The 57,157-nt window shown below is 71.6% G+C and carries 50 protein-coding genes (2 of these 50 running past the window's edge); 35 read left to right on the top strand and 15 right to left on the bottom strand.

The genetic code is table 11. The features are described from left to right. Window positions 1-787, top strand: the 3' portion of a protein-coding gene (locus ACZ58V_RS03910) for an ABC transporter permease (RefSeq protein ID WP_184591050.1). The gene continues 71 nt to the left of window position 1, outside the view; only the last 787 of its 858 coding nucleotides appear in the window; its start codon lies beyond the left edge, outside the window; its stop codon occupies window positions 785-787. A gap of 52 nt (window positions 788-839) precedes the next feature. Here the strand turns inward: ACZ58V_RS03910 and greA are convergent, their stop codons facing one another. Together greA and ACZ58V_RS03900 are read right to left on the bottom strand one after the other, a co-directional pair. Continuing rightward, window positions 840-1,337: a transcription elongation factor GreA gene (greA, locus tag ACZ58V_RS03905; RefSeq protein WP_184591048.1), complete on the bottom strand. Its 498-nt coding sequence runs from the start codon at window positions 1,335-1,337 to the stop codon at window positions 840-842. 179 nt (window positions 1,338-1,516) lie between these two features. Next, on the bottom strand, window positions 1,517-1,915 hold the full coding sequence (locus ACZ58V_RS03900; protein WP_468187494.1) for a DUF4307 domain-containing protein: 399 nt from the start codon (window positions 1,913-1,915) through the stop codon (window positions 1,517-1,519). 147 nt (window positions 1,916-2,062) lie between these two features. Here ACZ58V_RS03900 and mca point away from each other — a divergent pair, with 147 nt between their 5' ends. Beyond that, window positions 2,063-2,944 carry a mycothiol conjugate amidase Mca gene (gene mca, locus ACZ58V_RS03895; RefSeq protein WP_189722930.1) on the top strand — a complete coding sequence of 294 codons (882 nt, stop codon included), beginning with the start codon at window positions 2,063-2,065 and terminating at the stop codon, window positions 2,942-2,944. Continuing rightward, complete coding sequence (locus ACZ58V_RS03890; RefSeq protein ID WP_468187496.1) at window positions 2,937-3,239, top strand: hypothetical protein; 303 nt, start codon at window positions 2,937-2,939, stop codon at window positions 3,237-3,239. Before mca ends, ACZ58V_RS03890 begins: the two co-directional genes overlap by 8 nt. A 32-nt stretch (window positions 3,240-3,271) precedes the next feature. Here ACZ58V_RS03890 and ACZ58V_RS03885 read toward each other — a convergent pair whose 3' ends face one another. Beyond that, window positions 3,272-3,439, bottom strand: a complete 168-nt coding sequence (locus ACZ58V_RS03885) for a hypothetical protein (protein ID WP_471288165.1) — start codon at window positions 3,437-3,439, stop codon at window positions 3,272-3,274. A 79-nt stretch (window positions 3,440-3,518) separates the two neighbouring features. Further along, window positions 3,519-6,719, bottom strand: coding sequence for a tetratricopeptide repeat protein (locus tag ACZ58V_RS03880; RefSeq protein ID WP_471288162.1), 3,201 nt, complete (start codon window positions 6,717-6,719; stop codon window positions 3,519-3,521). 257 nt (window positions 6,720-6,976) lie between these two features. Between ACZ58V_RS03880 and ACZ58V_RS03875 the strand changes: the two genes are divergently transcribed. Further along, a complete protein-coding gene (locus ACZ58V_RS03875) occupies window positions 6,977-7,507 on the top strand; it encodes a hypothetical protein (RefSeq protein ID WP_468187500.1) in 531 nt (176 codons plus the stop codon). An 86-nt stretch (window positions 7,508-7,593) separates the two neighbouring features. Here the strand turns inward: ACZ58V_RS03875 and ACZ58V_RS03870 are convergent, their stop codons facing one another. Together ACZ58V_RS03870 and ACZ58V_RS03865 are read right to left on the bottom strand one after the other, a co-directional pair. Continuing rightward, a complete protein-coding gene (locus tag ACZ58V_RS03870; protein WP_471288161.1) occupies window positions 7,594-8,508 on the bottom strand; it encodes an NADP-dependent oxidoreductase in 915 nt (304 codons plus the stop codon). Beyond that, the gene (locus ACZ58V_RS03865; RefSeq protein WP_468187504.1) at window positions 8,505-8,969 is read right to left on the bottom strand and encodes a hypothetical protein; all 465 of its coding nucleotides are present in this window, start codon (window positions 8,967-8,969) and stop codon (window positions 8,505-8,507) included. Before ACZ58V_RS03865 ends, ACZ58V_RS03870 begins: the two co-directional genes overlap by 4 nt. A 232-nt stretch (window positions 8,970-9,201) precedes the next feature. Between ACZ58V_RS03865 and ACZ58V_RS03860 the strand changes: the two genes are divergently transcribed. From ACZ58V_RS03860 to ACZ58V_RS03805, 12 genes are all read left to right on the top strand, one after another. Beyond that, a complete protein-coding gene (locus ACZ58V_RS03860; protein ID WP_468187506.1) occupies window positions 9,202-10,449 on the top strand; it encodes a sedoheptulose 7-phosphate cyclase in 1,248 nt (415 codons plus the stop codon). Next, entirely contained in the window at window positions 10,446-11,231 is a 786-nt protein-coding gene (locus ACZ58V_RS03855) for an SDR family NAD(P)-dependent oxidoreductase (protein WP_471288160.1), read from the top strand. The genes ACZ58V_RS03860 and ACZ58V_RS03855 overlap by 4 nt, the downstream gene beginning before the upstream one ends. Before the next feature lie 52 nt (window positions 11,232-11,283). Continuing rightward, window positions 11,284-11,967 (top strand): HAD-IA family hydrolase, encoded by a 684-nt coding sequence (locus ACZ58V_RS03850; RefSeq protein WP_471288158.1) that lies wholly within the window; start codon window positions 11,284-11,286, stop codon window positions 11,965-11,967. A gap of 590 nt (window positions 11,968-12,557) precedes the next feature. Continuing rightward, entirely contained in the window at window positions 12,558-13,457 is a 900-nt protein-coding gene (locus ACZ58V_RS03845) for an ROK family protein (protein ID WP_471288155.1), read from the top strand. After that, the gene (locus ACZ58V_RS03840) at window positions 13,454-14,584 is read left to right on the top strand and encodes an alcohol dehydrogenase catalytic domain-containing protein (protein WP_471288152.1); all 1,131 of its coding nucleotides are present in this window, start codon (window positions 13,454-13,456) and stop codon (window positions 14,582-14,584) included. Before ACZ58V_RS03845 ends, ACZ58V_RS03840 begins: the two co-directional genes overlap by 4 nt. Then, complete coding sequence (locus ACZ58V_RS03835) at window positions 14,581-15,363, top strand: sugar phosphate isomerase/epimerase family protein (protein WP_468187516.1); 783 nt, start codon at window positions 14,581-14,583, stop codon at window positions 15,361-15,363. The genes ACZ58V_RS03840 and ACZ58V_RS03835 overlap by 4 nt, the downstream gene beginning before the upstream one ends. Beyond that, window positions 15,360-16,409, top strand: coding sequence for a zinc-dependent alcohol dehydrogenase (locus tag ACZ58V_RS03830; protein WP_468187518.1), 1,050 nt, complete (start codon window positions 15,360-15,362; stop codon window positions 16,407-16,409). Before ACZ58V_RS03835 ends, ACZ58V_RS03830 begins: the two co-directional genes overlap by 4 nt. Then, a complete protein-coding gene (locus tag ACZ58V_RS03825; protein ID WP_468187520.1) occupies window positions 16,406-17,656 on the top strand; it encodes an MFS transporter in 1,251 nt (416 codons plus the stop codon). The genes ACZ58V_RS03830 and ACZ58V_RS03825 overlap by 4 nt, the downstream gene beginning before the upstream one ends. Before the next feature lie 90 nt (window positions 17,657-17,746). Then, entirely contained in the window at window positions 17,747-18,523 is a 777-nt protein-coding gene (locus ACZ58V_RS03820) for an alpha/beta fold hydrolase (RefSeq protein ID WP_382831720.1), read from the top strand. Window positions 18,524-18,981: 458 nt separating this feature from the next. Further along, a complete protein-coding gene (locus ACZ58V_RS03815) occupies window positions 18,982-20,226 on the top strand; it encodes an acyltransferase family protein (RefSeq protein ID WP_468187523.1) in 1,245 nt (414 codons plus the stop codon). Between the two features lie 67 nt (window positions 20,227-20,293). Further along, window positions 20,294-21,490, top strand: a complete 1,197-nt coding sequence (locus ACZ58V_RS03810; RefSeq protein ID WP_471288148.1) for an MFS transporter — start codon at window positions 20,294-20,296, stop codon at window positions 21,488-21,490. A gap of 6 nt (window positions 21,491-21,496) precedes the next feature. Continuing rightward, window positions 21,497-22,741 (top strand): acyltransferase family protein, encoded by a 1,245-nt coding sequence (locus tag ACZ58V_RS03805; protein WP_471288146.1) that lies wholly within the window; start codon window positions 21,497-21,499, stop codon window positions 22,739-22,741. 25 nt (window positions 22,742-22,766) lie between these two features. Here ACZ58V_RS03805 and ACZ58V_RS03800 read toward each other — a convergent pair whose 3' ends face one another. Continuing rightward, window positions 22,767-23,960 (bottom strand): MAB_1171c family putative transporter, encoded by a 1,194-nt coding sequence (locus tag ACZ58V_RS03800; protein WP_471288144.1) that lies wholly within the window; start codon window positions 23,958-23,960, stop codon window positions 22,767-22,769. A 330-nt stretch (window positions 23,961-24,290) separates the two neighbouring features. On the opposite strand from ACZ58V_RS03800, the gene ACZ58V_RS03795 reads away from it, so the two are divergent. Further along, window positions 24,291-26,381 carry a thioredoxin domain-containing protein gene (locus ACZ58V_RS03795; protein ID WP_468187531.1) on the top strand — a complete coding sequence of 697 codons (2,091 nt, stop codon included), beginning with the start codon at window positions 24,291-24,293 and terminating at the stop codon, window positions 26,379-26,381. A 76-nt stretch (window positions 26,382-26,457) separates the two neighbouring features. Here ACZ58V_RS03795 and ACZ58V_RS03790 read toward each other — a convergent pair whose 3' ends face one another. The 3 genes from ACZ58V_RS03790 to trhA form a co-directional block, all read right to left on the bottom strand. Next, entirely contained in the window at window positions 26,458-27,189 is a 732-nt protein-coding gene (locus tag ACZ58V_RS03790; protein ID WP_468187533.1) for a Mut7-C RNAse domain-containing protein, read from the bottom strand. 33 nt (window positions 27,190-27,222) lie between these two features. Then, window positions 27,223-27,849 (bottom strand): TetR/AcrR family transcriptional regulator, encoded by a 627-nt coding sequence (locus ACZ58V_RS03785; RefSeq protein ID WP_468187535.1) that lies wholly within the window; start codon window positions 27,847-27,849, stop codon window positions 27,223-27,225. 111 nt (window positions 27,850-27,960) lie between these two features. Continuing rightward, window positions 27,961-28,674: a PAQR family membrane homeostasis protein TrhA gene (gene trhA, locus ACZ58V_RS03780; protein WP_468187537.1), complete on the bottom strand. Its 714-nt coding sequence runs from the start codon at window positions 28,672-28,674 to the stop codon at window positions 27,961-27,963. A gap of 327 nt (window positions 28,675-29,001) precedes the next feature. On the opposite strand from trhA, the gene ACZ58V_RS03775 reads away from it, so the two are divergent. The 10 genes from ACZ58V_RS03775 to ACZ58V_RS03730 all read left to right on the top strand — a co-directional run bounded on the left by ACZ58V_RS03775 (window position 29,002) and on the right by ACZ58V_RS03730 (window position 41,344). Beyond that, window positions 29,002-30,843 (top strand): phosphoenolpyruvate carboxykinase (GTP), encoded by a 1,842-nt coding sequence (locus ACZ58V_RS03775; RefSeq protein WP_471288141.1) that lies wholly within the window; start codon window positions 29,002-29,004, stop codon window positions 30,841-30,843. Between the two features lie 240 nt (window positions 30,844-31,083). Next, window positions 31,084-32,817 (top strand): WD40 repeat domain-containing protein, encoded by a 1,734-nt coding sequence (locus ACZ58V_RS03770; RefSeq protein WP_468187541.1) that lies wholly within the window; start codon window positions 31,084-31,086, stop codon window positions 32,815-32,817. 405 nt (window positions 32,818-33,222) lie between these two features. Further along, the gene (locus ACZ58V_RS03765) at window positions 33,223-35,460 is read left to right on the top strand and encodes a glycoside hydrolase domain-containing protein (RefSeq protein WP_468187543.1); all 2,238 of its coding nucleotides are present in this window, start codon (window positions 33,223-33,225) and stop codon (window positions 35,458-35,460) included. Window positions 35,461-35,470: 10 nt separating this feature from the next. Then, window positions 35,471-35,929, top strand: coding sequence for a hypothetical protein (locus ACZ58V_RS03760; protein WP_468187545.1), 459 nt, complete (start codon window positions 35,471-35,473; stop codon window positions 35,927-35,929). Continuing rightward, the gene (locus ACZ58V_RS03755; protein WP_468187547.1) at window positions 35,926-36,693 is read left to right on the top strand and encodes a twin-arginine translocation signal domain-containing protein; all 768 of its coding nucleotides are present in this window, start codon (window positions 35,926-35,928) and stop codon (window positions 36,691-36,693) included. Before ACZ58V_RS03760 ends, ACZ58V_RS03755 begins: the two co-directional genes overlap by 4 nt. Before the next feature lie 59 nt (window positions 36,694-36,752). Then, window positions 36,753-37,217 (top strand): hypothetical protein, encoded by a 465-nt coding sequence (locus tag ACZ58V_RS03750; RefSeq protein ID WP_468187549.1) that lies wholly within the window; start codon window positions 36,753-36,755, stop codon window positions 37,215-37,217. A gap of 23 nt (window positions 37,218-37,240) precedes the next feature. After that, complete coding sequence (locus ACZ58V_RS03745) at window positions 37,241-38,155, top strand: hypothetical protein (protein WP_468187551.1); 915 nt, start codon at window positions 37,241-37,243, stop codon at window positions 38,153-38,155. A gap of 176 nt (window positions 38,156-38,331) precedes the next feature. Further along, a complete protein-coding gene (locus ACZ58V_RS03740) occupies window positions 38,332-39,402 on the top strand; it encodes a peptidoglycan-binding protein (protein WP_468187553.1) in 1,071 nt (356 codons plus the stop codon). Continuing rightward, window positions 39,399-40,109: an ABC transporter ATP-binding protein gene (locus ACZ58V_RS03735; protein WP_471288137.1), complete on the top strand. Its 711-nt coding sequence runs from the start codon at window positions 39,399-39,401 to the stop codon at window positions 40,107-40,109. The genes ACZ58V_RS03740 and ACZ58V_RS03735 overlap by 4 nt, the downstream gene beginning before the upstream one ends. Then, a complete protein-coding gene (locus ACZ58V_RS03730; protein ID WP_471288136.1) occupies window positions 40,106-41,344 on the top strand; it encodes an ABC transporter permease in 1,239 nt (412 codons plus the stop codon). The genes ACZ58V_RS03735 and ACZ58V_RS03730 overlap by 4 nt, the downstream gene beginning before the upstream one ends. Window positions 41,345-41,454: 110 nt before the next feature. On the opposite strand, the gene ACZ58V_RS03725 is transcribed toward ACZ58V_RS03730, so the two are convergent. Both ACZ58V_RS03725 and ACZ58V_RS03720 read right to left on the bottom strand, forming a co-directional pair. Further along, complete coding sequence (locus ACZ58V_RS03725; RefSeq protein WP_189722946.1) at window positions 41,455-41,871, bottom strand: SCO4983 family protein; 417 nt, start codon at window positions 41,869-41,871, stop codon at window positions 41,455-41,457. A 110-nt stretch (window positions 41,872-41,981) separates the two neighbouring features. Further along, on the bottom strand, window positions 41,982-43,193 hold the full coding sequence (locus tag ACZ58V_RS03720; protein WP_189722947.1) for a pyridoxal phosphate-dependent aminotransferase: 1,212 nt from the start codon (window positions 43,191-43,193) through the stop codon (window positions 41,982-41,984). 126 nt (window positions 43,194-43,319) lie between these two features. Between ACZ58V_RS03720 and ACZ58V_RS03715 the strand changes: the two genes are divergently transcribed. Together ACZ58V_RS03715 and ACZ58V_RS03710 are read left to right on the top strand one after the other, a co-directional pair. Continuing rightward, on the top strand, window positions 43,320-44,003 hold the full coding sequence (locus ACZ58V_RS03715; RefSeq protein ID WP_471288134.1) for a hypothetical protein: 684 nt from the start codon (window positions 43,320-43,322) through the stop codon (window positions 44,001-44,003). A gap of 161 nt (window positions 44,004-44,164) precedes the next feature. Continuing rightward, on the top strand, window positions 44,165-45,091 hold the full coding sequence (locus ACZ58V_RS03710; RefSeq protein WP_468187562.1) for a S1 family peptidase: 927 nt from the start codon (window positions 44,165-44,167) through the stop codon (window positions 45,089-45,091). Between the two features lie 22 nt (window positions 45,092-45,113). Here ACZ58V_RS03710 and ACZ58V_RS03705 read toward each other — a convergent pair whose 3' ends face one another. Then, window positions 45,114-46,727 (bottom strand): N-acyl-D-amino-acid deacylase family protein, encoded by a 1,614-nt coding sequence (locus ACZ58V_RS03705; RefSeq protein ID WP_471288133.1) that lies wholly within the window; start codon window positions 46,725-46,727, stop codon window positions 45,114-45,116. A 12-nt stretch (window positions 46,728-46,739) separates the two neighbouring features. Next, window positions 46,740-48,017: an amino acid deaminase gene (locus tag ACZ58V_RS03700; protein ID WP_468187566.1), complete on the bottom strand. Its 1,278-nt coding sequence runs from the start codon at window positions 48,015-48,017 to the stop codon at window positions 46,740-46,742. Window positions 48,018-48,150: 133 nt separating this feature from the next. Here ACZ58V_RS03700 and ACZ58V_RS03695 point away from each other — a divergent pair, with 133 nt between their 5' ends. The 5 genes from ACZ58V_RS03695 to ACZ58V_RS03675 all read left to right on the top strand — a co-directional run bounded on the left by ACZ58V_RS03695 (window position 48,151) and on the right by ACZ58V_RS03675 (window position 52,541). Further along, window positions 48,151-49,185: a sugar kinase gene (locus ACZ58V_RS03695; RefSeq protein ID WP_471288132.1), complete on the top strand. Its 1,035-nt coding sequence runs from the start codon at window positions 48,151-48,153 to the stop codon at window positions 49,183-49,185. Further along, window positions 49,182-49,943, top strand: coding sequence for an IclR family transcriptional regulator (locus ACZ58V_RS03690; protein ID WP_189722953.1), 762 nt, complete (start codon window positions 49,182-49,184; stop codon window positions 49,941-49,943). The genes ACZ58V_RS03695 and ACZ58V_RS03690 overlap by 4 nt, the downstream gene beginning before the upstream one ends. Further along, complete coding sequence (locus ACZ58V_RS03685; protein WP_432965788.1) at window positions 49,940-50,350, top strand: RidA family protein; 411 nt, start codon at window positions 49,940-49,942, stop codon at window positions 50,348-50,350. Before ACZ58V_RS03690 ends, ACZ58V_RS03685 begins: the two co-directional genes overlap by 4 nt. 102 nt (window positions 50,351-50,452) lie before the next feature. Continuing rightward, the gene (locus ACZ58V_RS03680) at window positions 50,453-51,931 is read left to right on the top strand and encodes a GntP family permease (protein ID WP_468187571.1); all 1,479 of its coding nucleotides are present in this window, start codon (window positions 50,453-50,455) and stop codon (window positions 51,929-51,931) included. Between the two features lie 85 nt (window positions 51,932-52,016). Further along, window positions 52,017-52,541, top strand: a complete 525-nt coding sequence (locus ACZ58V_RS03675) for a hypothetical protein (RefSeq protein ID WP_468187573.1) — start codon at window positions 52,017-52,019, stop codon at window positions 52,539-52,541. Here ACZ58V_RS03675 and ACZ58V_RS03670 read toward each other — a convergent pair. After that, window positions 52,538-53,890 (bottom strand): M14 family metallopeptidase, encoded by a 1,353-nt coding sequence (locus ACZ58V_RS03670; protein WP_471288130.1) that lies wholly within the window; start codon window positions 53,888-53,890, stop codon window positions 52,538-52,540. The genes ACZ58V_RS03675 and ACZ58V_RS03670 overlap by 4 nt on opposite strands. Before the next feature lie 272 nt (window positions 53,891-54,162). Here ACZ58V_RS03670 and ACZ58V_RS03665 point away from each other — a divergent pair, with 272 nt between their 5' ends. Beyond that, window positions 54,163-57,157, top strand: partial view of an ATP-binding protein gene (locus tag ACZ58V_RS03665; RefSeq protein ID WP_471288128.1) — the 5' portion only. It continues 200 nt past the right edge of the window; only the first 2,995 of its 3,195 coding nucleotides appear in the window; its start codon is at window positions 54,163-54,165; its stop codon lies beyond the right edge, outside the window.

Genomic DNA, 57,157 nt, shown 5'->3' with positions numbered 1-57,157 from the left:
GATGGTCGTTGCGAAACGCAATCTGATCAGAATGTCTCGTATCCCCGAGATGATTATCTACGGGCTGATCCAGCCCATCATGTTCGTGGTGCTGTTCACCTATGTCTTCGGCGGTTCCATGCAGATCGGCAGCAGTACCAGCGCCGTCGACTACAAGAACTTCCTGATGGCCGGCATCTTCGCGCAGACCGTCACGTTCGCCACGGCCAGCTCCGGCGCGGGCATCGCCGACGACATGCACAAGGGCCTCATCGACCGCTTCCGCTCCCTGCCCATGGCACGCGGCGCGGTGCTCACCGGGCGCACCCTCGCCGACTCGGTGCAGACGGCCCTGACCCTGGTGGTGCTCGCGGTGGTCGCCCTCCTGGTGGGCTGGCGCGTCGGGTCGGACGGCAGCACGAACGCAGGCAAGGTGCTCGGGGCCTTCGGCCTGCTGCTCCTGCTCGGTTACGCGTTCACCTGGATCGGCGCCCTGATCGGCATGTCCGTCAGAACCCCCGAGGCGGCCACGTCCAGCGGGCTCATCTGGCTCTTCCCGGTCACATTCATCTCGAACGCGTTCGTGGACACCAGCCACATGACCCCGTGGCTGCGCCACATCGCCGAGTGGAACCCCTTCAGTGCCACGGTCCAGGCCTGCCGCGTGCTGTTCGCCAACCCGGGCCAGTCGCCGTCGGACGCCTGGCCCATGCAGCACCCCGTCTGGGCCTCGCTGATCTACTCGGTCCTCATCCTGGTCGTCTTCCGGACGCTGGCGGTGCGCAAGTACCGCTCCGCTACGGCATGACAATGCCCCCGGCGCCGCAGCGACGCCGGGGGCAGGTCAAGGCTCGGTTGGTTCAGCCGTCGTACGGATCGGCCTTGATGATCTTCACCGAGGCCTTCTTGCCGTTCGGCAGCTCGTACTCGGCGTCCTCGCCGACCTTGTGGCCGATCACGCCGCTGCCCAGCGGGGACTGCGGCGAGTACGTCTCGATGTCGGAGCTCGCGTATTCGCGTGAGGCGAGCAGGAACGTCAGCGTGTCGTCCTCGTCGCCGTCGAACGCGATCGTGACCACCATGCCCGGCGCCACCGCACCGTCCGCCGCCGGCGCCTCGCCGACCTTCGCGCTCTCGAGAAGCTGGGTGAGCTGGCGCACACGGAGTTCCTGCTTGCCCTGTTCCTCCTTGGCCGCGTGGTACCCGCCGTTCTCACGCAGGTCGCCCTCCTCGCGCGCGGCGGCGATCTTCGCGGAGATCTCCGCCCGCGCGGGACCAGTAAGGTGCGCAAGCTCAGCCTTGAGCTTGTTGTACGCCTCCTGGGTCAGCCAGGTGACGTTCTCGCTGGTCTGGGTCACAGGTGCTCCTCGTAGGTACTGGGAATACAAAGCATCGCCCTACCCAGAAGAATGTTCCTTCACGGATGGGCGAAACCACGAGCCTAACAATTCAGGAGCAGAAGGGGGAGGACATAAGCCATCAGATTCACGTCAACGCAGGTCAGACGCTACGTATTGCACGTGACGTCCGTGGGGCCTCAGTCGGCCTGGCAGCCCTGGAGCTCGGCCGTCGTCCCGGGCGCCGTCGTGCGCAGCGTGAAGACCTTGTCGATGACGGTGGCGTCCCCGGTGAAGCGCAATTCGGCCCGGCCCACCACGGAACCGTCCTCGGCCTGTGAGCGCACTGTGCAGTAGCCGGTGGCACCGGCGTCCTTGCGGACCTCCAGATGCACCTTCACGGATTCCTTGCCGGGCTCGAAGCTGATCACTTCGGCGCTGATCTCGTTCTTGACGACGTAGTGGTAGCCGAACCAGCCGACCAGGCCCAGCAGTGCCACCGCGAGGACGGTTCCGATGATCTTGAGCTTGCGGTCGGCGCGCTCGTCCGAGGTACGGCCGTAACGGCCCTCGGGCAGTCGCGTGCTCGCCGTACTCATGATCGTCCTCCAGACAGGGCCGGGGCGAAGGTCCCGGAAGAGGCCCCGTGGCCCGGTCCCGGAATTATTCGCCCCCCGGTTCGGTCACTATAGAAGCCGCTGATTGCGCCGACGCACAGAGGGCGCCGACTTACTGAGGATTGAGTCTTGACTGACCAGTTGCGACTGATGGCCGTTCACGCCCACCCCGACGACGAGTCGAGCAAGGGCGCGGCGACCATGGCGAAGTACGTGTCCGAGGGGGTGGACGTGCTGGTCGTGACCTGCACGGGCGGGGAGCGCGGCTCCATCCTCAATCCGAAGCTCCAGGGGGACGCGTACATCGAGGAGCACATCCACGAGGTACGCAAGAAGGAGATGGACGAGGCCCGGGAGATCCTCGGGGTCAAGCAGGAGTGGCTCGGCTTCGTCGACTCGGGGCTGCCCGAGGGCGACCCGCTGCCGCCGCTGCCGGAGGGCTGCTTCGCCCTGGAGGACGTGGACGTGGCGGCCGGGGAGCTGGTGCGGAAGATCCGCGCCTTCCGCCCCCAGGTGATCACCACCTACGACGAGAACGGCGGCTATCCGCACCCCGACCACATCATGACCCACAAGATCTCGATGGTCGCGTTCGAGGGGGCGGCGGACACCGAGAAGTACCCGGAGGACGAGTACGGCCCGGCGTACCAGCCGCTGAAGATGTACTACAACCAGGGCTTCAACCGTCCCCGCACCGAGGCGCTGCACCAGGCGATGCTGGACCGGGGCCTGGAGTCGCCGTACGGGGACTGGCTCAAGCGCTGGGACGAGTTCGGCATGAAGCAGCGCACGCTCACCACGCATGTCCCGTGCGCCGACTTCTACGAGATCCGCGACAAGGCGCTGATCGCGCACGCCACGCAGATCGACCCGGACGGGGGCTGGTTCCGGGTGCCGATGGACATCCAGAAGGAGGTCTGGCCGACGGAGGAGTACGAGCTGGCGAAGTCTCTCGCCGATACCTCCCTCCCCGAGGACGACCTCTTCGCGGGCGTCCGCGACAATGCCTGACATGAGCGCAAGCGCAAGCCTGGCAATGACGCACCTCGTCTCCTTCGCCAAGGAGGTCGACGAGGACAAGGTCACCCCCGGCGTCCTCGGCTTCATCGTCTTCGCGGCGATGGCCCTGGCGGTATGGGCCCTGATGAAGTCCATGAGCCGGCACATGAACAGGGTGGACTTCACCCAGGTCCCGGACCCCAAGGCCGAGCAGGCCGAGGCGGGGCCGGAGTCGGAGTCCGAGTCGAAGGGGTCCGCCGAGAGCGCCGCGGGGGCCGCCGCGAAGAAGCCGTCCGCGAACGGCTGACCACCCGGCGGCCGCTCGTCGGCAGCGCGCTGTCACCGGCTGTGGGCGGCCAGTGACAGCAACAGGTGCGCCGTCTCCGGCCGCAGGTGGTCGGAGTGGGCGCCCGCCGGGCCGTGCCCCCGGACGAAGACGTCGCTCGCGTCCACGCTCACGTAGCGGTGGTCGAGCGCGCTGAGGGGGTAGGGCTCGGCGGGCGGCATCCGGACCGCCGAGATACGGTCGCAGTCCCCACACCGCGCCGTCAGCGAAACGTCCGACCATGACCCGTAAGGGCCCGCCTCACCTCCGTTCCGCCGAGACCGCCACCCCCATCACCTCCCGCGCATGCCGACTCGGCGTCATCCCCAGCCCCCACGCCTGCCACCCGGCCTCCAGGCTCGCGCCCCGTTCCAGCAACAGCCCCCAGGCGTCGATGTACTCGTCGAGCTTCTCGTCCCGCAGGGGATGGCCCGCCCGGGACAGCTGGGCCAGTTCCTCCTGGGCGACGGCCGTGCCGACCTCCGCGCCGCCCGGGGCCGCGTACGGCAGCAGTGTGCAGCGCAGGAAGCGGGCCCAGTCCTCGCCGCGGCGGTCGCCGTACGACGTGAAGAGGGCCGTCGCCTCCTCGCACAGGGCGAGTGCCTGCTGGGTGCGGGCGTTGCCCGCGTCCACGACCGCCAGTTCCAGGCAGGTCCATGCCTCGCCGTGGGCGACGCCGATGCGCTGGAAGTCGGCGCGGGCGTCGACGAGGAGCTGGCGGGCGAAGCCGGAGTTGCGCAGGGAGCCCGTCTGGGCGGCGCGCTGGTCGCGGGTGACGCGGGCCGAGTGGTGGCGGGCGCAGGCCAGGCCGTAGACGTCGCGCATACGGGAGAACATCGTGCGGGAGCGTTCGAGTTCGCGGACGGCCTGGTCCAGGTTGCCCGTCTCCTCCAGGGCCTGGCCCAGGTAGTAGAGGGTCCAGGCCTCGCCCCGCGCGTCCTCGTTGTCGCGGTGCCGGGCGGCCGCGCCGCGCAGTTCCTCCACGGCCGGGGACGCGTCACCGGCGACCAGCAGGGCCCGGGCCAGCTGGGTCAGGGCCCAGGCCTCGCCGCGGGCGTCGCGGGTACGGCCGTAGAGGTCGAGGGCCGCGCGCAGTTCGGACTCGGCGCGCGGGACGTCGCCCATGCGCAGGCCCAGCTGGCCGAGCTGGAAGTGGGCCCAGGCCTGGCCGTGCACCGACTCGCCGGCGCGGTGCAGCACCAGGGACTCGGTCAGCAGCTCCAGGGCCTCCGCGACCCGGGCCCGGTCCCGCTCCACCGCCGCCAGGGCGTGCATCGTCCACGCCCGGTCCGTCGCCAGCTCGTCGGAGGACTGCAGGGCCAGGGCCTCGCGGAGCTTCGCCGACGCCTCCGTCAGATTGCCCTGGTGGTGCAGGGTGATGCCGAGGGAGCACAGGGCGCGGGCGGCACCGGCGTCGTGGTGGGCCTCCCGGTAGAGGTCGACGACCGAGGCGAGGGTGGTGCGGGCCTTGTCGAGTTCGCCGAGCTGCCGTGCCGCGATGCCGGTGCGCCACTGCACCGAGCGGACCAGCAGTCCCTCGTCCACGGCCTGCGCCAGCTCGCTGATCTCGCCCAGGCGGTAGAGGTCGCCGCGCAGCAGGCAGTAGTCGCACAGGGCGCCCAGGAGGTTCAGCACCGCCGCCTGGTTCACGTCCTCGGCATGCCGCAGCGCCGCCGTGATGAAGCTCGACTCGTCGTCCAGCCAGCGCAGCGCCTCGTCGAGGGAGGTGAAGCCGTACGGGCTGAAGCGGTTGGTGCGGGTCGACATGTTGCCGTCGACCATGCGCAGCACCGAGTCGGCCAGCTCGGCGTAGTTCACGATCAGCCGCTCCTGCGCCGCCGTGCGCTCGGCCGGTTCCTCCTCGTCGAGGAGGCGGGCCTGGGCGAAGGCGCGGACCAGGTCGTGCAGCCGGTAGCGGTCGCCCCGGACGTGGTCGATCAGGCCCGCGCGGGTCAGGGCCTGGAGATGGCGCTTCGCCTCTGCCTCGTCGGTGGCCAGCAGCGCGGCGGCCGCGGCGGCGCCGAGCGAGGCCCGGCCGGCCAGGGCCAGCCGGCGCAGCAGCCGCCGTACGGTGTCCGACTGGTCGGTGTAGCGCAGCCACAGGGCGCGCTCCACCGGCTCGACCGGGCCGTACGCGCCGAGGTCGGTGGCCAGCGCGCGCGGGGAGCGCGGGCCGAGGCACGACCCCACGATGCGCAGCGCCAGCGGCAGTCCGCCGCACAGCTCCCGGACCCGGTCGGCGGACTCGGCGTCGTACGGCCCGGAACGGTCCTGCGCCGCCGCGCCCAGCAGTTCCTCCGCGCCCGCCGCGTCCAGCGGCTCCACCGCCAGCTGATGCACCCGCGCGGGCAGCTCGGCCGGTTCCAGCGGGCCCCGCGCGGTCACCAGCACCAGGCTGTCGGACCGCTCCGGGACCAGGGCGCGGATCTGCTCGGCGTCCGAGGCGTCGTCCAGGACGATCGTGACCGGCAGGCCGGTCAGATGCTGGTGGTACAGCTCGCTCAGCCGTTTGACCTGCTGGTCGGGGGAGGAGCGCTCACGGAAGAGCAGTTGCTCGCGGGGCGCTCCGAGCCGGTTGAGCAGATGCAGCAGGGCGTCGCGGGTGGACAGCGGGGACCCGCCCGGGCCCTCGGCCCGCAGATCGACGACGCAGGCGCCGCGGAAGTAGTCCCGCAGATCGTGCGTGGCCCGCACCGCGAGCGTCGTACGGCCGCTGCCGGGCGTGCCGTGCAGGACGACCACCGTCGGCCGGGTCTCCGTGCTCGCGCGGGCCGCCTGCACCCACTGCCGGATCTGCGCCAGTTCCGGCCGCCGCCCCGCGAACGGCTCCGCCGGATCCGGGAGTTGCGCGAAGGACTGCTCCAGCACATTGCGCCCGCGCGCCGCCGCGCTCTTGTCGGCGCCCCGCAGCCGCGGCCCGGTCTTCTTCGGCCCGGTGGAGGCGGCGAGCACCCGCTGCTGGTCCAGGAACGGCCGGATGCCCCGCACTTCCAGCGCCGTCAGCCACTGCAGCCGCAGCTGTTCAGGACCGCCCGGCTGGCTCACGGCCCCGGCGCGGTGGTGCGCGGCCGGCAGATGGGAGCCGACCACCTTGACGACCGTCGCCGCGGCGCCCACGACCCCGACGGCCACGCCCGCGCCCAGCGCCGTCCCGGTGCTTGTGCCGAGGGACATGTCGGCGACGACGGCCGCGACCGCCGCGACCCCGGCCACCAGCAGCGGAGTCCCGGCTCCCTCCCGGGCGTACCGCTGCCCGAAGGTGAGCTGTCCGGCCGCCGCCTCGTCCAGGGCGCGCGTGTAGGCCTCGTACTCCTCGGCCGCGCTCTGCGCCATCCCGTCGAGACCTCCGCGCGCCCGCGCGAGCAGCACCTTCCCGTCGCTGCGCCCGCCGGTCCGCCGTACCTCCTCCTCCACGGCCCGCGCCAACAGCCCCTCGGCCTCCGCCCGATGACTGTCCCGCATGTCACGTCCCCCTTCGGCGGCACCGGTGTGCCCCTGCTCATGCCCACGGTCGTTTCTTGGTCAAGTGTGCGGTGGACGGCGCATCGGGGCGAGAGGGCGTGCGTGGCCTGATGGTGTGAAGGGCCGGGCCCGTCGGGGTGCGTGGGCCCGGCGGACGGGTCGGGGCCCGGGGGCGTAGATTGGGTACCGGCCTGCTCTGGCTCAACGGTGCGTCGTATGCGGTCCGTGAGTTGACGTCGTCAGACACAGGGGGTCAGGTGTTCAGCAGGCTGTTCCGGCGTGGGGCGGGGCGTTTCCCGGCGGCTGTCGAGGACCGGCGCAGAGACGCCGAGTTGAGAGCGCACAGCCGCCGGCTGATGCGAGAGCTCGCGCCGCCGCTGCCGCTCGGCGTGACCACGCTGTGCGCTTTACTGGCCGAGCAGCGTGGCACCCCCATCAAGCTTCTGAAGTGGGATCTGCCCGCCGACGGCCCGTTCGGGATCCTGCTCTCCCGTCAGGACGAGGACGTCATCGTCTACCAGGCGAAGACCACCAGGGCGCACCAGCAGCACATCATCCTGCACGAGGTCGGCCACATCGTCGCCTACGACCTCGCCGGTGAACGGCCCGAGCAGCCGCAGTGGCGCACCTGCTACTCCGACCGGGACGAGCGGGACGCCGAGATCGTCGCGTCCACGCTCATGCACCAGGCGATGTCGATGCAGCGGCAGGCACAGCGCTACGGTCTGGACGAGCCGTGGCGGCCCTCCGTCCACGGCAGCCTCGTCTTCGAGAACGGGCTGACGTGAAGACCCCCTGAGGTTGCTGAAGAACCCTGAGGTTCGCTGAAAGACCCTTGAGGGCCCCTGAAGACCCCTGAGGGTCCCTGAGGCCCCTAAGGGACCAGCACCAGCTTGCCGCGGAAGCCGCCGCGTTCCAGGCGGCGGTGGGCCTCGGCCGCTTCCTCGAAGGGGAGCACGGTGATCCCCTGGTCCGGGACGGTTCCCCGGGCCGCGGCCTCGGCCACGCTCACCAGATCGTCCCGGTCCAGCTCCACGCCGATCAGGGTGTACGCCACGTCAGGGCGGCCGTCCGGGTCCGGGGCGCTGAACGGGGTGATGGTGAGGAAGGCACCCCCGGGGCGTACGGCCTCGATCAGGCCGGGTGCTCCGCCGGCGTCGATCACGATGTCGTAGGCCCCGGTCTCGACCTGCGCGGGGTCGGTGAGCACCGCGCCCTCGGCGGGGCGTCCGGCCCGCCGCTCCTGCCAGGCGGCCCGGTCGGCGGGCCGGACGAGCAGGTCGGTGCGGGCCGACGCCTCGTCGAGCAGGCGGGCCGCGATGTGACCGCCGACGCCGCCCTGGGCGCCGATCAGCAGGATCCGCTTGCCGTGGCGCTCCGGGGTCCGGCGCAGCAACTGCACCGCGGTCACACCCGCCAGGGGCAGCGCGGCGGCGTCCGTGAGCGTCATTCCGTCCGGGACGTGTGCGACGTAGCGCGGATCGAAGGCGACGTACTCGGCCATGCTGCCCACGCCCGTGCCCAGTTGGGCGGTCATCGCCAGGACGCGGTCGCCGGGGCGGAAGCCGGAGCCCTCGGGGGCGTGCTCGACCGTGCCCGCCAGGTCCCAGCCGAGGACGGCGGGCAGGGAGGTGGGTATCTGGCCCGAACGAGTCGCCAGGTCCACGGGGTTGACGGCGGTGGCGGCCGTCCTGATCACGACCAGGCTCTCCGCGGCCTCGGGCTCCGGCACGTCCCGGACCTCCAGCACCTCCGGCCCGCCGGTCCGTGACATGCAGACGGCCCTCATACGTCATCCTCCTCGCTGCCGGACCTCGCGGACTTCGGGTCGTCCAGGACGTCCATGATCGACAAAAGCTGTTCACGCATTTCCGGCGTGAGCCGGCCGGCGCGCATCGCGATCGAGCGCACCTGCCGGTCGGAGAGCGCCTCGGCCCACTCGTCCTTCTCCTCCTGGACGGCGGCGGGCGGCGCGGCCTCGGAGATGAGGGCGCTCACCGACACCGGCAGCGTCATCTCCCGGGACTGGAAGTAGCGCACGATCGCCGAGAGCACGCTCACCGTCGGGTTGGTCTGCGAGCCGTTGCGCAACGCCGTCAGATAGCTCCGGGAGATGGTGACGTCGTGGCTCGGGTCCTGCGAGATCGCCTGGGCGACCTCGGAGGTTGTCGGTTCACGCAGGCGGCCCACGGCATTGGCCGTGGCGGCATCCGCGAACCAGGCATTCAGGCGTTCTGCCAGCGTGGCCATGCGGGTCGACCTTCCTAAGGCTCCGGCGACTCAGGGGGGCGGAGGCAATGCGTCGGGCGGCTCTGTCCGACGGGTGCGCGCAGTGTGCTCCCCCGTGCGCCGACAACCTCGTCTCCTTGATCACGAGCGTAGCACTGCGGCACCCAGCGGGTCACGCTGCTACTATATTGGACGCAGTGCCGATAAACCTGCCTGTTGTTCAGTGATGTGGCACCAGATTTTCGGAGGGGACATGCATAGCGGTACTCAGTTCACCCAGGGGCTCCGCCTGGCCATGGACGACGGTCCGGCCTGGACGATCGAGGCCGTACGCCAGGTGCGTTACCACGTCGTCAGCTCCGACCACCTCTTCTCGCCGGACAACACCACGCTGCTGACCGGCTGCCCTGACACCCCGCTGCGCGCCGGTGAGCGGCGGCTCGTCGTCATCGACGAGAACGTGGACGCGCTCCACGGCGCGCGGATCCGCGAGTTCTTCGCGTTCCACGGCATCGAGACCACGGTGCTCGCCCTGCGGGCCGACGAGACCGTCAAGCAGTGGGACGCCGTCTCCCGGGTCGTCGACGCGATGAACGACTTCGGCATCGACCGCCGCCGCGAGCCCGTCATCGCCATCGGCGGCGGAGTGCTCACCGACATCGTCGGATTCGCGGCGAGCCTCTACCGGCGGGGCACCCCGTACATCCGCATCCCCACGACGCTGATCGGCCTCGTCGACGCGGGAGTCGGCGTCAAGACCGGGGTCAACTACGACACCGGCAAGAACCGGCTGGGCACGTACGCGGCGGCCACGGCCACCTTCCTCGACCGCTCGTTCCTGAGCAGCCTGGACCTGCGGCACATCAGCAACGGCCTGGCCGAGATACTGAAGATGGCGCTGATCCGCTCCGAGGAGCTGTTCGAGCTGCTGGAGACGCGCGGTCCCGAGGTGCGGGCGGACCGCTTCCAGGGCTCCACCGGCGACCTCGCCCAGGCCGCCGACGCCATCGTCGCCGAGTCCATCCACCTGATGCTCGAGGAACTGCAGCCCAACCTGTGGGAGTCCGCGCTGGAGCGCTGCGTGGACTACGGCCACACCTTCAGCCCGACCATCGAGATGCACGCCCTCCCCGAGCTGCTGCACGGCGAGGCCGTCGTGATCGACATGGCGCTCACCACGGCGCTGAGCACCCTGCGCGGTGACGTCAGCCAGGCGCAGGCCGACCGGATCTTCTCCGTCATCCAGGCACTCGGGCTGCCGCTGTGGAACGACGTGCTGGACGACCCGAGCCTGCTGGAGGAGGCGCTGCGCGACACGGTGCGCCACCGCGACGGCCACCAGCGGCTGCCGCTGCCGGTCGGCATCGGGCGCCACCGCTTCGTCAACGACGTCGACCCCGCCGAACTGCGCGCGGCGACGGAGCTGTTGCGCCGCCGGGCCCGGGACACGGCACAGGGAACGGCACTTGACGCTCCGGCCGAGGCCCTGGTGGGCGCGTGAGCACCCCCGCGCGCATTCCCGAGCGCACCCCCGTGCGCAGGCCCGAACGGGCCGTGGTGATCGGCGGATCGACCGGGATCGGGAGGGGCGTCGCCGACGCCTGGGCCGCGTCCGGCATCGAGACCCATGTCTTCAGCCGCAGCCGGCCCGCCGGTGACGGCGGTGACCGGCTGGTCTGGCACCGGCTCGACTTCCGCGACCCGGAGCAGGCCAAGGAGGCCCTGCGTACGGGTATCCCGGAGCGGGTGGACCTGGCCTGCTACTCCGCCGTCTACTTCACCGCCCGCCGCGAGCCGTTCACCCGGGTGAGCGAGGCCGACTGGCTGGACCAGTTCGCGATCAACGTGCACGGCCTGTCCTGGGCGCTGCGCGCGGCGCTCCCGGCGTTGCGCGCGGCCGGCCCCGGCCTGTTCCTGCACATCTCGTCCGAGGTCGTCTACAACGCCGGCCCGAACCGCTCGGGCTACGCCGCCACCAAGGCCGCCGCCGACTCGCTGATCCGGTCGGTCGCCCAGGAGATCGACCCCGCCGAGACGACGTTCGTGCAGGCCCTGCCCGCCGGCATGGTGGACAGCCCCGGCATCAGGGCCCGCCGGTCCGCGGACTTCGACTACAGCGGCTACATGTCCCCGGCCACCTTCGCGCCGCTGGCCGCCGAACTCGCCCGCACCCGGGGCGTGCCGTACGCCGGTGACGCGCTCGTCGTGCACCAGGACACCACCTGGTCGTCCGTCGCGGAGGACCTTCCCGTGTCCCAGTCGCGTCCGATCGTCGGCGTCTAGCCGGTTCTCCCGCGTCCCCCGCTCGCCCGCTGACCTTTCCCAGGAGCAACTCTTGCCTCAACTGCACGCAGCAGCACTGCTGTTCGACATGGACGGCACCCTCGTGGACTCGACCGCGCTGGTCGAGGCCACCTGGGCCGGCTTCTGCGAACGGCACCGGCTCGATCTCACGGAGGTACTGGCCTTCGCCCACGGGCGTCCCACCCGGGAGACCGTGCGCCACTTCCTCCCCGACCCCGGCCGGGCGGCCGAGGAGACCCGGCGCCTGGTCGCGCACGAGGAGTCGGAGACCACCGGCATCACGGAGGTCCCCGGCGCCCGGGCGCTGCTGACCGAGCTGCCGCCGCACGCCTGGGCCGTGGTCACCTCCGCCGGCCGCCGCCTCGCGGAGGTGCGGATGGCGGCGGCGGGGCTTCCGCTGCCCCGGCTCCTGGTGAGCGCGGACGACGTGACGCACGGCAAGCCGGACCCCGAGGGCTATCTGCGGGCCGCCGCCGCGCTCGGCTGCGCGCCGGAGGACGCCGTCGTCGTCGAGGACTCCGGCGCCGGAGTGCGGGCCGGACTCGCCGGCTGCGGGCACACCGTGGTCATCGGCGGACTCGACGCCTACGACGACGTGGCCCCGCGCTGGGCCGACTTCCGCGGATTCCGGGTCGTCGCGCGGGAACCGGGGCGGGCCGGGGTGACCCTGGACGTGCCCGAGCCGGTCGCCGCGGGAGCGGTGGTCCGGCCGTGACCCGGGCCGCCACGCCGCTCCGGCACGTTCCCGAGGGCCGGTATGCCTCCGAGGGCGGGTATGCCTCCGAGGGTCGGGACGCCCCCCAGGGTCGGGAGGCCTCCGAGGGTCGGGAGGCCTCCGAGGGTCGGGAGGCCTCCGAGGGTCGGGAGGCCTCCGAGGGTCGGTATGCCCCCGAGGGTTGGGACGCCTCCGAGGGTCGGGAGGCCTCCGAGGGTCGGGAGGCCTCCGAGGGTCGGGAGGCCTCCGAGGGTCGGGACGCCCCCCAGGGTTGGGACGCCTCCGAGGGTCGGCACGCCTCCGAGGGTCGGCACGCCTCCGAGGGTCGGGACGCCCCCCAGGGTTGGGACGCCTCCGAGGGTCGGCACGCCTCCGAGGGTCGGGACGCCCCCCAGGGGCGGCACGCCCCCGAGGGTCGGCACGCCCCCGAGGGTCGGCACGCCCCCCAGGGTCGGCACGCCCCCCAGGGCCGGCAATCCCCCGAGGGCCGGCGGACCGGCCCCGCGGCACCGGCCGCCACGTTCGCGGCGGACATCGGCGGCACCTGGGTGCGGATGCGCGTCGGCGGGCCTGACGCGCCGGTGGAACGAGTGCCCTCGCCCAGCCGTCTGCGCCACCCGGACCGCTCCATCGCCCGGCTGCGGGCGGACATGGTCGAGCTGCTCGGCGACCGGGTCCCGGCCGGTGCCCGCGCCGCCCTCTCCTTCGGCGCGGCCATCGACCATCTGACCGGCACCGTCTACGGATCGGCCCCGCTGTGGGGGGACGAGGCCGCCCCGTACGACCTCGCCGCCGACCTGCGAAGGCGCCGGCCCGACGTCACCTGGCACCTCGTCAACGACGTCACCGCCGCGCTGCTGGACTTCGCCGCCGTGCACGCCAGGCCCGGTACCCGCCGGGTCGCCTATCTGACCGTCAGCAGCGGCATCGCGCTGCGCATCGCGGACCTGGAGCGGACCAGGATCCCCGTCGACGCCTGGGGACTGCAGGGAGAGGTCGGCCACCTGCCGGTCCCGCTCACCGACCCCGGCGCGGACGTCCTCGCGGGGCTGCCCTGCGAGTGCGGCGCGACGGACCATCTCGCCTCGGTCGCCTCCGGGCCGGGCCTCGTCCGCGCGGCCCGGCGGCTCGGACTTCCCGCGGCCCCGCAGGTCGCCGACTGGCTCCCCGGCGCCCTCGCCGCGGACGACCCCGGCGCACGCCAGCTGCTGGAGCTGTGCGCCGCCCCGGTCGCCCAGCTGCTGCGCACCCTGTGGTGCCTCGACCCGCACCTCGACCTGATCGGGATCGGCGGGGGAGTGGCCGAGGGACTCGCCGGCCCCTACGCGGCCGAGATCCGCCGCCGGCTCACCACCGCCACCTCCTACGCCGACCGGGGGCGCGACGACGCCTGGCTCGACGACCGGCTCGTGTTCTGCGAACCAGGGCGGGTGGACGCGCTGAGCGGAGTGCGACGCGTCGGCGACTGGATTCCGGGGGTCAGCCGATGAGCGCCGTGGGTCAGCCGGCGAGCGCCGCGGGTCGGCCGGTGACCGGCGCGACCCATCGCGCCCTGGTCCGCCGGACGGCCGACGGCTCGGGCCACACCCTGGTCGAGGTGGCCGAGGTGCGCACGCCGCGCCTCGACCCGGGCGACATGCTGCTGGCGCCGACGACCGTGGGCATCTGCGGCACCGACTGGCAGATCCTGCGCGGCCTGCGTGACGACCCCAGCCCCGTCCTCGGACACGAGGGCGTCGCGTACGTGGTCGAGCCCGGGGAATCCGGGCTGCCGGCCGGCACGCCGGTCACCGTGAACCCCACGCATCCGTACGACGCGTCCTTCCTGCTCGGCCACAATCTCCCCGGCCTGTGGGCGGAGCGCACCCGGATCCCCGCCACGGCCGTACGCGCCGGGCTGATCGTCCCGGTGCCCGCCGACGCCGCGCAACCGCGTGTGGCCGCGCTCGCGGAACCGCTCGCCTCCGCCCTGTACGGCGCCCGTATCGCACGCCACACCCTGACCCCGGCGGCACTGGTCGTGTGGGGGGACGGCATCGTGGGGCGCCTCGCACGCGACCTGTGGCTGACGGAGCGGCCCGGGCTGCACACCCTTCTCGTGGGGCACGGCGACGACGCCACCGACCCGCACGCCGCCGGTCTTCCCGGGCTGCTCGCCGGCCTGCCCTCGCCGGTCGTCGCCGTGATCGCCACACCGCGCACCGGCACGCGCGAGGCGCTGACCACCCTGGACCGGTATGTGCCGGGCACGCTCCTGGTCGACCTGCACGCCGGGGTGCCCTCGGGGCCGGTCCCGCTGACCGCCGGCGACATCGACGCCGCCGCGATCCGCGCGGCCAACTGCGGCGGCGCGCCCTGGCCTCCGAAGGTCGAGGAGTTCACCCGTCCGCACGGCAGGCTCCTGCTCTGCGGCCACCGGGGAGTCTCCGGTGACCATCTGCGCCAGGCGGTCGACCTGCTGCGCACCACCCCGGCCCTCGGCGAGGAGGTGCTCACCCACCAGGTCGGCCTGGAGGAGGCTGCGGACCTCGTCAACACCGTGCTGACCTCGTCCACGCGCAGGGCCGGCGGGCGCCGGGTGCTCAAGGCCGCCGTGCGTATCGGGAGCCGGCCATGAGCGCGCCGACCGCCGTCGCCGCGCCGCAGTGGCGGATCGGCACCGACCGCCGGGCGGCGGCCCGGGCCGCTGTCGCGGCGGGGGCCGACCAGCTGCACCTGGACTACGGCGGAGCCCACCGCGGGCCGCCGCTGAGCGACCCCGTCGCGCTGCGGGCGGCCGAGGCGACCGCCGGGGAGATCCCGGTGCCCGTGCTCGCCGTCAACCACCTCAACGACATCGGCCTGGCGCGGGAGGACGGCACCCCCGACCCGGCGGCCGTCGACCTCCTGCTGCGGGCCCTGGACTGCGCCCGGCAACTCGGCGTGGCCGTACTGCACGTGCCCGGGTTCCGGCGGAGCCTGCCGGTCACCGCCCCTCTGCGCGCCGGGACGGCCGAGGCGCTGCGCGGCCTGTGCGAGCGGCTCGCCGGGGCGGACCTCCTGGTCGCCTACGAGTCGCCGCTCGGCCCGCACGACTCCCTGGAGCTTGCCCGGGCGGTGGACCATCCGGCCCTGCGCCTGGTCCTGGACACCGGCAACCTGCTCGACGCGGGGCATCGGCCGCTCGCCTTCGCCGAACTGGTCGGGGGAGCCGGGCTGCTGCTGCCGGACCTGCACATCAAGGACGGCTCCCGTACGGCCTTCCCCACCGCCGGCCTCCCGGCCCTGTTGCGCGGCTCCGGCGCTCGCTCGGTGCTGGTGGAGAACGACTACCGGGACGCCCCGGACCGTCTGCGCGAGGACATCGCACTGTGCCGCCGCGCGGCCGAAACCCGTCACCCGAAGGACGCACCATGAAAGCCATCCAGCTCATCGCCCCCCGCACCCTGTCGGTCACCGACACCGCACCGCCCGAACCCGGCCCCGGCGAAGTCCTCGTCCGGGTGGGCCTGCTCGGGCTGTGCGGCACCGACCTCGGCTTCTTCGACGGCAGCAGCAACTACCTGCGGGACGGGCTGAAGAGCTACCCCTTCGTCCTCGGCCACGAGTGGATCGGCACCGTCGTCGAGACCGGCCCCGGCACCGACCCGGAACTGCTCGGCCGACGCGTGTCGGGCCACAACTTCCGCGGCTGCGGCAAGTGCGCGCACTGCCGCGCCGGACGCGTCCGCTCCTGCCCGGACCGCAGCGAGATCGGTGTGCTCGGCCCCCGCCCGGGCGCCGGCGCGCAGCTGATCACCGTGCCGGTGGACACCCTCACCCGGATTCCGGACGCCCTGTCCGACGCGGCGGGTGCCCTGCTGGAGCCGACCGCCGCCGCGGTGCACGCCGTGGACCGGCTCGCCGTGACCGCCTCCGACCGCGTCGCGGTGCTGGGCGCGGGCACGCTCGGGCTCGCCGCGGCGCAGACGGCCCGCGCGATCGGCGCGGACACCGTCGTCCTCGACCCGCACCCCGCCGCGCGGGAGCTGGCCGCCGAGCTGGGCCTGCGCGCCCAGGCCGGCCCGGGCGCGGCGGACGAGGAGGCCTACGACGCCGTGATCGAGGCGTCGGGCAACGAGGCGGCGGTCCGCTCCGCCGTCCGCCTGGTCGCGGCGGGCGGACGCATCGCCCAGCTGGGCACCCCCCACCACGCCGTGGACGGATTCGACGCGGCGGGCCTGGTGATCCGGGACGTGACGCTGCACGGCGTACTCTCCGGCATCGGCTACTGGGACCGGCTCGTCGGCCTCGTCGAGTCGGGTGCGGTGAACCTGGACGCCCTCGTCGACCGGGTCTTCCCGCTGGACGAACTGGACGCCGCCTTCGCCCGCCTCACCGACGGGAACCGGAGCCGCCCCAAGGTCCTCGTCCGGATCGGCCCGGCGCACGGCGCATCCGACGACCCGGCGTCCGCCGCATGAGCGGCACGGCAGTGGCCCGGGAAAGGGAACGGGAACGGATCGACGCGCCGACCGCCGCGCGGCTGGCCGTCCTGGCGAGCGCCACCTTCGTCTATGTCACCTTCGAGGTCTTCCCGGTCGGGCTCATCGCGGACATCGCCCGCAGCCTGGACGTCTCGGCCGGGCGGGTGGGGCTGCTGATCAGCGGATACGCCGTGGTCGCCGCGATCGTCACCGTGCCGACGGTCGCGCTGGCCTCCCGCGTGTCCCGGGGCACCGCCCTGGTGGTCTCGCTGCTCGTCCTGGTCGCCGCCGAGTTGCTCGCGGCAGCCGCGACCAGCTTCTCGATGATGGTGGTCAGCCGGGTCGCCGCCGCCCTGACGCACGGGGTGCTGTGGTCGCTCGTCGCCCCGGCCGCGGCCACGCTGGTGCCGCGGTCGCGGGTGGGCACCGCCACCGCGGCGGTGTTCGGCGGGTCCACGCTCGCCGCGATCGCCGGCAGCCCGGGGACCACGCTCATCGGCGAGCTGATCGGCTGGCGCGCCACGGCCCTGGTCCTCGCGGCGGCGACCGTGGCCGTGACCGTCGGACTGGTGTGGGCCCTCCGGCCGCGCGACGACGCCGCGCGGCCACAGACCGGGCAACCGCGGGGGACGGCCGTCCCGGAGACGGCGCGAGGCGCCGTGCACTGGCCGCGCGTACTGACCCTCTGCGCCGTGGCGGTGGTGCTCATCACGGCGCACTTCCTGAGCTACACCTACTTCGCCGTCCTCGTCGCCGACATCACCGGTACCTCCACCGCCGTGGTCGTGCTGCTCGCGGTCTTCGGGCTCGCCGGGGCCGTGGGCACGTATCTGGCGGGCCGGAACAACGACACCGCTCCGCAGCGGACGGCGGTCGTGACCATCGGGGTGTTCGCCGCGGGCGTCGCCCTGCTGGCGCTGTCACCGGCCCTGGGCGGAGCCGCCGTGCGCGGCGTGGCGGCCGCGGCCGCCGTCGCCCTGTGGGGCGGCGCGTTCGCCGCGGCCGGACCCGTCTTCCAGACGGGCGTGATGCGCCTGGCCGGCAAGGACGCCGACCGGGCCTCCTCGGTCTACGTCACCGGCTTTCAGATCGGGATCGCGGGCGGCTCGGCGCTGGGCGCCGCGCTGCTCGGCCACTCCTCGCTCTGGCTGCCCGTCGCCTCGACCGCGCTCGTGGCAGCGGTGCTGCTGGCGGTCCTGGTGCTGCGCCCGGTGCCCGCGGCCGAAGCGCCGACGTACTCCTGAAAATCAACTTGCTTATATAGTGGCAGCTAAGCTTCTATAGAGTCGCTTCCAGTCCCGATCCCTCTCCCCCCCACCCAGGAAGGCAATGAGATGCCCCAGACGTCCGTCGACAGCGCGACCGTGCACTACCGCACCGAGGGCCAGGGCCCCGGTCTGCTCCTGGTGCACGGCACCGGCGCCACCGGCGAGACCAACTACGGTCACCTGGTGGAGGAGTTCACCGACCGGCGCACCGTGATCCTCCCCGACTACGCGGGCAGCGGCGGGACCGTCGACGACGGCAGCCCGCTGTCGCTGGAGCGGCTCGCCGACCAGGTGCTCGGCGCCGCCGACGAGGCGACCGACGAGCCCGTCGACGTCGTGGGCTTCTCGCTCGGCGCGCTCATCGCCGTGATGGCCGCGGCCCGCCGCCCCGAGCGGGTCCGCCGCCTGGTCCTGGTGGCCGGCTGGGCGCGCAACGACGACCTGCGCAAGCGCCTGGGCTTCACCGTCTGGCGCCGGCTGGCCGACCTCAGCCCGGAGCTGTACTCGCACTACATCAGCCTGCTGCTCTTCACCCCGGGCTTCCTGGCGAACCTGGACGAGGAGGGGTTCGACGCGGCCGTGGGCGGCGCCGAGGTCAACGAGGGCACGCTGCGGCAGATCGAGCTCGGCCTGGACGCCGACATCCGGGAGCTGCTGCCGAAGATCGGCGTCCCCACGCTGGTGGTCGGCTGCCGTCACGACCAGCTCGTGCCCGTCGACCACTCCCGCGAGCTGCACGAGTCGATCCCGGGCAGTGACTACCTGGAGATCGAGAGCGGCCACCTGGTGCCGGCCGAGGCGCCGGAAGAACTGGTGAACGCCATCCGCAAGTTCCTGGACTGACCCGGACGCCACGGACCCCCCGGGGCGGCCGGCCGAGGCCTCCCGCCCCACGGTCGCCCCACCCGGTCGGACCGCCCTCGCCTGGTCCAGCCCGGCCGGCCGAGGCCTCCCGCCCCACGGTCGCCCCACCCGGTCGGACCGCCCTCGCCTGGTCCAGCCCGGCCGGCCACCTCCCACCCTCGCCTGCCCCTCTCGGCTGAACCGCCCCGCTCGGCCCGGTCCCGCCCGGCCGCACGCCCTCCGCCTGCCCTTCCCGGCTGAACCGCCCCGGCTCGCCCCGCCCATCCGGCACCGACCCGGCAGCCCCTCGCACCCCCGCCCCCTCGGGCCGTGGCCCCGGCGCGCCCTGACCCGCCCTCAGCCGCTCGGGCCGCCCGAGGCCACTGTCACCGCTCCAGCCGCGGCCCCAGCCCCGAAGCCCTGCCCGTCGAGCCCATCCAGTCAAAGAAAGCCCGCCCATGGCCACACCCCAGACCACCTCCACCGAGCTGATACCGCCGTCGCCTCCGGCACCCAGACGCGAAGAACCCGCCGACAGGGATTCCGTCGGCACAGCCCCGGCCGGCGCCGCCGCGCCACGGGTCGGCGGTCCGGCGGTCCGGCTGCCCTCCCTGACGGGCATGCGGTTCCCGGCGGCCCTGCTCGTCTTCCTGTTCCACCTCTCCCTGCCCGCCCACTGGCTCATGGCAGGCGACGCGAACGACACCCTCTTCGCCCGCCTGGTCGAGCAGGCCGGCGGCCTGGGCGTCACGTTCTTCTTCCTCCTCAGCGGCTTCGTCCTCGCCTGGTCCGCCCGCGACGGGGACCCGCGGACCTCGTTCTGGCGCCGGCGGTACGTCAAGATCGTGCCCAACTACGTCGTCGCCTGGGCGCTCGCGATGCTGCTGATCGCGGCCGGTACCGCCCCGTGGCAGTCGGTGGCCACGTTCTTCATGCTCCAGTCCTGGGTGCCGGACTACGCCACCAACTTCGCCGTGAACTCCCCGGGCTGGTCGCTGTCCACCGAGGTCTTCTTCTACCTCTGCTTCCCGCCCCTGTTCGCCGGGGTCCGGCGGATCGCCCCGCAGCGGCTGAAGTTCTGGATCGCGGGTGTCATCGCCGCCGTGTGCGCCACGCCCTGGCTGGCCACCACCTTCATTCCGCCCGGCGACGTCTACATGTCGAACGAGCCCGGCGTCTCCGGCCTCCACCTCTGGTTCGCCTACGTCTTCCCGCCCGCCCGGCTGCTCGACTTCCTGCTCGGCATCCTGGTCGCCCGCGCCGTCATGCTGGGACGCTGGCGCGACATCGGTCTCGTCCCCTCCGGCCTGCTGCTGGCGGCGAGCTACGTGATCGCCGAACTCCCCGGCGTGCCGTACCTGTTCGCCCAGCGCGCGGTGTGCCTCGTACCGTGCGCCCTGCTGATCGCGGCCGGAGCGCTGGCGGACGCGTCGGGCCGGCCCACCCCCTTCCGGCATCGCGCGATGGTCTGGCTCGGCGAGGTCTCCTTCGCCTTCTACCTGCTCCACTTCATCGTGCTCTCCGAGGCGCGCGACCTCTTCGGCGCCCGCCTGGAGTCCGGCTGGGCCGTGACCGCCTTCGTCGTCGCCGAGTGCGCCGTGTCGGTCCTGGTCTCCTGGGCGATGTACGCCTGGGTGGAGAAGCCGCTGGTACGCCGCTGGGCCCGCCCACGGGCCAAGGCCCCCGCCGCCACGGTCGCCTGACCGGTCGACACCCCCGGGCCCGGCGGCCACCCGCTGTCCCTCCCGCACGACTCGAAGGTGCACACTCATGCCGTTCCGACTCGCCGCCCTGATCCTCGCGATCTTCTGTGTCGGCACCGCGGAGCTGTCACCCAGCGGCATGCTGGACGATCTCTCCGCCGATCTCACCGTGAGCCTGGCCATGGCCGGCCTGCTGGTGACCGCCTACGCGTTGACGATGGTGGTCGGCGGCCCGCTGGTCACCGCGCTCACCACACGCGTACGCCGCAAGACGCTGCTGGTGGGCCTGCTGGCCGTCTTCGTCCTGGGCAACGTCGTCTGCGCCCTGGCGCCGGGCTTCGGCGTGCTGATGGCCGGCCGGGTACTGACCGCGGTCGTGCACGGCACCTTCATGGCGGTGTGCGTCGTCACCGCGGGCGCCATGGTGGGGGAGGGCAAGGGCGGCGCCGCCGTCGCCGCCACCCAGCTCGGGATCAACCTCGCCACCGTCCTCGGCGTCCCCATGGGCTCCTTCCTCGCCCAGCACTACGACTGGCGGGCCCCGTTCGGCATCGTCGCGGCGCTGGCCTCGGTGGCCATCGTCCTCGTCCTCCTCTGGGTGCCCGACACCTCCCGCCCGACGGTGTCGGCGGCTCATGAGGCGCGGGTGTTCCGCCGTCCGGCCGTCTGGGGCACGGTGGGCGCCACCGTGCTGTGCTCCGGCGGCATGTTCACCCTGATCACCTACATGGTGCCGCTGCTGACCGGCGTGGGCCATCTCTCCCGGCAGTGGGTGCCCGCCGTGCTCCTCGCCTACGGCGTGGGCTCCATCGTGGGCAATCTGCTCGGCGGGCGGTACGCGGACCACGGCGTCGACCGGGCCGTGGGACAGCTGTCCTGGGCGCTGGTGGCCGTCTGCCTGCTCGCCTGGCTCCTCGCCCCGCACCCGGCCGGCGGCGCCCTCGCCCTCGTGCTGTTCTCGCTCGCCACCTTCGCCCTGATCCCCGGCCTCCAGGCCAAGGTGCTGGCCGAGGCGGCCGACGCGCCCACGCTGTCGCTGACCGCCAACATGTCCGCCTTCGGGCTCGGCGCCGCGCTCGGGTCGTGGATCGGCGGTCTCCTCACCGACTCCGGCTTCGGCACCCGTGCCGTGCCCCTCGGCGCCGCCGCGCTCACCGCCGCGGGCGCGTTGCTCGTGCTCGGCCTGGCCCGTGCGGCCCGCCGCGCCCCGGCCGGCCACACGCCGGACCCCCTCCCTCTCGCCGTCCCTACCCCCAAGAGGTGACCCGTGGTGACCACACCGCACGACACCCCCTCCAGACGCCCGGCACCCCTGCCCTCGCTGACCGGCCTGCGGTTCATCGCGGCGGTCCTGGTCTTCTTCTTCCACTCCTCCTTCTTCGAGCCCCTGACGAACCCCTTCGCGGACCGCGGCCAGGCCGAGGGATTCCAGTGGCTGTTCAGCAAGGCGGGCTGGATGGGGGTGTCCTTCTTCTTCGTGCTGAGCGGCTTCGTCCTGACCTGGTCGAGCAGGCGGGACGACACGGTCGTGGCGTTCTGGCGCCGCCGGCTGCTCAAGATCTTTCCCAACCATGTCGCCATGTGGGCCCTGGCGATGGTGCTCTTCGCCGGGGCCGCGACCCCGCTCACCGCATGGCTGCCGAACCTCTTCCTGATCCACTCCTGGTTCCCGCAGCACGGCATCTACATCAGCGTCAACGCACCGAGCTGGTCGCTCTGCAGTGAGCTGCTGTTCTACCTGCTCTTCCCCTTCCTCATCCGGCCGGTGCGGCGCATCCGGACGGAGCGGCTGTGGGCCTGGGCCGGTGCCATGGTGGCGGGCATGGTGGCCCTCGAAGCCGCCGTCGACCTGCTGGTCCCGGCGCAGCCGCGCACTCCCGAGGGATTCCCCATCTCCTCCCTGCAGTTCTGGCTCGGCTACAACTTCCCCCCTGGCCGCCTGTTCGAGTTCGTCCTCGGCATGCTGCTGGCCCGGCTGGTCCTCGCGGGCCGGTTCCCCCGCGTGCCCCTCGCCGGTGCGCTCGCCCTGGCCGTGGCCGGCTACGCGCTCGCGCTGAACGTGCCGTTCCTCTACGGGTTCACCGTGGCCACCGTCGTCCCGGTCGGTGTGCTGGTGTGCGCGGTGGCCATGGCCGACATGCGCGGCGAGCGCACGCTGCTGAGCGGCCGCGTGATGCGGTGGCTGGGAGAGGTGTCCTTCGGCTTCTACCTCGCGCAGTACGTGGTTCTCTACTACGGCCGGACCCACGTACTGCACAACGCGACCTACGGCCTGGTCGGCGGCGTGCTCGAACTGCTCGTCCTGCTGCTGGTCACGCTCGCCCTGGGCTGGCTGCTGATGGTGTGCGTCGAACGCCCCGTCATGCGCCGGTGGGCCCGGCCCCGCGGGCGCACGCCCCGGACCCCGTCCGAACCGGTCCTCGTGTCACCGGCGGCGCCCCGCACCGGGGCGGCCCGTGCACCGGCCGGGGACAGCGCCGGGGACAGCGAAGCGGAGCCGGTGCCCACGGCCTGAGGCGGGACCCGGTCTCGGCGGTGTGTCAGACGCCGACGGCGCGGGAGTCGTTCTCGGCCGGGGCGGTACGCAGTTCCCGCAGCCCCCGGGAGAGCGCGATCAGGCCGGCCAGGTCGCTCTCGTAGTCGGCGGCATGACTGTCCCCCGGGGCCACGAATACCGCGGGTTCCGGTGTCGCTGCGGCGGCGAGGTCGGCCTCGCCGCGCAGCCGCAAAGACCGGTCGACCAGACGCACCAGGTCCGGTCCGGCCGCCGGCGGGGCCTTCTCCCCGGCCCCCTCCCCGGCCTTGTCCGCGGCCGTCTCCTGCGAGGCGAGGTGCAGATAGGGGCTGAGCCGGGTGAGACCGTCCCGGCACTCCACGTACCTGCGGTACACGGCCGAGGTGTAGTCCAGGAGCGGCAGCCACCGACGGCCCCGGCGCTGCTCCAGGACCAGCTCCGGATAGAAGTCCACGAGCCGCTGCCACAGCTCTCCCAGCTCACGGAACCGGGCCCGCTGGACAGAGCGCTCCCGCAGGAACTGAGCGGCGCTCGCGAAACACGGCAGACTCAGCCCGGCGCACACCGCGATGGTGGCCACCTGGCCGAACAGGAAGATGTTCGGGTAGGTCAAGTGATGCCCGAAGCCACGGCAGGCAGGGCAGTTGACCCACAGGATCCGCAGGACGCAGCTGAGGGAGAGCCCGAGGAGACCTGCGGAGACGGTGCCCAGGGCCGCCCGGAGCAGCGGCCGGCGACTGCTCCGGGCGTGCCGCGCGGCGAGCACGGCGCACGTGGTGTAGCCGAAGACCAGATAGGCGCCGCCGATGTCGTAGAACGCGCGCACCTGCCAGTGGTCCAGATACGGCAGCGCGAAGGTGTGGTCGCGCAGGCCCGGCGGCATCAGCGCGGTCACGCCGGCCATGGCGGTCAGACAGAGGAGGCAGAACACCACCTCCCACCTGCGCCACAGCGCCCGGCGCCGCTCGCACAGGAAGCTGACCATGAGGCACAGTCCGGTCAGGATCGCCACGTTGTACGCGAGCTTCGTGAAGCCGGTGAAGGCGAGGCCGTCCAGCGCCGCCGGATCGGAGAGCTGGGCCGGCACGTTCCCCGCGCCCAGCAGGAAGAGCGACAGGCAAAGCTGCAGCCGCATGGGGGCACGGAAGCGTTGCCGGATCAGCGGCGGAAGCGTCCACGCCGTGCCGCCGAGCAGCGTCACGATGGCCAGCAGATTCACGAGGTCCTTCACAGCGGCCCGCCCACCGGAGCACGGCCGCGGCATTCCCGCCTCCGGCGACACCGGGCGCACGAGGTGCCCGCACGCCCCGTCCTTCGGCCGAACACACGTCCCCCTTGTTGCCGCCCCGCCTTGCGGCCGCACACACCCGACCCCGTTCACCGGCGCCGACCAGATGCCGCCGATCTCCTGCGACCCGATCCGGATGACAGGCCTCAGGCAAGCTACGGCGCCCCGGTAGCGAAGAGCAAACCCACAGTGATCACCACCCCGACGCCCCGGCCGGAGGGCCGCCCCTCGTCGCGGGGTCTCCTGCGGCAGGATGGATTCATGGCGAACCGACTGGCCCATGAGACCTCCCCCTATCTGCTCCAGCACGCGGACAACCCCGTCGACTGGTGGCCGTGGTCGCCGGAGGCCTTCGAGGAGGCACGGCGGCGGGACGTGCCGGTGATGCTGAGCGTGGGGTACAGCTCCTGCCACTGGTGCCACGTCATGGCCCACGAGTCCTTCGAGGACCAGCAGACCGCCGAGGACCTCAACGCGCACTACGTGAGCGTCAAGGTCGACCGCGAAGAGCGCCCCGACGTGGACGCCGTCTATATGGAGGCCGTGCAGGCGGCGACCGGGCAGGGCGGCTGGCCCATGACCGTGTTTCTCACGCCGGATGCCGAGCCGTTCTACTTCGGTACCTACTTCCCGCCCGCTCCCCGCCAGGGCATGCCCTCCTTCCGGCAGGTGCTCCAGGGCGTGCACCAGGCGTGGGACGAGCGGCGGGACGAGGTGACCGAGGTCGCCGGGAAGATCGTCCGGGATCTGGCGGGACGGGAGATCTCCTACGGGGATGCCCGGACCCCCGGTGAGGAGGAGCTCGCGCAGGCGCTGCTCGGGCTCACCCGGGAGTACGACCCGCAGCGCGGCGGATTCGGCGGGGCGCCGAAGTTCCCGCCGTCCATGGTGCTGGAGTTCCTGCTGCGGCATCACGCGCGGACCGGCGCCGAGGGAGCCCTGCAGATGGCGTCCGACACCTGCGAGCGTATGGCCCGGGGCGGCATCTACGACCAGCTCGGCGGCGGCTTCGCCCGCTACTCCGTCGACCGCGACTGGGTCGTGCCGCACTTCGAGAAGATGCTGTACGACAACGCCCTGCTGTGCAGGGTGTACGCCCACCTCTGGCGTGCCACCGGCTCCGAGCTGGCCCGCCGGGTCGCTCTGGAGACCGCCGACTTCATGGTGCGCGAACTGCGGACGAACGAGGGCGGGTTCGCCTCCGCGCTCGATGCCGACAGCGAGCAGGAGGTGCCGCGCGAAGCGCGTCTTCAGGAGGGCGGTGGCGGGCGACGGGAGGGCGGGACCGGCAAGCACGTCGAGGGCGCGTACTACGTGTGGACGCCCGAGCAGCTGCGTGAGGTGCTCGGCGAGGAGGACGCCGAGCTCGCCGCGCAGTACTTCGGCGTGACCGAGGAGGGCACCTTCGAAGAGGGCGCCTCCGTCCTCCAGCTGCCTCAGCAGCAGGAAGGGCTGGTCGACGCCGGGAAGATCGCCTCCGTCCGGGAGCGGCTGCTCGCGGCGAGGTCGGAGCGTCCCGCGCCCGGCCGGGACGACAAGGTCGTGGCCGCGTGGAACGGGCTGGCGATCGCCGCGCTCGCCGAGACCGGCGCCTACTTCGACCGGCCCGACCTCGTCGAGGCCGCCGTCGCCGCCGCCGACCTCCTCGTCCGGCTGCACCTCGACGAGCAGGCCCGGCTCACCCGCACCAGCAAGGACGGCCACGCCGGCGCCAACGCGGGCGTACTGGAGGACTACGCCGACGTGGCGGAGGGCTTCCTCGCGCTCGCGTCCGTCACCGGTGAGGGCGTCTGGCTGGAGTTCGCCGGGTTCCTCGTCGACCACGTCCTGGTCCGCTTCACCGACCCGGAGTCGGGCTCCCTGTACGACACCGCCGCCGACGCCGAGCAGCTCATCCGCCGCCCGCAGGACCCGACCGACAACGCCGCCCCGTCGGGCTGGACGGCGGCGGCGAACGCCCTGCTCGGCTATGCCGCGCACACCGGATCCGAGCCCCACCGCACGGCCGCCGAGCGGGCGTTGGGCGTCGTCAAGGCGCTCGGGCCGCGCGTGCCCCGCTTCATCGGATGGGGTCTCGCCGCGGCGGAGGCCGTGCTGGACGGGCCGCGCGAGGTCGCGATCGTGGGACCGTCGCTCGATCACGAGGGCACGAGGACCTTGCACCGCACGGCACTTCTGGGCACCGCGCCGGGCGCGGTCGTCGCCGTCGGCGCCCCGGAGAGTGACGAGTTTCCGCTGCTCACGGGCCGTCCGCTGGTCGGCGGTGAACCGGCCGCGTACGTCTGCCGCAACTTCACCTGTGACGCCCCGACGACCGAAGCCGAGCGGTTGCGTGCGGTGTTGAGCGACTGACGTCGCGCCCGTCAGGGGCGCGGGGGTCTGCGCGACCAGCCCCCACGGCCGCGCAGACCCCCACAACCCTCAACCATCAACGGCGCTCGGACCGAAGCTCCATCGCCCGCTCCACGATCGCCTCCAGCTGCTCGTGGTGCGCGCCCTTCCAGTACGCCCGCCCGCACTCCGTGCACTGCGCGAACACGTCGTACGTCGCATGCGTACCGTGCTTCAGCTGGTCGGAGACTTCGTCCTTGGTCGCCTTGCGGAGCACCCCGTTGCAGGCGGTACAGCGCGTCCAGGGAAGCAGCTCGGGCCGGAACCGGTCCAGGAAGTCACGGAGCTGCTCCTCAGGCTGCGTGCTGTACACGAACGCCCCCGCCCACAGCTCACGCCTGCGCAGCAGCCCCCGGTCCCGGCTCAGCATGACCCGCTGTTCCGCCGCCGAACGAGCGGCCAGCGCCGGGTCGCCGATGTCGGTCGACTCATAGGCCGTGTCCACGCCGAGCAGCCGCAGCCGGCGGGCCAGTGTGCCGAGGTGCACGTCGAGGAGGAAGCGCAGGGGAGCGCCCGGGACCTTCTGGGGGCGTGCGACGGTCCGTACGGACACGGACTCGCCGGCGACCGGGACGTACGAGACGGGCACCTCGCGGCCGTCCACGACCAGGGCGCCCACCTCGGTCAGCGGCACGCCCAGCGACTCGACGACATGGCCGAGGCCGGCGACGCCGTCGGTGGCCGCCCGTACGGCGCCCGCACGCCGGGCCGGGGGGAGGAACACATGCAGCTCGGGAGCGAACTCGACGTGGATCTCGGGACCGTTCACCCGGTCAGGATGACACGGCGGAGGGCCGCCGCCTCAGGGTTTTCCGGCCGGCAGGCCGTGTTCCAGGACGTCCAGGGCACGGTCGACGAGGTCCCGGATGTCGTCCCGGTGGCCGGTCTCGGCCCAGTGGTGGGAGACCTCCATCAGCCCGCCCATCACGGACATGGCGAAGACCCGTAGCTCCAGGCTGTCGGGGTCGAGCCCGGAGCGCTCGGCGAGGGCCTCGCGGAGCGGCAGGCCGGTGGCCGCCGTGCTCTCGATCATGCGGGCCCGTACCGCCGGCACCTCGACCCCGAGCCGCGCCCGCAGCCGGGTCACCTCGGGTTCCTCGGCGAGGCTCAGGTCGAGTGCCTTGCGCATCACGTGCCTCAGGACGTCGGCCCACGACTCGTCCTTTGGCCGGGCCCGCAGCTCCGCCGTCATCACCGGGTCCCACTCGTCGGTGACGACGATGTCCTCCTTGGTCGGGAAGTAGCGGAAGACGGTCGACGGCGACACCTCGGCACGGTCGGCGATCTGCTCGATCGTCGTGGCGTCGTAGCCCTGCTCCTCGATCAGCGCGTAGGTCGCACCGCGGATCGCCTGGCGGGTCTTGATCTTCTTCCGCTCCCGGAGTCCCAGCGGGGGCCGGTCGGCGGGGGTGGTGCGTGGGGCCGTCATGCCATGACAGTAACTATCAAAAGGCAGTGACTGTCAATCTGTCCCCCGCTCCGGGCGCGACGCGAACGGCCACGGCTGGAGAGCCGTGGCCGTGCAGGTCGGGTGGGGGAGTTATGCGTGCTGGTACGCCACCAGCGAGATCCCCACGTAGTGCGCGATGAAGGCCGCCAGGGTGAAGGAGTGGAACACCTCGTGGAAGCCGAACCAGCGTGGTGACGGGTTGGGCTTCTTGATCCCGTAGACCACGCCGCCGGCGCTGTAGAGCACGCCGCCGACAATGACGAGGACCAGGACGGCGATACCGCCCGTCCGCATGAAGTCCGGCAGGTAGAAGACGGCCGCCCAGCCCATCGCGATGTAGCACGGCGTGTAGAGCCAGCGCGGGGCACCGACCCAGAAGACGCGGAAGATGATCCCGGCCGCCGCCGCGGCCCAGACGCCCCACAGCAGCCACTGACCCTTCGCGCCCGGCAGGAGCAGCATGGTCAGCGGCGTGTACGTGCCCGCGATGATCAGGAAGATGTTGGCGTGATCCAGACGGCGCAGAACGCCGTCCATGCGCGGACTCCAGTCGCCTCGGTGGTACAGCGCGCTCACGCCGAACAGCAGGCACGCCGTCAGCGCGAAGACACCGCAGGCGATGCGCCCTCTGGTCGAGTCGGCGAGGGCGGTCAGCACCAGGCCCGCCACGAGAACGGCCGGAAACATGCCGAGGTGCAGCCAGCCGCGCAGCTTGGGCTTCACCGGGTGCGGCAACGAGAGCGCCACCGGGCCACGGCCGTCGGCCGGCGTATCCGAGGGCGCGTCGGGGACGAACGCAGTCATGGCCGAATGGTAGCTACGGAACCGTAAGTGACCCATCCGTCCGGTCGATTGGCCGATGAAGAGTGGCCATCCTCTCATCGTCGCCGAATGATGGTTACGCAAACGGACGGTCACATGAACCCAACGTGCACGCAAAGCGGCGCGAGAAACCGTGGCGATCCTCACGTTGCTCACCTGTGCGCTCCTCTGGACAGATGGGCGCGGACGTCGGATGATCAAATGAGTGCGGTCGGCACCGGATGAGCGCCAGGTTTCACCGTGAAGCATCCGGGTCGCAGCCCCCACGGGGCCTCCACATCAACACAAAACCCTCATTTAGGAGCAATCGTGGCGCGCGACATCGCGGCTCCCACCGTCCCCACCACTCACCAGGGGCTGATCTCGTGGGTGAACGAGATCGCCGAGCTGACCCAGCCGGACAACGTGGTCTGGTGTGACGGATCCGAGGCCGAGTACGAGCGCCTGTGCGGGGAGCTCGTCCAGAAGGGCACCTTCCGGAAACTCGACCCGATCAAGCGCCCCCACTCCTACTACGCGGCCTCCGACCCCACCGACGTCGCCCGCGTGGAGGACCGGACGTTCATCTGCTCCGAGAGGGAGGAGGACGCGGGCCCGACCAACCACTGGAAGGCCCCCGCCGAGATGCGGGAGATCTTCCAGGGCTCCGGGGGTCAGGGGGGTCTGTTCCGCGGCTCGATGCGCGGCCGCACCCTGTACGTCGTGCCCTTCTGCATGGGCCCGCTGGGCTCGCCACTGTCCGCGCTCGGCGTCGAGATCACCGACTCGGCGTACGTCGCCGTCTCCATGCGCACGATGACGCGCATGGGCCAGGCGGTCCTGGACGAGCTCGGCTCCGACGGCTTCTTCGTCAAGGCCGTGCACACCCTGGGCGCCCCGCTGGAGCCCGGCCAGGAGGACGTCCCCTGGCCCTGCAACCAGACCAAGTACATCTCGCACTTCCCCGAGGACCGCGAGATCTGGTCCTACGGCTCCGGCTACGGCGGCAACGCGCTGCTCGGTAAGAAGTGCTACGCCCTGCGCATCGCCTCCGTGATGGCGCGTGACGAGGGCTGGCTGGCCGAGCACATGCTGGTCCTCAAGCTCACCCCGCCGCGCGGCGAGGCCAAGTACGTCGCCGCGGCCTTCCCGAGCGCCTGCGGCAAGACCAACCTCGCCATGCTGGAGCCGACCATCCCCGGCTGGACGGTCGAGACCATCGGCGACGACATCGCCTGGATGCGCTTCGGCGAGGACGGCCGGCTCTACGCCATCAACCCCGAGGCCGGCTTCTTCGGTGTCGCCCCCGGCACCGGCGAGCACACCAACGCCAACGCGATGAAGACGCTGTGGGGCAACTCCGTCTTCACCAACGTCGCCCTCACCGACGACAACGACATCTGGTGGGAGGGCATGACGGAGGAGACTCCGGCCCACCTGACCGACTGGAAGGGCAACGACTGGACCCCGGAGTCCGGCGTCCCGGCCGCCCACCCCAACGCCCGCTTCACCGTCCCGGCCTCGCAGTGCCCGATCATCGCGCCCGAGTGGGAGGACCCCAAGGGCGTGCCGATCTCGGCGATCCTCTTCGGCGGCCGCCGCGCCACCGCCGTACCGCTGGTGACGGAGTCCTTCGACTGGAACCACGGCGTCTTCCTCGGCGCCAACGTGGCCTCCGAGAAGACCGCCGCCGCCGAGGGCAAGGTCGGCGAGCTGCGCCGCGACCCGTTCGCGATGCTGCCGTTCTGCGGCTACAACATGGGCGACTACATGGCCCACTGGATCGACGTGGGCAAGTCCGCCTCGCAGGGAGGGGACCAGTCCAAGCTGCCGAAGATCTACTACGTCAACTGGTTCCGCAAGGACGACCAGGGCAAGTTCGTGTGGCCCGGCTTCGGCGAGAACGCCCGTGTCCTGAAGTGGATCGTGGGCCGCCTGGACGGCACGGTCGAGGGCGTCGAGTCGCCGATCGGCGTCCTGCCGGCGAAGGGCGCCCTCGACACGGACGGCCTCGAACTGTCCGACGCCGACCTGGACTTCCTGCTCACGGTCGACAAGGAGGTCTGGCGCGAGGAGGCCGCCCTGGTCCCCGAGCACCTCAACACCTTCGGCGACCACACGCCGAAGGAACTGTGGGACGAGTACCGCGCGCTGGTGAAGCGCCTGGGCTGAGGCCCGCACCCAAGACTCCGCGGCCGGTCTACCGAGAGTGCCCTGACCAGCAACATCGTCACGGCCGGCCGCGGTGACAGCATCACCTTCAGGCAGGGGTTCGCACAACGGCGTGCGAGCCCCTTCCTTCGTCGTTCCCGTCGCGCCCCCTTGCTCACCGAATCTTCACGGCTGTTTCATGCTCTCCAGGTGCCTCACCGGTCCCGGTGGGGCTCTCAAAACAGTCTGTGGGGGGCACAGTTGAATACCGCACACCGTTCCAGACGGCTCGCCGCCACGCTGTCCGCCGCGTTACTCGCGGGGACCGGCCTGACCGTCGCCGCCGCACCCGCGGCGCACGCGGCGGCCTCCGACGCCGTGGCCAAGCTGCCGATCTCGTCGTACTCGGCACTGGCCGTCGACAACGTCCACCAGCGCGTCTTCGTGGCCGACAGCAACGTCGGCTACTACCTCAACTCCGGCACCATCGCCGTCTACACCTTCGGGGGGGAGCGCCTGACGACGCTCACCACCAACCAGGCCCATGTCTCCGGCCTCGCGGTCAGCGCCGACGGCAACACGCTGTACGCGGGTCTGCGCGACCGTATCGACGCCTTCGACACCACCACCTACCAGCGCACCACCGTCGCCTCCGCCAACACCGACACCTGCGGCCGGGAGGTGGCCCAGTCCGGCGGCCAGCTCTACTTCACGACGCCGTACGCGTCCTCGACCTCCCAGTGCGCCACCGCCGAGACCCACCTCGACGGGATCGTGAACGGCACGCACACCCGCACCGGCTGGAACGACAGCGGCGATCTGCTGCTGGAGGCCGGCGCCGGGGACCGCATGCTCATGGGCCAGCCGCTCAACGCGAAGGCGGCCGACCCCTTCCTCGCCGTGTACGACACCAGTGACGGCGCCCTCGTCCGCAACGCCGCGCGGCGCTTCGCCGACGGCCAGGGCAACGGCGCCCTGAACCTCAAGGACCTGGCGTTCTCCGCCGACGGCGGCAAGGTCGCCCTGGCCGACGCCACGGCGGGCACCCGGCTGCTGAACACCGGCGACCTGTCGGACGCGGCGACCGGCTACCGGGCCCTGCCCGAGGGGGCCACCGCCAGCGCGGTCGCCTTCAGCGGCGACGGCAAGTACATCGCGCGCGGAGCCTCCGCCACCGGCGCCGTCCCCGACCTGCTGGTGCAGCCCGCCGACCCGGGCGACTCCACCACCCCGCTGGAGTTCGTCTTCGAGGGCAGCCTCGACGGCGACCGGGTCGTGCCGCGCGGCATGAAGTGGTCGGCGGACGGATCCCGGCTGTTCGCGGTCACCACCAACGCGGCCGGCGGCCAGTACTGGCTGCACATCATCAAGCCGCCCGCCGTCCAGTACGACGCCCGCTTCACCGGAGGTCTCACCCACAGCCCCGGCCAGGCCGTGGCGGGCGAGCCGCTGGCCGTGCGCGGCAAGCTGGAGCACGACGGGCCGGCGCCCGCCGAGCCGCTGAAGGTCAAGGCGACCCGCACCGACGCGAGCGGCACCCACGACCTGGGCACCGCCACCGTCAAGGCGGACGGCACCTTCACGGTCCTCGACGAGCCCGACCGCCTCGGCGAGGCCACGTACACCGTGTCCTACCTCGGCGACCTGACCCACCGTCCGGCCACGGACATCACCCACACGGTGACGGTCGCCAAGGCCCCCACCACCATCGCCCTCACCGCCCCCGGCGAGGCGAACCTCTCCGACGGCATCGAGATCACCGGCCGATTCGACGCCCGGGGCAAGACTCTCGCTGACCGAGCCGTGCTCAAGGTCGTACGCGAGGACCGCCTCGGCAGGGGCACGCTCTCATCGGTGACCGTCGCCGCCGACGGCACCTTCACCATCAACGACATCCCCCGCACGTACGGCGACGTGACCTACACGGTGACGTGGCCGGGCGACGCCCTGCACGAGGGATCGACGGCGTCGGCGGAGATCTACGTCAGACGCTAGTCGCTGCGTGGGATCTGACGGATCGACACATTCCATATGTGGTCATGCAGTTAGGACGCATGAGCGGACGAAAGGTTGTGCGCACGTTCGGCCTCACCTTGGGCACGGGTCCATCACAAAAGGTCGCTCGTCCGGTCCGATCTGGGTGCTATTGCTGGGATCGATCCAAGATCGTCTGATGCTCGGGCTGTGAAATGGTCAAGCCAAAGACTTCTCACGGGCGTTGATCCCACCCGCGCGTTTCGCTTCGCCCTTCGCTCGGACCTCCGGCCGCCGGTGCCAACCGAACGGCCGGAGGGTCCGGTCTCCGAACGGCGGGACCTCACCCGCCCAGTGCCGCTCCACCCATCAAGTGCCGCCCGATCCCAGGCGCGGCCCCGCATTCCCCTGCTGAGAGGGCACCTCATGGCCGACGAGATGGTGCGTCAAGCCCAGGTCTTCATCAACCGTGTGTACGGCAGCCGCATCGGCATGACGGTCGAGGAGAACGGGCAGACCGGCTGGCCCACCATGTACGCCCTGACCCGGGCGCTCCAGTACGAGCTGGGCATCACCAACCTGTCGAACAGCTTCGGCCCGGCCACCCTGGCGGCGATCGCGGAGAAGTACGGCAAGATCGACGCCAACAACGTGCCGCACGCGGACTTCTGCCGGATCATCCAGTCCGCCCTGTACTGCAAGGGCTACGACGGCAGCGCCATCGACGGCACCTACAGCGACCGCGTCAAGCAGTCCGTCACCCAGCTCAACGCCGACATGGGTCTGAGCGCGGTCTACCCGGGCAGCGCACTGTGGCCGAAGGTCATCAAGGGCCTGTTCAACATGGACGCGTACGTCACCGTCAGCGGCGGCTCCAACGCGGTGCGCGCGGTGCAGCAGTGGCTCAACGGTCAGTACGTCCTGCGCAAGGACTACTACGTCATCCCCTGCGACGGCCACCACTCGCGCGACGTCGCCAAGTCGATGCTCTTCGCCGTCCAGTACGAGATCGGGATGGCGGACGGGGTCGCCAACGGTGTCTTCGGCCCCGGCACCCAGTCCGGTCTCAAGTCGCACACCCTGTCGGTCGGCAGCTCCGGCAACTGGGCGCGGCTCTTCACCGGCGCGATGATCCTCAACCAGCGGTCGGTGGCCTTCGGCAACTTCACCAGCGCGGTCTCCACCGCCGTCCAGAGCTTCCAGTCCTTCGCGAAGCTCCCGGTCACCGGCAAGGGCGACTTCTCCACCTGGGCCTCTCTCCTCGTCTCCTACGGTGACCAGAGCCGCAGCGGCGAGGCCTGCGACGGCGTCACCAAGATCACTGACGCGCGCGCGGCCGCCCTCAAGGCGGCCGGTGTGAAGTACATAGGCCGCTACCTCACCAACCCCAGCGCCACCTCGCTCCCCGAGAAGGCCATCCAGCCCGGCGAGCTGGCCACCATCGCCGCGAACGGCCTGCGCTGCTTCCCGATCTACCAGACGTACGGCAGGGACGCCGACGGCTTCAACTACGCCGCCGGACGGGCCGCGGGCCAGGCCGCCGCCAACGCCGCCCTCGACCACGGCTTCAAGCCCGGCACGCGGATCTTCTTCGCCGTCGACTTCGACGCGCTCGACCACGAGGTGACGTCGAACGTCCTGCCGCACTTCAAGGGCATCGTGGACGCGCTGGCCGCCGACGGCGCGGAGTTCGCGGTCGGTGTGTACGGGCCGCGCAACGTCTGTACCCGGGTCGGCGAGGCCGGGCACTCCACCGCCTCCTTCGTCTCCGACATGTCCTCGGGCTTCTCCGGGAACTTCGGCTACCCGCTGCCCGCCGACTGGGCCTACGACCAGATCGTCACCCGCACCGTCGGCTCCGGCGCCGGCTCCATCGAGATCGACGTCAACATCGCCTCCGGACGCGACACCGGCCAGGCCTCCTTCAACGCGCCCCGGCCGCCGCGCCCCGACGTCGGCTTCGACGGCTCCTTCCTCAACGCGCTGCACGCGGACCTCAGCCGCTACATGCGCAGCATCGGCTACGAGGACGACGGTGGCACCGGCACCGAAGCGCGTCTCTTCACGCACACCCAGTGCTTCGAGACGATCATGTCGCACGATGCCCAGACCACCCAGCTGTCCCGTGCGTACAACATGCGCAAGGCGATGATCCAGACCTCCGCCTACTGGGAGATGCGGCACTACGACCTCATCGACCAGGCGGTGGACCACGCGGTCGCCCAGTACCACCTCAACGGCGTCGGCGTCAAGAAGGACTCCTCGACCGGCATCGGGCAGATCAGCGGCGAGAACGGCATCCGCGCCTGGAACCACTGCATCGACAACGGCTTCGTCACCGGCACCCGCCTGGATCCGACCAAGGACGCCGACATCTGGACGATGTGGCAGAAGGTCAACAAGGACAACGCCTTCACCATGCGGACCGTGCCGCTGATCCACCTCTGGGGCGTCGCGGGCAAGCCCGGCGGCCAGAACCCCCCGGCCGGCGAGACCAAGCTGCGCGCCATGAGCCTGAACTACACCGAGGGCGAGATCTTCGAGATCATCCGCCGCTACCAGGGCTGGGGCGACGAGGCCGAGGCCCATGCCGCCAAGCGCATGGGGCTGTACTACATCTTCGAGAAGTACAACAACCTTGTCCGGCAGCTCGCCGGCGGGTGAGGTGGTCACCATGACCACCACGTATCCCGCCGCCCTGCCCCTGCTGCTCTGCATCGTCGTCGCCGCCGTGACCGCCTTCGGTCTCGTCGGATACGGCCTCCCAGCGATCGGCAGGGGCGGCCCGGGGGCCGTGGCACGCGGCGGTGCCGCGCTCGCCGGAGCCCTCGCCGCCATCGCCTGGGTCTGGGGCCTGGTGTCGCTCTTCCTCGACGAGAGCGGCACCGCCCAGGCCTGCCAGGACGCGAACCCCGCGCTGTACGGGCAGGTGAGCGGCTACAGCGTGTCCTACCTGCCGCCCGCCCTCGACTGCCGCATGTCGTCAGGTGGTTCGTACGCGGCGGCCGTACCCGGCTTCATCGCGCCCGTGATGACGGTCTGTGCGGTGATCGCGGTGACGCTCGCTCTGATCGCCTTCGCCGAACACCGCCGCACCTCCACACCCGAGCATCCCGAGAAGAGGACCACGTGAGCGACGCTCCCGCCCCGCTGTCCCGCAGAGGCTTCCTGCTGCGTGCCGCCGCCGTCACCGCCGCCGCGGCGGCGGTCCCGTACTCGCAGGCACTGGCCTCCCCCGCGTACGCGGCCGAGCCACGGGACTACACCTTCCCCAAGGCCGTCCGCGAGGGCGTCGCTCGGGCCGAGGCCCGTAACAAGCGACTCCTCGCCGGGGCCGACTCGGCCAACGGGTGGGACATGGAGACCGCCGCCGACCAGGGCGGTTCCATCGCCACCCGGCCCGTGCCCGGCACCCCGGTGACGGACCTCCAGATCCGGCTCGGCGCTCCCGAGACCGTCCTGGTCCACCTCGTCCGCCGCTTCCACTACGAGATCGCCGAGCTCCAGCCCGGCGAGGCCGTCGGCTGGACCGCTCCGAAGGGACTGCGGGGGCCCGCCCGCAACCTGGCCTCCGGCACCGCCGTCCGTATCCGGCCCGGCCACTACCCGCCCGGCGCCAAGGGCGGCTACTTCCCCCTGGAAATCGCGGTCCTGCGCGACATCCTCGCCGAACTCGACGGCGTGGTCCGCTGGGGCGGTGACGACCGCGCCGTCGACGAGGCCCTCTTCTATCTCGCCGTCGGCCCCGACGACAAGCGCCTGACCTCCGTCGCCGAACGCCTCCGCGCCGGCGAGACGACCGCGGGCGAGGGCGCCGGCACCCTCGTGGACGTCCACGAGAAGGGCCGCCGCTCAGCTGCCGAGAGCCTCGCCCGCCGCCAGCGGAAGGCGGCCTGACGCCGCCCCGCGCGCGGCCCGGGATTCCGAGTTCGCAGTCGACCATCAAGGAGAAGGCAGTGAAGAGAAAGTTCTTTCTCGTGGCAGCGGCGACCGTGGCGATGGGGGCTTTTGTGACCCCTTCCGCCCATGCCAACACCGGGTTCGAGAATCAGATGAGCCCCGAAGCCTGCGAAAAGTCTCAGGCAGCGTCCGATTTCAAGTACGCGATCTACTACAACTCGAACTACGGCGGCGCTTACCGCAACGTCGGCTACAGCGTCTGGGATTTCGCTGACGAGCGGATCGGCGGGGCTCCTCAGGGAGGCACCCAGCCGCTGAACTTCTGCCACGGCGGAAGCGGGAACGGGCAGGGCATCAAGAACAATGCCGCGTCGGTGAAGAACAAGCACTCGACGTATTACGCCGTGACGTATTACAACAGCGGTTACAAGGGATCTGCGGACTGGTCAAGCCCGCGTTCTCAGACCAACCTCTCGGTGACCAAGAACGAGAACGCCTCGTTCGCCTGGCAGACGCTCTAAATTCCCACGGCAGGTACCCCCCCATGCGTATGAAGGCCAGGCGAGCAAACGTTGGTTCGCTGTTGATCGCGGCAACTCTGCTGTCAGTTGCTGGTTGCTCGGGCGACGCAACCACGGCAGAGCCCTCGGTGGCGACACCGAAGCCCACGGTTTCATTCGACGCGGCCGATCCTGCGACATGGGTGCTCCCGATCGAGGGGTACCTGCCGTCGGATGCCGAGCGAAAGCAGATTTCGCAGGCCCGAAAGATACTCGTCAGCGACTGTATGAAGGGTTTCGGCTTCTCCTGGGAGCCGGCGTCCGACCTGCCACGTCTGGGCGGCAAGACCCTGGTCGACTGGCGCTACGGGATTCACGACATGGCGCTCGCCAAGGAGCGGGGGTACAAGCCGGCGGCCGATGAGCAGGAGGCGTACGACCGGGCCGTCGAAGAGGGCGCCCTGGACGGTACGTCGGGTACCGGCCCGGATACGCAGGTCTTGGAGGGCGGCGTCAAAGAGGTGGGGGGCAAGCCCGTACCGGAGGGCGGCTGCCTCGGCGAGGCTGATCGGAAGATCTCCGCCGGGGGTGCGAACACCACGATCGCCCAGACGATCAGCAACGAGACCTTCGCCCAGTCTCAGCAGATCCCCGAGGTCGTCGAAGCATTCGAGGCCTGGTCTGCCTGCATGAAGAAGAGCGGCTTCGATTACGCGCGGCCGCTCGACGCCAGCGATGACCCGCGGTTCGGCTCGCAGAGCGTCACACCGCTCGAGATCAGGACCGCGACCGCTGACATTTCCTGTCGGGACAAGACCAAGGTCGCCAGGGTCTGGTTCGACGCCGAGGTGGCGATGCAGAAAGAAGAGATCGAGTCGGGAGCCGAGCGGCTGAACGGGGAAAGAAAGTCCCTGAACGCGGCCGTGAAGAAGGCCGCCCATGTCGTAGCAGGCTCCTGATGCGTTCTCGTGGCCTGGCTCGGCGTCGAAAAGCTCTCGGTGTCCTGGTCCTGGCATGTCTCGTGTGTACCGGAGCGGGTGCGGGCGCTGCCTTTCTCATCAAGTCTCCGGCGCAGGTCGCCGCCGACACGGCACCTCCTCCACCGGACATCCTCACGGCGAGCGTGGAGCATCGGGTGATCTCCCAGGCTTTGATCACCCGTGGGAAGGTCACAGCCTCCCAGCACACCGACATCTCCTCCGGGCCCCAGGCAGGCGAGGACGCCGGCCGGTCAGTGGTGACGAAGGTCGAGTCCGCTCCCGGCCGGAAGCTCGCTGCCGGGCAGGTACTTCTCGAAGTCTCGGGCCGTCCGCTGTTCGTCCTCAAGGGCGCCGTCCCCGCCTACCGCGATCTCGCGCCAGGTAAGCGCGGTGAAGACGTCGCCCAGCTCCAAACGGCGCTTCGGGGCTCCGGCCACCCCACGGGGAACGACCTTCCCGGAGTCTTCGGCCCGGGCACCGAACAGGCTGTGACCTCCTTCTATCGCTCCATCGGTTACGAAGCGCCGGTTACCGAAGCCCCCGTGAGCCCGGCAGGGAATCCACAACCCGACGCATCGGCTTCCCCGGCGACGAAGCCTGAGGACGACCCGCCTCGCGCCCTTCCCACCTTTCCGATGTCAGAAGTGGTTTTCGTCCGGTCTTTCCCTGCCTACGTCGAGGAAGTGCGCACCGAAGTGGGGGACGAAGCCGGGGAAAGCCTGCTGTCCCTGTCCTCCGGTGCGCTCACCGTCGAGGGTTCCGTGACACCGCAGGAGAAGGGGATGATTCGCGCGGGCCAGAAGGTGCGGATCTACTCCGATACGGAGGGCCGCGAGTTCAGCGGAAAAGTGGAGTCCATCAGCCTGGAGCGCGCCACTGCGAAAGACGGTGGCGAGGAGCCGGGCGAGCAGAAGTACACGGTCAAGGTGACACCGTCTCGGCCGTTGCCCATGAAGATGAACGGCGAGAATGTGCAGCTGACTGTTGTGGCGGCCTCGTCCCGAGGAAAGGTTCTCGCTGTGCCCTCGTCGGCTGTCTCGACCGGTGCCGACGGTCTGACCAGCGTCACCGAGAGGGCAGGGCGGAAGGAGCGCCGGGTCCCTGTCACCGTCGGGGTCTCAGGGGACGGCTACGTAGAGATCGTTCCGCGGAAGGGCGCACGCCTCGAGGCTGGTGCCCGGGTGGTCGTAGGCGTGCACATGAGAGCGACTGCGGGCCGGCCGTGACCACGACCACCGAGGTCAGCGCGGTCATCGAGTTCCGTGGCGTCGGACTCAGATACCCCGGTCCTCCGGCTGTTGATGCCCTGCGCCCCTGTGACCTGCGCATCGCCGACGGGGAGTTCGTCACCGTGGTGGGGCCGTCGGGCTCGGGCAAGTCCACCCTGCTGAATATCGCAGGGCTCCTGGACGCCCCCACGCAGGGCCGGTACCTGTTGAACGGGATCGACACGGCAGCCTTGAGCGCCTCTCGGCTGGCCGCTCTGCGTGGTGAACGGATCGGGTTCGTCTTCCAGGCCTTCCATCTCCTTCCCCATCGCAGTGCGCTGGAGAACGTCGAACTCGCCATGGTCTACCGGGCTGTTCCTCGCCGGCAGCGCCGTGCGCGCGCCGCCGCGGTCCTGGAGCGCGTGGGCCTGGCACACCGCGCAGCCGCCCTCCCCACCCAGATGTCGGGCGGCGAACGTCAGCGCGTCGCAGTCGCACGCGCCCTGGTAGGGGAACCCTCACTCCTGCTGTGTGACGAGCCGACAGGGAATCTGGACTCCGCCACGTCCGCATCCCTGCTCGAACTGCTGGACGCCCTTCATCGCGACGGGATGACCATCGTCGTGATCACCCATGATCCTCAGGTCGCACAGCACGGACAACGCACCGTCACGATCCGCGACGGCGTCCTCCATGACTCCGGCCACCAGTCGGCGGCGGCATGACGACGCACCGACGCGGCGCCCCGGAACGGTCCCGGCTGGCCGTTCGCGATCTGCTGTCCGAAGCCGTGGCCGGCATGCTGCAGCGGCCGGCCCGGTCGGTTCTCACCGCCCTCGGAACCGTTCTCGGTGTCGGCGCCTTCATCGCTGTCCTGGGTCTCACCGGAACGGCCACGTCCCAGATCGACCATCGGTTCAACTCGCTGACCGCCACCGAGGTCAGCGTCACGGACATCGGTTCCGGGAACGCCGCAGCTCGGGATCTGTCGTTCCCCAAGGACGCCGATGCCCGCATCACCCGACTGAACGGCGCGCTCGCCGCGGGTGTCTTCTGGAGTGTTCGGCTCGGGCCGCAACAAGCGGTGCGAGCCGCCCCCGTCGGCTCGGCCAACAGCGTCGACGCTCAGACACAGGTGATCGCCGCCTCCCCCGGTATCTGGCAGGCGTCACAAGCCCAGTTCGTCGAAGGCAGGGCGTTTGACGGCTTCCACGACACGCATCACCAAGCGGTCGCCGTCATCGGCTCGGCCACCGCAGCGCGCCTCGGTATCACCACGCTGCGCACGCAGCCTGCCGTCTTCATCGGCAACACAGCCTTCACCGTGATCGGCATTCTGAAGGACGTCGAGCGGAAGCCGGAGCTTCTGATGTCCATCACGGTGCCGCGTTCGGTGGCCGAGCGGACGTGGGGAGCCCCCACGGACGAGGGGGCGCAGATGCTGATCTCGACTCAGCTCGGTGCCGCCGGCCAGATCGCGGACGAGGCAGCGGTCGCCCTGCGCCCGGACCACCCCGAATACTTCAAGGTGACACCGCCTCCGGACCCGCGGTCCCTGCGTACCGCGGTCGGCGATGACTTGAGCCAGCTGTTCCTCCTCCTCGCAGGGGTGTGTCTCATCATCGGGGCAGTCGGAATCGCGAACACCACGTTGGTGGCCGTGCTGGAACGCACCGGAGAGATCGGCCTGCGACGCGCTCTGGGTGCGCGCGGCATCCACATCACCCTGCAGTTTCTGACCGAGTCCGCGGCGCTCGGCCTCCTCGGAGGTCTCGTCGGCACCTCGATCGGCACCGTCGTCGTGGTCACCGTCGCCGCAGCGAAGCAGTGGACCCCGGTGATCGACCCCGCCACCTTGGCCGCCGCCCCGACACTCGGCCTGGTCGCCGGCCTGCTCGCCGGCATGTACCCGGCGTGGAGAGCGTCCCGCATCCCACCCGTCGAAGCGCTGCGCCGCTGAGTGGTACAGCCACACTGAACCCGCACCCGCCCACAAGCTGTGGCACCCGGCCCGCGCGTCGCTGCGGGTGCGCGCGGACCGGGGCCGTTCAAGGGAGCCGTGAAACAGGCTCAGCGGGACGCGAGTGCGCGCGGCCCCAGAGCCGCCGTATGGGCGTCCATGCACTCGGCGGCAAGAATGGCGGCAGCCGTATCGGCCCGGGACGCGGCGACGACCAGCGCCCGCCCCGCCAGGGCATGCGCCCGCCGGTGGAGCGCCACGGCGCTCCGCTCGCGCCGGCCCCTGGACGCGCGGGTCGGCGTACGCCCACCCCTCAGCCGGGCCACCTGCTCCGTGAGCCGCTCCGCCGAGGCGTCCAGATCGGCCGACGGTGCTGCCGCGCGGAGTTCGTCCGTGACGGCGAGCAGCGCGGCGAGATGGCCCGCGAGCTGGATGTCCAGCTCTTCCTCGCGCGATCGGTGGGGGAAGTCGGCGGTGGTGCCGGCCATCGTGGTGTGGACCGACTTGGCGCGGATCGGTTCGTACATGGGACGGCCTCCTGAGTGCTTCAGGAAGCCATCCTAGCTTAGATTTCGTCTAAAGTTGAGTTGTTCACAAAACCGGATCGCCTGCACACGCAGTGTGAGCGGGTCTCCGGTCAGGGCTGGCTGTAGCCGTCCAGGAAGTGCCCGATCCGGCCCATGGCGTCCCGCAGGTCGCCGACCGACGGCAGGGTCACCACGCGGAAGTGGTCGGGCTCGGGCCAGTTGAAGCCCGTGCCCTGGACGACCATGATCTTCTCGCGCCGGAGCAGGTCCAGGACCATGCGCCGGTCGTCCTTGATCTTGAAGACCTTGGGGTCGAGGCGCGGGAAGAGGTACAGCGCCCCCTTCGGCTTCACGCAGCTCACGCCGGGGATCTGGGTCAGCAGCTCGTAGGCCACGTCCCGCTGCTCGCGCAGCCGGCCGCCCGGCAGCACCAGGTCGTTGATCGTCTGCCGTCCGCTGAGCGCCGCGACCACGCCGTGCTGTCCCGGCATGTTCGCGCACAGGCGCATGTTCGCGAGGATCGTCAGGCCCTCGATGTAGGAGTCGGCGTGCGCGCGCGGCCCGGAGATCGACATCCAGCCGACCCGGTAGCCGGCGACCCGGTACGCCTTCGACATGCCGTTGAAGGTGAGGGTGAGCAGATCGGGGGCGACGGCGGCGGTCGGGGTGTGCGTGGCCTCGTCGTAGAGGATCTTGTCGTAGATCTCGTCCGAGCAGACCAGCAGGTTGTGGCGGCGGGCGATGTCGGTGAGCCCCTTGATCATCGCCTCGTCGTAGACGGCCCCGGTCGGGTTGTTCGGGTTGATGATCACGATCGCCTTGGTGCGGTCGGTGACCTTGCGCTCGACGTCGGCCAGGTCCGGCATCCAGTCGGCCTGCTCGTCGCACCGGTAGTGCACGGCGGTGCCGCCGGACAGGGAGACGGCGGCGGTCCACAGCGGGTAGTCGGGCGCCGGGACGAGGACCTCGTCGCCGTCGTCGAGCAGCCCCTGCATCGCCATCACGATCAGCTCGGAGACGCCGTTGCCGATGAAGACGTGCTCGACGTCCGTCTCGATGCCGAGGGTCTGGTTGTGCATGACGACCGCACGCCGCGCGGCCAGCAGTCCCTTGGCGTCTCCGTACCCGTGTGCCGAGGACACGTTCCGGAGGACGTCCTCCAGGATCTCGGGCGGACACTCGAAGCCGAACGCCGCCGGGTTGCCGGTGTTGAGCTTGAGGATGCGGTGACCTGCTGCTTCCAGGCGCATCGCCTCCTCGAGCACCGGGCCCCGGATCTCGTAACAGACGTTGGCGAGCTTGGTCGACTGGATCACCTGCATGTCAGGGAGCTTACGGCCCGGTAATGCCCCGCGGCTCGTGTTTTCCGCCACGTGAGACGCGCCGTTTTGGACCGGTATCGCCGCACGCTGTCCCATCAGCCCTGTCGACGCCTAGAATTCGCCGCCATGTTCAGGCCATCCGAGTACGCCGACGGAGCGACGGGCGGCGAGCCCCAGGGGCCGCCGAACGTGTATCTGCCGCGGACCGCCCCGCCCCCGGCGTACGACGCGTACGCCGATCCGGCGGCGGCGCACGGCTGGCAGGACGTGTACGAGCACGAGGGCGCGCGGGGCGCCGCAGGCGGCGCGGACGACACACGCGAGCTGCCGCCGGTGCCGGCGCACGGCCGGTCCGGTGCGGGCCGCCGCTCCCGGCGCCGACCGGGGCGGTGGCGTGCCCGCCGCGCAGCGGTCGCCGCCGGGGCCGTGGGCGCCGTGTCCGCGGCCGCGCTGATCGCCGGTCTCTCCCTCTCGGACGCGTCCTCCGGCGGGGCGCGCGGTGGTGAGGGCGGCCGAACGGGCCCGACGGCAGGGGAGTCGCCGACGTCGCTGCCCACCGGCACCGGCCCGGCATCCACTCCCGCGGTCCCGCTCGTCGGCGGCCCGGCGGATGGTGACGAGCCGTCCGGCGCCGCGTCCGCGAGCCCGTCCACCGCGGCGAGCCGCACCCCGTCCGAGTCCGGGACGGACGCCGGGAGTCCCTCGGCCGACAGCCCGACGCCCTCCGCTCCCACCGCCACCACGTCGGCCCCGGGCCGATCCGAGGGAAAACCCGGACACGGTCCCGGCGGCACGAAGGGCCCCAAGTAATCCGTCTCCCAGGGGCGTTGAGTAGGGTCAGGCCCGACGGGCCGGTCCTGGCGGGAGAACGACTCCTTGCCCGCCCGCCTTGCGACGATCACAATGCGCATGACAACACTGCGGGCGGCCGGAAGATTTCCGGCCGCCTCCGTCGCAAGAGGGGACCCCCCATGAGAAAACCTCTCGCCGCCGCGTTCTTCGCCCTGGCGATAGCCGGGGCCGGCGCGGCTCCCGCGACCGCTGCCGAGGCTGGCCCCCAGGGCTTCGGCAAGGCCGCGGACGCGGGCAAGGTCACGTCCGCCGTCTCGGACGTGGTCACGTCCGCAACGGAGACCCTGTCCGGGCTCAGGAGCCCGTCGGCCAAGGCTGTGAACTTCGCCGGCACCGTCGCGCTCAGCAACTGCTCCGGCTCCGTCGTCCGCATGCCGGACTCCGAGGACAACGACCCGGCGCTGGTGATGACCAACGGCCACTGCCTGGAAGGCGGCATGCCCGAGCCCGGTGAGGCCCGCGTCGACCAGGCCTCCAGCCGTACCTTCGGCCTGCTCAACGCCTCCGGCTCGCGCGTCGCCACCCTGCGCGCCGCCAAGCTCGCGTACGGCACGATGACCGACACGGACGTCGCGTTCTACCAGCTCACCACCACGTACGGGCAGATCAAGAGCTCGTACGGCATCAACGCGCTGACGCTGAACGACTCGCACCCGGTCGCCGGCACCGCCATCAGCATCCCCTCGGGCTACTGGAAGCGGATCTACAGCTGCGACATCGACGGGTTCGCGCACACCCTGAAGGAAGGCGACTGGACCTTCAAGGACTCGGTCCGCTACACCTCCGCCTGCAACACCATCGGCGGCACGTCCGGCTCGCCCGTCGTCGACGAGGCCACCGGCAAGGTCGTCGCGATCAACAACACCGGCAACGAGGACGGCGAGCGCTGCACGGTGAACAACCCCTGTGAGGTCGACGCGAACGGCAACGTGACCGTCCGCAAGGGCATCAACTACGCCCAGGAGACCTACCAGATCCCGTCCTGCTTCGGCGTCGACAACAAGCTCGACCTGAGCGCGAGCGGCTGCACCCTGCCCAAGCCGTAAGGCAGGGTGCCGGGCCGGGTGGTCACGCGCGGGCGGTTCCGCGCACCGCCCGGCCCGCCAGGACGTCCGTACGCCGGCCGTCCTCGATCACGAAGCGGCCGTCGACCAGGACGTACGGGATGCCCGTCGGGAGCGTGCGGGGTTCGGCGAACGAGGACCCCGCCGCCACCGTCGCAGGATCGAAGAGGACCAGGTCCGCGATGTACCCCTCGCGCACCAGGCCCCGGTCCGGCAGCCTCAGCCGGGCCGCCGGGCGTGCGGTGAGGTGCGCGACGCACTCCTCCAGTGACAGCACCCCCAACTCCCGCACGTAGTGCCCGAGGTAGTGCGGGAACGTGCCGTAGGCGCGCGGGTGCGGCTTCGCGCCCTGGAGGATGCCGTCCGAGCCGCCGGTGTGCACCCGGTGGCGCATGATCGCCCGGACGTTCTCCTCGTGGCCGACGTGCTGGAGGATCGTCGGGGCCAGCCGGTCGGCCAGCAGTAGCCCGCGCGCGGTCGTCCAGGGGGCCTCGCCCCGCACGTCCGCCGACTCCTTCACCGTCCGGCCGGCGAACTCGGCCAGGGCCGGATCGCCCACGCCCGAGATCTCGATGGTGTCCCACTCGATGGGCACGCCGTGGCAGCCGTCCGAGCCGGTGACCTCCAGGTCGTGGCGGATCCGCTCGGCCGTCTTCTCGTCCGCCAGCCGCACGAGGGCCGCCTCGGGGCCGCCCTCGTTCGCCCAGCTCGGCAGCATGGCCGCCAGCGTCGTACAGCCCGGCGTGTAGGGGTAGGTGTCGAGGCTGATGTCGGCCCCGGCCGCCAGCGCCTCGTCCAGGAGGGCGAGCAGCTCCGGCGCCCGGCCCTTGTTCACGCCGAAGTTCATGGTGGCGTGGGCGAGATGCAGGGAGCAGCCCGCCTGACGGGTCAGCGCGACCATCTCCCGGTACGCCTCCAGGGCGCCCGCGCCGTAGGAGCGGTGGTGCGGGCAGTAGTAGCCGCCGTACGAGGCCACCACCCGGCACAGCTCGGTCAGTTCGGCGTCCTGCGCGTACATGCCGGGCGTGTACGTCAGCCCGGACGACATGCCGACGGCGCCCTGCTCCATGCCCTCGGCGACCAGCCGCCGCATCCGGTCGAGCTCTTCGGGGGTCGCCTCGCGGTCCTCCCAGCCGACGGCGAGCGCGCGGACCGTGCCCTGGGGGATCAGATAGGCCGCGTTGACCGCGATCCCCCGGTCCAGCCGGTCCAGATACTCGCCCACCGACCGCCAGTCGAAGTCGATGTCGTCGCCGGAGCCGTTCCACCCGGCGATCGCCCGGCGCACCTCGCCGAGCGTGCGGTCGTCGACCGGCGCGTACGACAGTCCGTCCTGGCCGATGACCTCCAGGGTGACGCCCTGCGCGGCCTTGGCGCTGTGGTCGGGGTCGCGCAGCAGGGCCAGGTCGCTGTGGGCGTGCATGTCGACGAAGCCGGGGGACAGGACCAGCCCCTCCGCGTCCAGCTCCCGGCGCGCCTTCGGCCGCTGGCATCCGGCGGCCGCCGCTTCCTTGACGATTCCCACGATCCGGCCGCCGTCGACCACGACATCGGCCCGGTAGGAGGGTCCGCCGGAGCCGTCCACGACCTCCGCGTCCCGGATGACGAGCTCTTCCATCGCGCGGGCCTCCTAGAAGAACGTGCGGACGTAGTCGACGACCGTGCCGTCCGCCGCCACGACAGGGATCAGCTGCCACTTGTCGAACGACGTGCACGGATGGGACAGACCGAGACCGACCCAGTCACCGACCTCCAGATCCGCCTCCGGCGTGGTGCTCAGCCAGGCGTGCTGGTCGGACAGGCCGGTCACCGACACCCCGGTGGCCGGGCGCTCGGCGCCGTCCCGGCGGATCACCTGGGCGAAGGGCAGATCGAGGTCGTAGGCCGCGTCCCGCTTGCCCGCGTTGACGAAGGCCTGCTCGGCACAGGGCCGCGACACCACCTGCGTCCACAGGCGGAACGCCGGCTCCAGAGCGCCCTCCTCGGGGACCCGGTTGAACGGGGTCAGCTTGCGGTAGTGGCCGTCGTCGTGCGAGACGTAGGCGCCCGAGCGCAGCAACTTCAGCACGGGACGGGAGAGTCCGGGGATCTCCGCGAAGATCTCGGCGACCGCGTCGAACCAGGCGCTGCCGCCCGCGCTGACGACGATCTCGTCCACGCCCTCGAAGCGCCCCGCCCCATCGAAGCCGGCGGCGAGCGCGACCAGCCGCCGCAGCCACGCCGTCACCCGCTCCGGGTCGGCCTTCGGCACCTCGCCCTCGTAGCCCGCGACACCGACGAGGCGCAGGGTCCGCGTGCGCGCCACCGCGTCCGCGACCGCCGCGCACTCCGCCTCCGTGCGGACCCCGGTCCGGGCGCCCTCCCCGGCGGCGAGTTCGACGACGACGTCCACCGGCCGCACGGAAGCGCTCAGGGCCGCGTCCATCAGCTCCACCCCGCGCACGGAGTCGACGTAGCAGACGAAGCGGAAGTCCGGGTCGGCGTCCAGCTCTGCGGAGACCCAGCGCAGGGCCGCCGCGTCGACCAGCTCGTTCGCGAGGAAGACCCGCCGGGTCCCGAACGCGCGTGCCACCCGCACCTGGTGGGGGACCGCCAGCGTGATGCCCCACGCCCCGTGCTCGATCTGCCGCTGGAACAGCTGCGGGGCCATGGAGGTCTTGCCGTGCGGCGCGAAGGCCAGGCCGTGCCGGGCCGCGTACGTCTCCATGAGCTTCAGATTGTGCTCCAGGCGCTCGGCGGACAGCGCGAGCACGGGTGTGGCGAAGCCGCCGGTGAAGAGGCTGCGGCGCTGGTCGGCCAGCTCGCCCACGGTCAGTCCGTCGGCGTCCGGCGGGAGGCCCTTGAAGCGGTGATCGACGCGCTCTGCGGCGAGCCGGGCGAGGGACTCGGCGGCGGTGTCGGCTGTCATGGAGCCTCCTGATCAGCTGTGTTGCATTATCTGCAATGTGCATTGCGTATGTCGCTGAACGCTGTCTAACATCTCGGCCACCCCCGGTCAATGAAACGGCCACCGACCGACCCGACGAGGAGCTACGAGCATCGTGACCCCCACCGGACCCTGCAACGCCCCCGACGTCGTGGACGTCGTCGCGCTCGGCGAGTCCATGGTCACGTTCCTGCCCTCCCGGCCGGGGCGGCTCGCCGACGTGCCCTCCTTCGACCGGGGCATCGGCGGGGCGGAGTCGAACGTGGCGTGCGTGCTGGCCGCCGCCGGGCATTCCGTGCGGTGGGTGAGCCGGGTGGGCGACGACCCCTTCGGTGATCACCTGGTCGAGGCGATCGGCGGGTACGGGGTCGACGTGGCACACGTCCGGCGCGACCCCGGCCGCCCCACCGGCATCTACTTCCGCACCGCCGGGGACCGGGCCACCGACGCGCACGAGGTGGCGTACTACCGGGCCGGTTCCGCTGCGTCCGCGATGAGCGTCACGGACCCCGATCCGGCGGCGGTGCGCGCGGGGCGCGTGCTGCACCTCTCCGGGATCACGCCCGCGCTCTCCGCGAGCTGCCTGGAGCTGATGCGTGAGCTGACCGCCCGCCGGCCCGGCCGCCCCCTGGTCTCCTTCGACGTCAACCACCGGCCCGGACTCTGGGGCGACACGGACGCACCCCGGGTGCTGCGGGACCTCGCGCGGGGCGCCGACCTCGTCTTCGTGGGACAGGACGAGGCCTGGGGGCTGCACAGCCCCGAGGCCGTCCGCGCCGCCCTCCCCGAACCCGACGTGCTGGTCGTCAAGCAGGGCGCAGCGGGAGCCACCGTCTTCGCGAAGCGGGACGTCACCTTCGTCCCCGCCCCGCGGGTCGACGTCGTCGCCGAGGTCGGCGCGGGCGACGCCTTCGCCGCCGGGTTCCTCTCCGCCACCCTGCGCGCACTGCCCGTCCGGGACCGGCTGCGGCACGGGCATCTGATGGCCGCCGCCGCGCTCACCGTCCCCGGCGACCACGCCACACCCCCTTCCCGGGAGCACGCCGACCGGCTCGCCGCCCTGGACGACGCGGCATGGGGGAGACTGCGACTCGGCCCGGGCTGGACCGCGGAGGCACAGCGGGCCGACGAGGAGGTACGTACGCCATGAGCCAGACCGTCGACCGCGCGCTGAGCATCCTGCCGCTGCTCGCCGAGGGCCCCGCCGACCTGGGGCAGGTCGCCGACCGCCTCGGCGTGCACAAGTCCACGGCCCTGCGCCTGCTGCGCACCCTCCACGAGCACGGCCTCGTCTACCGTCAGTCCGACCAGCGCTACCGCCTCGGCGCCCGCCTCTTCGCGCTGGCCCAGGAAGCGATGGAGAACCTCGACGTCCGCGAGATCGCCCATCCTCACCTGGTCCGCCTCAACGAGAGCTGCGGCCACACCGTGCACCTCGCCGTGTACGAGGAGAACGAGGTCCTCTACATCGACAAGGTCGAGAGCCGCTACCCCGTGCGGATGTACTCCCGGATCGGCAAGCCCGTCGCCATCACCGTCGCCGCGGTCGCGAAGCTGCTGCTCGCCGACCTGCCCGAGCACGAGCGGCGGGCCGTGGCCGAGAAGCTCGACTACCCCACGTACACGGCCCGTTCGACACCCAACGCCGGCGCGTTCCTGCGCGAGCTGGACAAGGTGCGCGAACAGGGCTGGGCCACCGACCTCGGCGGCCACGAGGAGTCCATCAACTGCGTCGCGGCGCCCATCCGCGGCGCCGACGGCCGGGTCGTCGCCGCGATGTCGGTCTCCGCGCCGAACGTCGTCGTCACCGCCGACGAACTCCTCACCCTCCTGCCGCTGGTGCGCCGTACGGCGGACGCCATCAGCGGCGAGTACTCCGGCAGGACACCAGTGAAGGGCACCGTATGACGGACAAGATCGCACTCACCCCGAAGACCCACACCACCCCGCCGGCGAAGTTCTCGCACGGTGTGAGGAAGGGCAACATCCTCCAGGTCGCCGGCCAGGTCGGCTTCCTGCCCGCCGAGGAGGGCAAGGCGCCCACGCCCGCCGGGCCGACTCTGCGCGAGCAGACCCTCCAGACCCTGGCCAACGTCAAGGCGATCCTCGAAGAGGGCGGCTCCGGCTGGGACGACGTGATGATGATCCGCGTCTACCTCACCGACGTCGACCACTTCGCCGAGATGAACGCGATCTACAACGCGTACTTCGAGGAGCAGGGCCTGACCCAGCCGCCCGCCGCGCGCACCACGGTCTACGTCGGCCTGCCCGCGGGTCTCCTCGTCGAGATCGACGCGCTGGCCGTACTCGGCTGACCCTCCGCCCCACCTCGCTCGTCCAGGCGCGGCGCCACCGGTGCGCCGCGCCGCGCTCCCCCCTACCCCGAAACCGCATGCATTTAAGTAGAGGACCCCCCAATGTCCCTTCCACTCGCCGCGTCCGCCCCTGCCGAGACCCCACCCCACACCGGAGGCCTGCTCCTCCTCGTGGACGGCACGGCCGGACTGCTGCTCACCGCCGCCCTCGGCATCGGGCTTCTGCTCTTCCTCATCATCAAGATGAGACTCCAGCCGTTCGTCGCGCTGCTCGCGGTCTCCATAGCCGTCGGCCTCGCGGCCGGACTGTCGGTCACCGAACTCTTCGGCACGGTCCAGAAGTCGGACGCCGTCTCCACGATCGAGTCCGGCATGGGCGGCATCCTCGGCCATGTCGCGATCATCATCGGCCTGGGCACCATGCTCGGCGCGATCCTCGAAGTCAGCGGAGGCGCCGAGGTACTGGCGAGTCGCCTCCTCGCACTGTTCGGCGAGAAGCGCGCCCCGCTCGCCATGGGCCTCACGGGCCTGATCTTCGGTATCCCGGTCTTCTTCGACGTCGGCATCTTCGTCCTGGCACCGATCGTCTACGCCGCCGCCAAGCGCTCGGGCAAGTCGATCCTGCTCTACTGTCTGCCCCTGCTCGCGGGCCTCTCCGTCACCCACGCGTTCCTGCCCCCGCACCCCGGCCCGGTGGCCGCGGCCGGTCTCCTCAACGTAGACCTCGGCTGGGTCATCCTCATGGGCATCGTCTGCGGACTGCCCGCCGTGCTGGCCGCGTGGGCGTACTCGGCGTGGATCGGCCGCCGCATCTTCGTCGCCGTGCCGCAGGACATGGTCGAGGCGGCCGAAGAGGCCAAGCAGGCGGTCCTCGACGAGCAGCGGGCGACCGGCACGGAGCCGCGCGAGCAGCCGGTCTCCCTCGGCACGGTCCTCGGCATCATCGGCACCCCGCTGGTCCTGATCCTGGCCGCGACCTTCTCCTCGATCGCCCTGGACCCCTCCACGCTCCGCTCGGTGATCGAGTTCTTCGGCAACCCCTTCGTGGCGCTCACACTCGCCCTGTTCCTCGCGTACTACCTGCTCGGCATCCGGCGCGGCTGGTCCCGCAAGTCCCTGGAGACGGTGTCCACGGCGTCCCTCAAGCCGGTCGGCAACATCCTGCTGGTCGTCGGCGCGGGCGGCATCTTCGGCGCCGTGCTCAAGGCCAGCGGCGTCGCCCAGGCCCTCTCCGACACGTTCAACGACGTGGGCCTGCCGGTGATCGTCCTCTCCTACCTGATCTCCGTGGTCCTGCGCGTAGCCCAGGGCTCGGCGACGGTCGCCATCGTCACGACGGCGGGCATCGTCGCGCCGCTGCTGTCGGAGGGCGACCACTCCCAGGCCTTCGTCGCCCTGGTCATCATGTCCATCTCGGCCGGCTCCATCTTCGCCTCGCACGTCAACGACGGCGGCTTCTGGATGGTCGCCAAGTACTTCGGCATCAGCGAGCGCGACACCCTGAAGTCGTGGACGGTGCTGGAGAGTGTGCTGTCGGTGGCGGGATTCGTGGTGGCCGCGGTGCTGAGCCTGTTCGTCTAGGGGCCCGTCGGTGCATGTAGGCGTCTGATAACGATGCTGGGGCTGGTTGTGTGCGGCACAGGTTTGTCGACCATACTGCTCCGCTGTGGAGCAGCGCATAGGTTCGAGCAGCCAGCCCCTGGAAGGCGCCGGATTCGACCCGGCCTTCATCCCCGGGCTCACGTCACCCGCGTCCGGACGGACGAAGGACGAGGAGCCGGAGAAGGAGCCCGAGGACGCGGAAGCCGAAGACGCCGAAGCCGCCGACGACACGGAGGAGACCGAGGAAGCCGAGGGGGCCGAAGAGGCCGCCCCCGAGCCGGTGGAGGACGCCGCACCGGAAGGCGGTCCCGTCTTCGAGGCGTCCGACCGCCGCGCGAAACTGGTCGCCGACCACAGAGGCGTACGCCTCTCCCTGGACGACCAGGAGTGCGAGTTCCGCTGGGACGAGATCGGCGCGGTCGAGACGGAGACCGCCCGCTTCGGCAAGCGCTACACCGTCACCGTCCACACCCCTGACCGGCGCTGGTACCCGATCGAGATCGAAGCACCGGCCAGGAGCCGTTTCACGGAGTGGGACAGCCAGTTGGACGCGGTACTGGACGCCTACTTCGAGGAAGGCGCCGACTAGGCGCAGTACTGGCTTTCCTTGCCGATCGACCGGTACATGCAGTCCGCGTTCTCCAGCAGTTGCAGCACCGCATCGCGGTTACGAGAGGTCTCCCGCTCGATCACCTCGTCGGGCGGGTAGAACCCACCTCCACCGGACCTCGGATACATCTCGAACGTGTACCCGAAGATCTTGTGCGTGCCCCAGAGGTAGTCGTCGATCGACCCGTCCGTGATGTACAGATCGCTGGACTGCTCCGCCGTGTAGCCGTTGCTCGCGGCCATCTTCTGCCCGACCGCCTTGAACGCCGCGTTGTCGTCCGCGGTCATCCCGGTCGTCGTGTCCGAGTACGTGTAGCCGAACGGCCACAGCACCAGCTCGCTGTACGTGTGGAAGTCGACACCGGCCTTGATCTGCTGCTTCCCGCCGACGACCCGGCTGCGCACGAAGTCGGCGACGACCTTCACCTCGGGCGCCGACTCCGCCGCCGTGCCCCGGTAGGTGTCGGAGGACGCCGAGCCGGAGGAGCCGCCGCAGCAGCCCCAGCGGTAGTTCCAGTTGCGGTTCAGGTCCGTGCCGACGTACGACGAACCCGAGTTGGGCTGGCGGTTCTTGCGCCACGAGCGGTACGACCCGGTGGCGATGTCGTACTCGCCGCCGTCCGGGTTGACGTCCGGGACGATCCAGATCTCGCGGTTGTTCACCATGTTGGTGACGCGGGAGTCGGAACCGTAGTCGGAGGTCAGCTCGCGCAGCAGGTAGAGCGCCATCTCGACGGTCAGGTGCTCGCGGGCGTGCTGGTGGTGCGTGAACAGCACCTCCGGCTCGGCCTCGTCGGTGGCGACGTTGTCGCTGATCTTGAGGGCGACGATGTCCCGGCCCTGGTACGACTTGCCGATCACGCGCCGGCTCGCGATCGACGGGTTGGCCGAGACGATCGAGTTGATCTCGGTCGTCATCTCCGCGTAGTTGTGATAGCGCGAGTCGGCGGACGGGAAGTCGAGGATCCGGACGTCGTCCTCGCCCGCGGACCGGTCGGGCACCGCGCCGAGCGCGGTGACCTCGTAGCCCAGCGCGCGCAGCTTCCTGATCTGGTCCGCGCGTCCGGAGACGACGACACCGTGCCCGTGGGACTCGTCCACGGTCACGCCGGTGCGCTGAAGTGCCGTGCGGTCCTTGGCCGTCGCGTGCAGATGGACCTCGTACTGCCTGACGTCGTCGGCCGAAGGGGCCGCCTTGGGCGCGCTGTCGGCGGTGGCGTCCGGCGCCGTCGCGGACAGGGGCGCCGCGAGGGCGAGTGCGAGAAGGGCGGCGAGGGCGGCGGTGCGTCTGCCGGTGCCGGCCCCGGAGCCTCGTATGCGAAGTCGCATGAAATCTCCTTGTGGGAGGTGGGGTTGTTCCGTGCGACGTACGTAGTGCGGGTGGCGCACATCGTTCTGCCAATGGCATGAGCAGGTCAAGACTGAAAACGGTCGCGCAGTGTACGCGCGCGGCGTGGCCGTCGAGGTGTCACGGGCGAAGTACACCCACGGGTGTGACGCGCGCGTGCATATAGGTAGGCCAGGGGAGAGAGTGAGGACCCGCGCAAGGGGAGCCGGATTGTCCGGATCCTCGGACCACACCCCCAGAGGACTGGCTGATCATGGGCGGATCAGCGCCACGACGGGACAACCAGCTACCGGCCGAGACGACCAGCTTCGTCGACCGGCGTGGCGAACTGACCGAAGGCCGCGAACTGCTGGCCCGCGCACGGCTGGTGACGTTGACCGGACCGGGCGGCGTCGGCAAGACCCGGCTCGCCGCGCGCATCGCGGCCCGCGTGCGGCGCGCCTTCCCGGACGGCGTGCGCTTCGTGCACCTCTCCGGGGTGCGCGACCCGGCGCTCGTCCCGCTCGCCGCCGCCGACGCGCTGGGGCTGCACGACCACTCCGCCCAGCCACCGCTGGACGCCCTCGTCGAGCAGGTAGGGGACCGGCGGCTGCTCCTCGTCGTCGACAACTGCGAGCATCTGGCGGGCGCGTGCGCCCAGCTGGCCGCGGCCCTGCTGCACGGCACCGGGGGTGTCCGGATCCTCGCCACCAGCCGGCACCGGCTCGGCCTCACCGAGGAGCATCTGCTGGAGGTACGGCCGCTGCCGGTGCCCGACCCGGACGGCGACCTGTCCGCCGCCGAGGGGTATCCGGCCCTCACCCTCTTCGCCGACCGTGCCGCCGCCGTCGTCCCCGGCTTCCGCCTCACCCCCGGCAACCTCGCGTCCGTGGCCCGCCTCTGCCGCCGCCTGGACGGCCTGCCCCTGGCCATCGAACTCGCCGCCGTCCGGATGCGCGTCCTCGACGTCGACCAGCTCCTGGACCGCCTCGACGACCGCTACCGGTTCCTCACCACCGGCAGCCCCGCGGCCCTGCCCCGCCACCAGACCCTGCGGGCAGCGGTCGCCTGGTCCCACGACCTGTGCACCGGCCCCGAGCAGGTGGTCTGGGCCCGCCTGTCGGTCCTGGCGGCCAGCTTCGACCTGGAGACGGCGGAGGCGGTGTGCGCGGACGACACGGGGGAGGGGGACGCCGGGTGGGGAACGGGTTCGGCACCGGCCGGGGTTCTCCTGTCGGAGGACGCGGCAGGCTTCGCCAACGTGGCCGTGCGGGCAGTGGCGGCCGGAGAGCGTCCTCCCCCGGCGCCGGCGCTCACGGGGCGCACGACCCTGCCCCCGCTCGGCACCGACCCCGGCCCGGCCGGCGGCATCGCGCCGCGACCCGTACCACGCCGCTACCCCCTGGCCGCTCCCCGCGCCGGTGACGGCCCTGGCGGTGCGATGTTGTCCTCGCCCGTGTTGTGTCCGGGCGGTGTGCCGCTGTCCCTGGGCGTGCCCGGCCCTGGCGGTGTGTCACCGTTCCTGGGCGTGTCGGGCCCCGTTGGTGTGCCGCCGTCTCGGGGCGTGCCCGGCCTGGGCGGTGCGACATTGGCGTCGCCCGCCCCCGGCTCTGGCGGTGCGATGTTGTCCTCGCCCGTGTTGTGTCCGGGCGGTGTGCCGCTGTCCCTGGGCGTGCCCGGCCCTGGCGGTGTGTCACCGTCCCTGGGCGTGTCGGGCCTCGTTGGTGTGTCGCCGTCTCGGGGCGTGCCCGGCCTGGGCGGTGCGACATTGGCATCGCCCGCCCCCGGCCCTGGCGGTGCGATGTTGTCCTCGCCCGTGTTGTGTCCGGGCGGTGTGCCGCTGTCCCTGGGCGTGTCGGGCCCTGGCGGTGTGTCACCGTCCCTGGCCGCCCCCGGCTCTGGCGGTGCGACGTTGTCCTCGCCCGTGTCGTGTCCTTGCGGTGTGCCACTGTCTCCGGCCGCGCCCGACCCCGGCGGTGCCGCCGCGCCCCCTGCAAGGGAATCCGGGGCCGCCGTAGGTGACTGGCATGACGGGTCCGGACCCGTCGCGCTCCGTGCCGATGGAGTCCTCGACGGCGTAGCCGGGCTCGTGGACAAGTCCGTGCTGTGCCGGGAGCCGGGGCCCGGTGGGGTGCGGTACAGGATGCTCGACACGCTGCGGCAGTACGGGCTCGAGCGGTTGCGGCGGACGGTGGGGGAGGAGGGGGCCGCGCGGAGGCGGCAGCGGGACCGGATGCTGTGGCAGGCCGAGGAGTGTGAGCGGGGCTGGTTCGGGCCGGGGCAGCCGGAGACCGTCGCCCGGCTGCGCGCCGACCGGGACAACCTGCGCGCCGCCCTCGACTTCAGCCTGTCCACCCCGGGCGAGGAACGCGCCGGACTCAGGCTCGCCGGCGCCCTCTGGTTCTACTGGCACGCCTGCGGCGCCCCCCGCGAGGGCCTGTACTGGCTCGAACGGGCCCTGGCGGCGAGCCCCGAACCGACCCGGGAACGGTCCCGCGGACTCTGGGTCGCCGGGCTGCTGGCCGCCACCACCCAGGACTTCCCCCGGGGCCACCGCCAGGCCACGGACGCCCTCGCCCTCGCCCGTGCCCTGGGCGACACCGCCGAGGCCGCCCACGCCGAGTACGTCATCGGCGTCATCCGGCTGTTCGGCGACGACCTGCCCGGCGCGCTGACGCACTTCGAAACCACCGTCGCCCGCGGCCCCGTACCCGGCCAGCACCTGAGCCTCGTAGGCCTCGACCAGGTCGAACTCGCCTGCGCGCTGGGCTTCCTGGGCGAGGCCGACCGGGCCGTCGAGGTCTGCGAGCAGGCCCTGCGGCTGTGCGAGCGGCACGGCGAGCAGTGGGTACGGTCGTACGTGCTGCGCATCCTCGCCCTCGCGCACACCGTGCGCCGCGACTGGCCCCGGGCCGAGCGGCACGCCCGCGAGGCCCTGCGGCTCAAACACGCCGTCCACGACATCATCGGCATGGCCCTGACCCTCGACCTGCTCGCGTCGATCGCCGCCGAACGCGGCGCCCACCGGCACGCGGCCCTGCTGATGGGCGGCGCCGACCGCGTCTGGGCCGACATCGACACCGGCCGCTGGGGCGCGCACACCCTCAACTCCGTACGCCGGGACAGCGAGGAGCGGGCCTGCCGCGCCCTGGGACGGGACGCGTTCGACCGGGCCCACCGGCGCGGCGGCGGCCTCGGCCTCGCGGAACTCGTCGGCCAGGCGCTCCAGGAGCCGGCCCGCCCGCGCCCCGGAGACGCCCCGGCCCCGC

The organism is Streptomyces sp. NPDC040589 (genome assembly GCF_055594445.1).
This window is presented reverse-complemented; position numbering and strand designations above follow the sequence as displayed.

Excerpts from the sequence above, each read along its gene's own strand:
- ACZ58V_RS03900 (WP_468187494.1), bottom strand. The coding sequence starts at position 1,915 with ATGAGTACGGCGAGCACGCGACTGCCCGAGGGCCGTTACGGCCGTACC.
- ACZ58V_RS03890 (WP_468187496.1), top strand. The coding sequence starts at position 2,937 with ATGCCTGACATGAGCGCAAGCGCAAGCCTGGCAATGACGCACCTCGTC.
- ACZ58V_RS03885 (WP_471288165.1), bottom strand. The coding sequence starts at position 3,439 with ATGCCGCCCGCCGAGCCCTACCCCCTCAGCGCGCTCGACCACCGCTAC.
- ACZ58V_RS03880 (WP_471288162.1), bottom strand. The coding sequence starts at position 6,719 with ATGCGGGACAGTCATCGGGCGGAGGCCGAGGGGCTGTTGGCGCGGGCC.
- ACZ58V_RS03870 (WP_471288161.1), bottom strand. The coding sequence starts at position 8,508 with ATGAGGGCCGTCTGCATGTCACGGACCGGCGGGCCGGAGGTGCTGGAG.
- ACZ58V_RS03865 (WP_468187504.1), bottom strand. The coding sequence starts at position 8,969 with ATGGCCACGCTGGCAGAACGCCTGAATGCCTGGTTCGCGGATGCCGCC.
- ACZ58V_RS03860 (WP_468187506.1), top strand. The coding sequence starts at position 9,202 with ATGCATAGCGGTACTCAGTTCACCCAGGGGCTCCGCCTGGCCATGGAC.
- ACZ58V_RS03840 (WP_471288152.1), top strand. The coding sequence starts at position 13,454 with ATGAGCGCCGTGGGTCAGCCGGCGAGCGCCGCGGGTCGGCCGGTGACC.
- ACZ58V_RS03835 (WP_468187516.1), top strand. The coding sequence starts at position 14,581 with ATGAGCGCGCCGACCGCCGTCGCCGCGCCGCAGTGGCGGATCGGCACC.
- ACZ58V_RS03830 (WP_468187518.1), top strand. The coding sequence starts at position 15,360 with ATGAAAGCCATCCAGCTCATCGCCCCCCGCACCCTGTCGGTCACCGAC.
- ACZ58V_RS03825 (WP_468187520.1), top strand. The coding sequence starts at position 16,406 with ATGAGCGGCACGGCAGTGGCCCGGGAAAGGGAACGGGAACGGATCGAC.
- ACZ58V_RS03820 (WP_382831720.1), top strand. The coding sequence starts at position 17,747 with ATGCCCCAGACGTCCGTCGACAGCGCGACCGTGCACTACCGCACCGAG.
- ACZ58V_RS03815 (WP_468187523.1), top strand. The coding sequence starts at position 18,982 with ATGGCCACACCCCAGACCACCTCCACCGAGCTGATACCGCCGTCGCCT.
- ACZ58V_RS03810 (WP_471288148.1), top strand. The coding sequence starts at position 20,294 with ATGCCGTTCCGACTCGCCGCCCTGATCCTCGCGATCTTCTGTGTCGGC.
- ACZ58V_RS03795 (WP_468187531.1), top strand. The coding sequence starts at position 24,291 with ATGGCGAACCGACTGGCCCATGAGACCTCCCCCTATCTGCTCCAGCAC.
- ACZ58V_RS03785 (WP_468187535.1), bottom strand. The coding sequence starts at position 27,849 with ATGACGGCCCCACGCACCACCCCCGCCGACCGGCCCCCGCTGGGACTC.
- trhA (WP_468187537.1), bottom strand. The coding sequence starts at position 28,674 with ATGACTGCGTTCGTCCCCGACGCGCCCTCGGATACGCCGGCCGACGGC.
- ACZ58V_RS03765 (WP_468187543.1), top strand. The coding sequence starts at position 33,223 with ATGGCCGACGAGATGGTGCGTCAAGCCCAGGTCTTCATCAACCGTGTG.
- ACZ58V_RS03760 (WP_468187545.1), top strand. The coding sequence starts at position 35,471 with ATGACCACCACGTATCCCGCCGCCCTGCCCCTGCTGCTCTGCATCGTC.
- ACZ58V_RS03745 (WP_468187551.1), top strand. The coding sequence starts at position 37,241 with ATGCGTATGAAGGCCAGGCGAGCAAACGTTGGTTCGCTGTTGATCGCG.
- ACZ58V_RS03730 (WP_471288136.1), top strand. The coding sequence starts at position 40,106 with ATGACGACGCACCGACGCGGCGCCCCGGAACGGTCCCGGCTGGCCGTT.
- ACZ58V_RS03725 (WP_189722946.1), bottom strand. The coding sequence starts at position 41,871 with ATGTACGAACCGATCCGCGCCAAGTCGGTCCACACCACGATGGCCGGC.
- ACZ58V_RS03720 (WP_189722947.1), bottom strand. The coding sequence starts at position 43,193 with ATGCAGGTGATCCAGTCGACCAAGCTCGCCAACGTCTGTTACGAGATC.
- ACZ58V_RS03715 (WP_471288134.1), top strand. The coding sequence starts at position 43,320 with ATGTTCAGGCCATCCGAGTACGCCGACGGAGCGACGGGCGGCGAGCCC.
- ACZ58V_RS03710 (WP_468187562.1), top strand. The coding sequence starts at position 44,165 with ATGAGAAAACCTCTCGCCGCCGCGTTCTTCGCCCTGGCGATAGCCGGG.
- ACZ58V_RS03705 (WP_471288133.1), bottom strand. The coding sequence starts at position 46,727 with ATGGAAGAGCTCGTCATCCGGGACGCGGAGGTCGTGGACGGCTCCGGC.
- ACZ58V_RS03700 (WP_468187566.1), bottom strand. The coding sequence starts at position 48,017 with ATGACAGCCGACACCGCCGCCGAGTCCCTCGCCCGGCTCGCCGCAGAG.
- ACZ58V_RS03690 (WP_189722953.1), top strand. The coding sequence starts at position 49,182 with ATGAGCCAGACCGTCGACCGCGCGCTGAGCATCCTGCCGCTGCTCGCC.
- ACZ58V_RS03685 (WP_432965788.1), top strand. The coding sequence starts at position 49,940 with ATGACGGACAAGATCGCACTCACCCCGAAGACCCACACCACCCCGCCG.
- ACZ58V_RS03680 (WP_468187571.1), top strand. The coding sequence starts at position 50,453 with ATGTCCCTTCCACTCGCCGCGTCCGCCCCTGCCGAGACCCCACCCCAC.
- ACZ58V_RS03670 (WP_471288130.1), bottom strand. The coding sequence starts at position 53,890 with ATGCGACTTCGCATACGAGGCTCCGGGGCCGGCACCGGCAGACGCACC.